A 57,671-nucleotide genomic window follows, 5' to 3' on the forward strand; every position below is an offset into this window, starting at 1 on the left:
CGCAGCGTCATCTGACCGAGGGCGGCGACGCTTCCCAGGAAGCCAGCTCACTCATCGCACGCCCCGCCGTCGATATCTAGTGCGCCGACGTCAGTTCGATACAGGAATTGGGCGACTCAGGTACGCGAACGGGCATCGCTCATCCGATCGAGCCCACTTTCCATGGATACTGCCAGTCGCTCGAGTGCGGCAAGGACCTTCCCCCGGTCCCGGCCGAGTTGGGTGAACAATTCACCGTGAGCGGCGAGTTCGCGAGGAAAGACGTCGTCGACGACAGCGTTTCCCTGGACCGTCATCGTGATCAGTGCAGATCGCCTGTCTTCGGGATTGCTTGTGCGGGAGACGAGTCCTCGCTTCTCGAGTCGCGCGAGTGCCTTGCTGACCCCGGCCCGAGACATACCGAGGCGTTCGGCGAGACGAATCGCGGTGACCGGTTCCTCGGCGTATCGCAGTGGCACAAGCAGTTCCACTTCCGACACGGTGAGATCCGCGGTTTGGTATACCGGTTCGACTGCTAGTTCGAGAAGCGCCGTAATCCGTTTGAGTTGCGCGACTACTTCCATGGGCGAGGTGTCGAGGTCGGGATTGTTTTCGGCCCAGAGGTTGCAGGTACGGGAGCGGAGTGTTGGTTCGTTCACGATTCCTCAACTTTGTTAACCGGTAAACAAATTTGCTAGATTGCCAGAATAGCCCACCGTCTCGGGTGGGACGATCTGCGGACTGGGGGAGCACATGAGGTTCGACGTGGTGATTGTCGGTGGCGGTGCGGCGGGGTTGAGTGCCGCGCTTGTTCTGGCTCGGGCTCGGCGGCGAGTGATGATCGTCGATGCAGGTAACCCGCGCAATGGTGTCTCCGAGCACCTGCACGGGTACCTGACGCGGGATGGTGAGAGTCCTACGCAATTACTTGCGGCCGGCCGCAAGGAGGTTCTCGAGTACGGCAGCGAAATGACGACTGGCACCGCAATCCGAATCGAGCGCACGGACGACGGTGGGTTTCTTGTGCAAACCGACGCGACTGCGTCGCTGGAGGCACGGACTGTTCTGGTTGCTACTGGGTTACGTGACGAGCTGCCGAACATCGCTGGGCTGCAGGATCGCTGGGGCGTCGACGTTCTGCATTGTCCCTACTGTCACGGGTACGAGGTTCGAGATTCCCCGATCGGTGTGCTCGGTGGTGGCAATAGGCCGTTCACCATTCATCAGGCGTCGTTGCTGCGTCAATGGTCGGAGGATGTCGTCTTCTTTCCCAACCGTATCGAGCTGACGGGAGCCGAACGGGAGCGGCTGATTGCCAGGGGGATTCGCATTGTCGAAGGCGATGTGGCTGGCGTGTCGGTTGGCGATGGTCGATTGGACGGCGTCGAACTGGCCTCCGGTCAGGTAATTCCGCGAAGCGTAGTGTTTGTCGGCCCACGGTTTGTTCCGCGAGGCGATCTGTTGACTGACCTGGGGTGTGAAGCCGACGAAAATGGTTGGGTGGTAACTGATCCTGCAGGCAGCACAAGTGTGCCTGGAGCCTGGGCCGCGGGGAATGTGTCGGATTCTCCGGCGCAGTTGATCACCGCCGCCGCTGCCGGATCAAAGGCTGCGATTGCACTGAATCACTATCTGCTCGAGCAGGATATCGTGCGAGCGGTTGCGATCGCAGCCGAACTTCAGCCGAGTGAAACCGGAAGCAACCCTCGCGGGGTCTCTTGAGCGATCTGGTTCAGCGCAGACTCCAACGTCGGAAATTGATACTGGAAGCCGCTGTCCGCGAGCACCCCTGGTGAAACCCAGCGACTCTTCGTTACCAGTTCAGCCTCGGTGCGGATGATTCGTGCGCCGAACTCGAGCATCCAGCCCGGCGTCGGAAACCCATATTGTCGGCCAAGTTTCGCTCGTACCATCCGCATCATGTCGGTGTTGGTTACCGGATACGGGGATGCGATATTGACCGGGCCTGAGATCTCCGGATTCTCGTAGACGTGGATGATCGCGCGAATGACGTCGGCGATGTGAATCCAGCTGAACATCTGTCGGCCGTCGCCCATTCGTCCGCCGAAGCCCATTCGGGCGAGGTTGACGAACGGATTGATCGCCCCACCGCCGGCTCCGAGGACGATCGACATCCGAAGTGCCACTTTGCGAACAGGCGTTGGGGCTGAGAACAATTCGTGTTCCCACGCTCGCGCGACCGCTACGGAGAATCCCTTTCCCAGCTCTCCGTTCTTCTCGTCCATCGGTCGATCTCGTGCGTCTCGGTAGATCGTGCCGGTACTGGCATTCGCCCAGAGTGAGGGTGGCTGCGGCGTGCGGGTCAGCGCACGACCCAACAGTGCAGTCGTTTCCACTCGGGAGGAGAAGATGTCGTCGGCATTGCGCTTGTTGTAGCGGCAGCTCACGGAGCGGCCGGCGAGGTTGACGAGCAGATCCGTGCCGCTGAGTACATCGGCGACGCCGTGCTCGTCGGACCACGTGGCATCGCTCGTTCCTCCCCGGCCGATCGTCCGAACGTCGACCCCGTTGGATTCGAGCGTTCGAAGAAGGTGTTGGCCTACGTAACCCGACGCACCACAGACAACAACGGTCTTCATGGTTTTGTGTTCCCCTCTGCAGAAGCGACTTTTGTCATCAGGGCGGCGACATCGCCGACCAGACCTCGTGCCACTGGCAGCCGGGCGAGGGTGAGCGCTTTCGCGATGATCGGTACCAGGCCGTCGACGAGGGATCGGGTACGAGTTTGCCCCGGAGACGCGTCGGTGACCCAGTGCAGCGTCACGCCCAGATAGCTGAGCCACAAGAGTGTTGGGAGCTGGGTCTCCAATGACGACGGCGTCTTCTGCTTCGACGCCGCCAGTGCTTCGCGCATCAATTCGACGGCCATCGATCTCGCATCGGTCGACTCGGCCGAGAACGGGCTGGACTGTGATGTGGTGGGCAGGGCAACGTGCAGAAACGTGCTGCCGAAGCCGTGATAGGGCCCCATGACATCGAGTCCGGTGTGCAGAACAATCGTGAGATTTTCTGTCAGTGACCCACCTTCGCGAAGGAGTGGAAGCGCCCGCGCGCGGTGATCGCGTTGGATGACGAGATACAGCTCGTGAACCAGTTCGTCCTTACTGGCGAAGTAGTAGTAGGCGTTCCCGAGCGAGACCTCTGCCTCATTTGCGATCTTGCGCATGGTCGTCGCTGCGAAGCCTTCGTCGCGGAAGAGCCGCAATGCTGTTTCCACCAGCTTTTCCCTGGTCTCGATCCCGCGACTACCCATCGACACTCCTTCTTTGAACATGTTCAAGTGCAGCGTACGCCCTGGAGTTGAACACGTTCAAGAGTGGATCTGTTGCGTGAAAGATAATAAGCGCGCATACTAAATGCATGAATGAATGTGCTTTCGGTTCGCCAGGGGGCCGGCGATGAATGCCTGGTTAGGGGTTGTCTCTGCCGAACATGTGCGTCGCGCAGTGGATCTCGGTATCGCACAGATCGGGCACGGAAAGAGAGCTGGTTTGGTACGGATGAAAGCAGGTGACGTGCTGGTCTATTATTCGCCGGTCGAGTCCATGGGCGACCGAGATCCGTTGCGCGAGTTCACAGCTCTCGGTGTGATCGAAGAGGGTGAGATCTGGCAGGCGGACGAGGGGTGTTTCAAGCCGTTTCGGCGGCGAGTTCGGTACGAACAGTTCAACCCCGTTCCTCTCGACGCAGTCCGGAGTCGATTGGCGCTGACCTCGGCACCGAATTGGGGGTATCAACTCCGGCGTGGCTTGATTCCGTTGGATGACAACGACGTCGTGGTTCTGCGTTCGACGACGAGCTGACACACTGGCGCTGTGGCGAAGAAACTGGAAACCGACTTCGAGGACGCGGACGAGAGTCCCGGTCTGATGTTGTGGCGTGTCACCAATGCTTGGCAAGCCTCGATTCGCGCGGCGCTGCGACCTTTCGACCTGACCCACGTGCAGTTCGTTCTGCTCGCCGCACTGACCTGGCTGGATGCAGAGACGCCGATAACTCAACGCGGTCTTGCCGAGTACGCGCGCACCGACGCGATGATGACGTCACAGGTGATTCGGACCCTCGAATCCAAGGGGTTTGTCGAACGACGTCCACATCCGACCGATGCTCGTGCTCGCTCGCTTGCCGTCACGCCGGTGGGTGCGGCCTTGGCCGGCAGGGTGAACCGCGCGGTGGAATCTTCGGACCGGGAATTCTTCGCCGCTCTGGGGGATCGTCAGGCGGCCTTCGTCGCGATGCTCGGCACGCTTGATCGACGGTAACAACCCTCAGTTTCGAGGAGGTTGCTCTGTAGTTCTCTGCAGCAGTGCGTATTTGGCTTCCAGCCCGTCCAGCAGGGATTCCAGCGCGAGTTCGAAACTGGCACCATCGATTTCCGTAGCACGCTCGCGCAACAGATGTGCTCGCGTGAGGTGCGGGTAACGCTCGGCGTAGATCGCCGGATCGTCCACGAATCCGCCGGAGAACGTCGCTGTCGCAGCGCCCATGACCACGTACTTGACGGAAGCGCCGATCAGCGTTGCCGTGCGCTGCGGCCATCCGGCGCGCACCAGTCCGCCGTGGATGGCGTTGGCGCGGTCAAGGGCGATGGGCCTGACGCTCGGACCGTAGGCCAAGTAGGGAACGATATTGGGATGCTTGCCCAGGGCAGCGTGGTAGGACCGCGCCCACGTGCGAAGCGCACCGCGCCAATCGTCAGAGTCGAAGCCGCTCACGTCGACGGACTCCATGATGACGTTCGCGACGTCGTCGAGTAGCTCGTCCTTGTTGGCGTAATGGCTGTACAGCGATGGTGCTTGCACGCCGAGAACGGTGGCGAGTTTGCGCATCGAGAAGTCGGTCAAACCGTGCTCGTCGACCAATTTCAGGGCGGTGTCCCTGATGATCGGCTTGCTCAGTAGTGGAATCCGCGGTCGCGCCATCGCACACCCTTTCGTGTGAAAGTACTGGACAACCTTACACTGTGAGTTTATTATCCAATTAACCTAACAGTGTTCGGGAACGTGGAGGATCAGATGACACGGGTGTTCGAGAACAAGTCCGATCTCCTGGGGGCGGTCGGTGAAACGCTGGGCTCGAGCGAGTGGGTCGAGGTCACCCGCGAGATGGTCCATCAATTTGCCGACGCGACCGGTGACCATCAGTGGATTCATGTCGACGACGAAAGAGCCAGGCGCGAATCACCTTTCGGTGGACCAATTGCGCACGGGTATCTGACGCTCTCACTCCTGCCGCTTCTGTCGAAGTCCGTGTATCGCATCGACGGCGCGAAAATGGTCATCAACTACGGGTCCGACAAGGTTCGATTCCCGAGTCCGGTGCCAGTCGGGGCCAAGGTTCGAAATACCGCAGTGCTCTCCGCAATCGAAGAATTGCCGAACGGTTCACTACAGAGTCAGATCACCAACACCGTCGAGATCGAAGGCGTGGGCAAACCTGCCGTCGTTGCGCAGACCGTCGCGCGAATCTTGTTCTGAAATCCTGCAAGAAGAAAGCAGACTCCACATGAATCTCGAACTGACCACTGAGGAAGTTGCGTTCCGCGAGGAGATGCGAAAGTTCTTCACCACCGAATTCTCGCCCGAACTTCGTGCGCGTGCAGCGGGATTCGGAAAGCTGACGCGTGAAGACATCGTTGCGGGCCAGCAGATTCTGAACGCACACGGACTGGCGGTTCCGCACTGGCCGATCGAATGGGGTGGCAAGGACTGGACTCCGGTACAGCGCCACATCTATTCCGAGGAAATGCAGTTGGCGTCGGTACCCAACCCGTTGCCGTTCAACGTGAGCATGGTTGGGCCCGTCATCGCGGCCTTCGGCTCGCAGGAGCAGAAGGAGCAGTTTCTCCCGGCGACGGCTAACGCCGATATCTGGTGGTGCCAAGGTTTTTCGGAACCCGAAGCCGGTTCGGATCTCGCTTCACTCAAGACAGCCGCTGTTCGTGACGGCGCAGACTACATCGTCAATGGTCAGAAGACGTGGACTACTCTCGCGCAGCACGCCGAGTGGATCTTCTGTCTGGTTCGTACAGATGCCAGTGCTCAGAAGCGGCAGGCCGGAATTTCGTTCTTGCTCATCGATCTGGCAACTCCCGGCATCACGGTTCGCCCCATCAAACTGATCGACGGCAGCGTCGAGGTCAACGAGGTGTTCTTCGACAACGTCCGCGTCCCTGCGGAGAATCTTGTCGGCGAAGAGAACAAAGGCTGGGACTACGCCAAGTTCCTGCTCGGCAACGAACGCACGGGCGTCACGCGGGTCGGGTTCTCCAAAACTCTTGTCGCCACGGCAAAAGAGAAGGCGCGGGAAGTTCGCGTTGGAACCGGCACCCTCCTCGATGATCCGTTGTTCGCGGCTCGGTTGGCTGAGTTGGAAAACGATTTGCTTGCGCTGGATCTGACTCAACTGCGAGTTGTGGCGAGTTCGGCAGACGGCAAGCCGAACCCGGCGTCCTCGCTGCTCAAGCTCCGCGGCTCCGAATTGCAGCAGGCAGCAACGGAATTGCTGATGGATGTTGCGGGTCCGGACTCGTTGCCGGTGAATACGGTCGAGATCGACTCGCCGGAGTGGGCGCAGCAAGCGGCGCCGCGCTACCTGAACTACCGGAAGGTTTCCATCTACAGCGGATCAAGTGAGGTGCAGCGCTCCATCATTGCCTCCTCGATTCTCGGATTGTGAGCATCTGACATGAATTTCGAACTCGACGACGAGCAGACGATGCTTCGCGACACGACGCGTGAATTGCTCAACCGCAGCTACGACGCGGAGAAGCGCAACGCCACCTCGGCTACTGACGAGGGATGGAATGCCGCGGTGTGGAAGCAGTTCGCGGAGCTCGGGCTGCTCGGCCTGCCGTTCGCGGAGGCTGACGGCGGAATGGGCGCTGGACCGGTCGAGACCATGGTCGTGATGACCGAACTGGGCCGTGCGCTTGCACCCGAGCCGTACTTGGGTGGTGTTCTGATCCCCGGCGGTTTGATCGCGGCTGTCGGTTCGGCAGATCAGCGGGCGCGGCTCCTGCCGGCGCTCAGCGACGGGACCACTCTGTCGGCCTTCGCGCATACGGAACCCGGCACGCGCTGGCCGGTCGCCACCGTCACGACCACGGCGTCGCAGTCGGGATCGGGATCGGGGTGGACTATCACCGGCGTCAAGAACCCGGTCCTGCAGGGCGACAGCGCGCACGTCGTGATCGTCAGCGCCGCACTTCCAGACGGGGGCACCGGGCTCTTTCTGGTAGATGCGGAAAGCGCGGGTGTCTCATGGAGCAAATACGCAACTCACGACGGCCGTCGCGGTGCGCAGTTCACGTTCACCGATGCCGCGGCCGAACAGCTTGGTGAGGGCGGCGATGTCACGGAGGCGATCGTCGAAGCAGAGGTTCGGGCGCAGGCAGCTCTGTGCGCCGAGGCGATCGGGATCATGACCGAAGCTCTGCGACTGACGACGGAATACCTGAAGCAGCGCAAGCAGTTCGGTGTTCCGCTCGCGAAGTTCCAGACGCTGACTCATCGTGCGGCCGACATGTACGTGGCGCTCGAACTGGCGAGCAGCATGAGTCTGTACGCCACCATGGCCATCGCCGACGGAGTGATCGATCCGACCATCGCGTCGCGAGCGAAGCTGTCTGTCGGTCGCGCCGCGCATCAGATCGGTCAGGAAGCAATTCAGATGCACGGTGGTATCGGTATGACAGCCGAGTATCCGGTCGGGCACTACGTCTCGCGGCTGGTGGCCATCGAACACACTTTGGGCGCATCTGACGATCACCTCAGGGTGCTGGCCGCCGGCGTCTCGAACTATTCGATGGTGAACGTCACCGAGTAGATCGGTGGTGAAGATAACGGGAGGTCACGCGCAGGTCGCGTGGCCTCCCTTGTCTGTGCGGGGGCCGACCCGCGGTATTCGCGGTCAAGTAAAATTCCTGTGATCAGTCCGAGAAGAGAAAGGGATCGAAGTGACCGCGCATACCGAGCAGCTCGAGTTCCAAGCAGAAACACGTCAGCTGCTGGATCTGATGGTTCATTCAATCTATACGAACAAGGACAGCTTCCTTCGTGAGTTGATCTCCAACGCTTCGGACGCGCTGGACAAGCTCCGCCTCGAGTCTTACCAGGACAAAGACCTCAACGTCGACGTCTCCGATCTGCATATCGAGATCGACATCGACAAGGCAGCACGCACCCTGACCATCCGCGACAACGGCATCGGCATGTCGCGTGACGAGGTCGTCGACCTGATCGGCACGCTCGCCAAGTCCGGCACCGCCGAGGTCCGTCGTAAGCTCAAGGAAGCCAAGGATGCAGCGGCATCCGAAGAACTGATCGGTCAGTTCGGCATCGGCTTCTACTCCACGTTCATGGTCGCGGACAAGGTCACGCTGCTGACCCGCCGCGCCGGTGAAGATCACGCGACGCGCTGGGAATCGACCGGCGAAGGCACGTACACGCTCGAGCATGTGAACGAGGCACCGCAGGGTAGCTCCGTGACCCTGCACCTGATGCCCGAGGATTCCGAGAACGGCCTGCACGACTACACGTCGGAATGGAAGATCAAGGAACTGGTCAAGAAGTACTCCGACTTCATCGCGTGGCCCATCCGCATGGATGTCGCTCGTACGTCGACGCCGGCCGAGGGCGAGGAGCCCGAGGTCACCATCGAGACCGAGACGATCAACTCGATGAAGGCGCTGTGGACTCGCTCCAAGGACGAGGTGTCCGAGGAGGAGTACAAGGAGTTCTACAAGCACGTCAGCCACGCCTGGGACGAGCCTCTCGAGGTCATCCCGATGAAGGCCGAAGGTACTTTCGAATACCAAGCGCTGCTGTTCATTCCGTCGACGGCACCGTTCGATCTGTTCATGCGTGAGCGCAAGGCCGGCATCCACCTCTACGTCAAGCGCGTCTTCATCATGGACGACTGCGAAGAGTTGGTGCCCGATTACCTGCGCTTCGTCAAGGGCGTGGTCGACGCACAAGACCTCTCGCTCAACGTCTCTCGTGAAATTCTGCAGCAGGACCGGCAGATCGCTGCCATCCGTCGTCGTCTGACCAAGAAGGTCCTCTCGACCATCAAGGACATGAAGGCGAACGAGCCCGAGAAGTACTCGACCTTCTGGACCGAGTTCGGACGCGCGCTCAAGGAAGGCCTGATGGCCGATGCCGACAACCGCAAGACGCTGCTCGACATCTCGTCCTTCGCCTCGACCAACAGCGAAGAGGGCGTGACCACTCTCGCCGAGTACGTGGAGCGTATGAAGGACGGTCAGGAACAGATCTACTTCATGACCGGCGAATCTCGTCACCTCATCGAAAGCTCCCCGCACATGGAGGCTTTCAAGGCCAAGGGCCTCGAGGTTCTCGTACTCACCGACCCCGTGGACGAGATGTGGGTCGACGCAGTCTCGGACTTCGACGGCAAGACCTTCCAGTCGATCGCCAAGGGCGAGGTCGACTTGGACACCGAGGACGAGAAGAAGGCGGCCGAAGCCGAGCGCGAAGAGAAGGAAAAGGAATTCGGCGCGCTGCTGACGTGGCTGACCGAAACCCTGTCCGACGACATCAAGGAAACGCGTCTCTCGACGCGCCTGACCACGTCGGCTGCCTGCATCGTCGGCGACGCGTTCAGCATGTCTCCGACGCTCGAGAAGATGTACAAGGCTTCGGGTCAGCCTGTTCCACACAGCAAGCGCATTCTCGAGCTCAACCCGGAGCATCCGCTTGTCTCGGGTCTGCGGGAGGCGCAGGCCGCCAATGACAATGCAGAGAACCTGACGGAGACGGCTCAGTTGCTCTACGGCATGGCGTTGCTTGCCGAGGGCGGTGAACTGAGCGATCCGGCGCACTTCACGCGCCTGCTGGCCGATCGTTTGGCTCGCACAGTCTGATCTCGTCTAGCTCGCTCGAACTCCCGGCACTCACCTTCATCGGTGGGTGCCGGGAGTTTTTTCTTGATCGTTTTCTAATGAGGACCGTTTCTGTCCGCAATAACTTCTAACGTAGTTCGCACAGGGCACGAACCCACGAGCGAAGGAAACATCATGAACGCACCGATCACCACCGTCACCGGCGAGCGCGCGGATCTCCTCCAGAGCCTGCGTCGGCATCGTGAATTCCTTCTCTTCACCGTCAAGGACCTCACCGACGAGCAGGCCGCTTCGAGGCCGACCGTGAGTGAACTGTGCCTCGGCGGATTGATCAAGCATGTGGGTCAGGCGGAAAAGGGATGGGTCGACTTCATTCTGGAAGGGCCGGCCGGACTTGGTGGGGACTTCGACCCGACCCAGTGGTCGGAAGAGATGCAACAGGAACGAGCGAACGAATTCGCCATGGTCGAGGGTGAAACCTTGGCAGGCATCGTTTCCGAGTACGAGGGGATCGCGGCCAGGACCGACGAGTTGGTGGCCTCGCTGGACAGCCTCGACATCTCGCATCCACTGCCGTCGGCGCCGTGGTTCGAAGCGGGAGCTCGCTGGTCAGCGCGGCGCGCATTGCTGCACATCATCGCCGAGACGGCCCAGCATGCGGGCCACGCGGACATGCTTCGCGAAGCCATCGACGGTTCCAAGACGATGGGTTGATGGATGGATTGATCCACCGGGATGTTTACACATCACACAAATATGTAACACTAGTGTCTATGAGCACCGAAAAGTCTGCCTTGCAACCGCCGATGCAGTGGGACGCCTGGGGCGATCCGGCCAAGAAGCGTGAACTGTCGGACGCAGTCACATCATTGTTGACCGGATTTCTCGGTGTCTCCGCACCGACTCGATCGCGTCTCGCCATCGAAGACGTCCAGGTGGCTCCGTCCGCTATGGCCCAGTCGCATGTCGAAGCGCTGTCCGGGCTGGTCGGGGCCGAGTACGTCAGTACCAAGGATTCCGATCGAATCCTTCGGGCCGGTGGCAAGAGCACCCCGGATCTGCTTCGCCGTCGTAGCGTCGAGCCGCAGGACGCACCGGACGCAGTCGTCACTCCAGGGACAGACGCAGAGGTCGAGCAGGTTCTCCGATACTGCTCTGCCAACCGGATCGCAGTGGTCCCATTCGGCGGCGGCACCAGCGTCGTCGGCGGGCTCGATCCCATTCGTGACGGGTTCGACGCAGTTCTATCTCTCGATCTGCGCAGGTTCGATCAGCTCGTCGGGTTGGACGAGGAATCGGGCATTGCGACGTTCGGCGGCGGAACTACCGGCCCACGGGCCGAGGAGCTTCTGCGTGAGCACGGTTTCTCGGTCGGGCACTTCCCGCAGAGCTTCCTGTTCGCCACTCTGGGCGGGTTTGCCGCCACCCGGTCTTCGGGGCAGGCGTCGGCTGGATACGGGCGCTTCGAGGACATGGTTCAGGGCCTCACCGTTGTCACCCCGAGTGGAGTGATCGAGACCGGGCGTGCGCCGGCATCCGCTGCAGGCCCCGATCTGGGTGAGCTTTTTGTCGGCTCCGAGGGCACCTTCGGCGTCATCACGCACGTGCGTGTGCGGGTTCACCGTCTGCCCGAGACCACCGTGCGCGAAGGGTGGAGCTTCCCCGACTTCGCCACCGGCGCAGCTGCATTGCGTGAGCTTGTCCAGGAAGGATCGGCTCCGACCGTGCTGCGGTTGTCCGACGAGGCCGAGAGTGGCGTGAATTTGGCGACCACCGACAAGATCGGCGAGAACGCCTTCACCGGTGGTTGCCTCGGCATCACTACCTACGAGGGCACCGCTTCGCACACCGCTGAACGGATGGCGGAGGCCCGAGCAATTCTCACCGCTCACGGCGGCACATCGCTCGGCGAGGAGCCCGGAAACAGCTGGGAACACGGGCGATTCGATGCACCGTATCTGCGTGACGCTCTCCTCGATGTCGGTGCGCTGTGTGAAACCCTCGAGACGGCAACCACCTGGGGTAACCTCGCGAACCTGCGCTCCTCGGTCACCGAGGCGCTGACCAAGGCTCTCGTCGAGCAGGGGACTCAGCCGCTCGTGATGTGCCACATTTCGCACACCTACAAGACCGGTGCTTCGCTGTACTTCACCGTGGTCAGCGCGCAGACCGAGGATCCGATCGCTCAGTGGCACAAGGCGAAAACTGCCGCTGGCGATGCGATCATCGCCGCCGGTGGCACGATCACCCATCACCACGCTGTCGGCGCCGATCACCGCCCATGGATGAAGGACGAGATCGGTGAACTGGGCGCGAACATCCTTCGCGCAGTGAAGAATGCAGTGGACCCTGCCGGCATCCTCAATCCTGGAAAGCTGATTCCGTGACCGAAACCCGCAGTCAGATCGAGAAGGTTACCGTCCTGATCAATCCGATGGCGGGACATGGTCACGCGCCTGCGGCAGGACGCAAAGGTGTTGCGCGACTGCGCGCTCGGGGAGTTGCCGTCACCGAGATCATCGGAACCGACGCCGACGACGCCAAGAAATTGGCCCGTCGTGCGATCGAGGAGGGTACCGACGCGCTGGTGGTGGTCGGCGGTGACGGTGCCATCAGCATCGGATTGCAGGCTGCCGCGTTGACCGATACTCCTATCGGGCTCATCCCGGCGGGCACCGGTAACGATCACGCCCGTGAGTTCGGCATTCCCACAGGCGATCCCGAGGCAGCCGCCGATGTGATCGCCGACGGCGTCGTGCAGCAGTCCGACCTGGCGAAGATCACGCTGGCCGACGGTTCCGTCGTCTGGTCGGGAACGATCATCGCGAGCGGATTCGATTCGCTGGTCAGTGAACGGGCCAATCGGATGTCGTGGCCCAAGGGACCGATGCGCTACAACTTGGCGATGCTCGCCGAGTTGGCGAAGATGAAGCCGCTGCCGTACCGGATCGAACTCGACGACGAGGTCATCACGGTGGACGCGACGCTCGTGGCTGTCGGCAACGGCCGCTCGTACGGTGGCGGCATGCTCATCACTCCGGGCGCGTCGAAGTCTGATGGGTTGCTGGATCTGACCGTCGTCGGGCACGGTTCGAGGTTGCGTCTGGTGCGCCTGTTTCCGCGGGTGTACAAGGGAACTCACGTCTCCTTGGATGCGGTGCAGACGTATCGGTCGAAGAAGGTGCGGTTGGTCTCCGAGGGCATCATCGCCTACGCGGACGGCGATCGGGTGGGGCCGTTGCCCATCACGATCGAGGCAGTTCCCATGGCGCTCAACATCTTGACGCACACTCGGATCTGAGTCGGTTCTGCCGGGCACTAGGTAGCGGTGGTGTCAGACTTCTCGGATGAACGAATCGACGAAGTCGGCGCACCGCCGCGCTGCGTGGACGTTGGAGAAATGGCAGCTAGCCATCGACATCCCGTTGACCGCTGCGGCCTGCCTGTTCTTGGTGGCGTACGCGTACCAAGTGCTGGCGCAACCGACGGGCCTTCCACATCGTCTGACCGAATGGACGATGTGGGCTGCGTGGGTCGTTTTTGCCGTCGACTACGCAGTTCGCCTGTGGTTGGCACCTGCCCGCGGTCGCTGGTTCGTCAGGCATCTCTTGGACTTGGCGATGGTGGTGTTGCCCATGCTGCGTCCGCTGCGCCTACTTCGGTTGGTCACACTGCTTGCGATAGTTCACCGCTCGAGCGGGCAAAGCTTGCGTGGACGGGTGGTTATTTACGCCACTGGTGCCACGGCCTTGCTGATCGGTGTCGCGGCGCTGGCCATGCTCGATGCCGAGCGTCACGCGCAGGGCGCTGCCATCACGTCGTACGGAACGGCATTGTGGTGGGCGATGGAGACGGTCACGACCGTCGGTTACGGAGACATGGCGCCCGTTACCACGACCGGGCGCATGATCGCCGGAGCATTGATGATCGGCGGAATTGCGTTGCTGGGCATCGTGACTGCCACACTCGCTTCCTGGTTGGTCGAGCGCGTGGCGGAACAGGACGAGGCATCCCAGGCCGCGACGCGTAGCAAGGTGGCGGACCTGTCCGAGGAAGTCCGAGCCTTGGCCACCCGCACGCACCGAGTCGATCTCGCGTCCGTCGATACCGATTCGCTGCGTCGCGAACTGGCGTCGAGGGGAGTCGTGGCGCAGCATGCACCTTCGGACAATTGACCCGCAGTACAGCAAACAATAGAACGATGGTCTGATAATCTTGCGTGATGGTGGCGACCCATGGATTCCAGCGCGCGCGCAGGCCCGAGCAGATCGAAGCACGTCGGTGCGCGATTCTCGACGCAGCTCGCGCGATGCTCGGGTCCAAGCCAGTCGCAGACATCAGTCTGCGTGAGCTCAGTGAGAGCGTCGGCCTCGCGAAGTCGAACGTGCTTCGCTACTTCGACAGTCGCGAAGCCATCTTTCTCGAAGTGCTCGACGAGAACTGGGTTGCGTGGCTGGACGGGTTGTCCGAGTCGTTGACTCCGGCCGGTGACGAGTCACCGTTCGCCACTGAAATCCATGTGGCATCGACGGTTGCGGAATCGCTTGTCGCACAGCGTTTACTGTGTGAGTTGATGAGCGTCATGGCCGGTGTCCTCGAAAGAAACATCTCCGTCGACTTCGCCCGTGACTTCAAGAGGCGGGCGACGGTCAACTCGGGAAGGTTTGCGTCGCTGATTCATTCGCAATTGCCTCACCTCTCGGAGGGCGACGCGGCTCAATTCGCCAAGGTAACCCTGGTGATTGTTGCAGGCTTGTGGCCGACTGCCGAGCCTGCCGAATCCATGGTCGTCGTACTGAACGAGATGCAGGCGCCCCCTGCTGCCGACATGTTCGCAACCGGCCTACGTGAAGGTCTGATCAATCAGCTCGTCGGGCTGTCGGCGCGAGCGGCAACCCGAACGAGCTGAGCCCGTTCAGGCGCTGTGCAGCGTCAGGACGGTGATCTCGCTCGGTGCGAACACGCGGAATGGTGGACCCCAGAACCCGGTTCCGCGGCTTGTGTACAACTGCGTGCGGTCGCCGTGACGGGTGAGCCCGTGCACCGACGGTTGATCGAGTTTGACCAGAAGGTTGAACGGCCAGATCTGTCCGCCGTGGGTATGACCGGCGAGCTGCAGATCCACTCCCGCGGAAGCGGACTGAGTTACCTGCTTCGGTTGATGGGCGAGCATCAGGATCGGCAAATCGGGGTCGGTGCCGGCAAGGGCCATATCGAAGTTCGCGCCGTGACCGTCGAGCTTCGATCCCAGAGCGGTGGCGTCGTCGACTCCGGCGATGACCAGGTTGTCGCCGCCCTTGGTGACGACGAGGTGCCGGTTGTGCAGGGCATCCCAGCCGATCGAGGTCATGTAGTCGAGCCACTCCTGAGCCTCGTGGAAGTACTCGTGATTCCCGGTGACGTAGACACGAGCGAGTCTGGCTTCCACCGACGCGAGTGGGGTGGCTTGGCCGAGGCGCTGCTCCACTGTTCCGTCGGCAATGTCGCCGACGTGGGCCACGATGTCGGCGTCGAGTTCGTTGACTGCCGCGATCACGCGCTCGGACCACTTCTCGCGATTGATCGGGCCGAAATGGGTGTCGGTAATTGCGACTACTCGAAGCTTGTCCATTCCCGCTCCGAGGCGAGGGATGGTGACGTCGACGTGCTTGATCCGTGGCAGTCTCATGGCTTCCCGATAGCCCCAGATCAGCAGAACGGCCGAGGTGATCAGTGCCGCAACGGCGACGATTCTCGATCGAAGCGGGTCATCCACGCCGCCGACGAGCAATCCGAGCCTCAGGACTTCACCGAGCAGGGTCCACACGAACACGACCCAGATGATTCCGAGGAGGGCGTCGCCGACCAGGCGAACTGGATCGCGGTCAGTGTGTCCGTGGCTGAGCATCATGGTGGCAGGCAGGGTGATCAGGAGGGCGGCAAATAGAACGGTGCCGAAAACTGCCACCGCTGTCGGCCAGTCCGGCCGGACGAACAAGCTCCACCACGGGTACACGAACAACAGAGCCAAGATCGACGCGACAATCGCGGATATGGCAACGATCCGCAACGGTCTGCGGCGCGGAACTCGAGCGACGTCGGTCGCCTGGGGTGTAGTCACCCCGTCCAGAGTAAAGGTCCACTGGTCTATTAACAAGGGGACGGTGGTCCGCTATCGGAATGTCGGTGTTCTCGGATAGGTTTCCGAACGTTGAAACTCGGCCAGTGATCAGGTGGGTGGCGCATGGAGAAGTACGACGTCAAGAAGGCATACAAGGATCTCTATTCCCCCGGGCGCCGCGATTTTGCCCTCGTGACCGTCCCGCGCTTCGGCTACTTCGCCGTCGACGGTCACGGTGATCCCAACACTGCCACCGAGTACTCCGAGGCGCTCGAAGCGCTGTATTCGGTGTCCTACGCGACCAAATTCGCGAGCAAGAAGGAACTGGATCGCGACTTCGTCGTGGGCCCGCTGGAAGGGTTGTGGCGGGCAGATGACCCCGAGGTGTTCGTGACGCGGGACAAGTCGTCGTGGGATTGGACGATGATGATCTCGCAACCGGAGTGGATCACGGAGACGGAACTGTCTGCGTCGATTGACGCAGTCCGGGCCAAGGCAGTGCGGGCCAAGAAGGAGATTGCCGCTCTCGACAAGGTCAGGTTTCTCGAGTTGGAGGAAGGTCTGTCCGTCCAGATTCTTCACGTCGGCTCGTACGACGACGAAGCTCCCACCCTGGACCGGCTGCACAACACGTTCATCCCGTCGAACGGCCTGAGCTTCAACGGCGATCATCACGAGATCTACCTCAGCGACGCTCGCCGGACGCCGCCCGAGAAACTGAAGACGGTTCTGCGTCAGCCTGTTTCGAGGTAGTGATTACGGCTCGAGGCCGCGCAGCTTCTCGAGGTCGCGTCGCTCGCGTTTGGTCGGTCTGCCGGCGCCACGATCACGTCGCGGAATGGACGCGATCAGTTCGGGCGGTGGTGGGGGCGGCGAATTGTCCTGCAGGCAATCGGCGGCCAGCACGGCGCTGACTCGCTTCGTGATCGGCTTGACCACGACGACGATGCGCTCGATGCCGGATACACGCACCCGCACCTCGTCGCCGGCTTTCACCTGCTGAGCTGCCTTTGCCGACGTTCCGTTGACCCGAACGTGTCCCGATCGGCAGGCGGTCGCCGCCTGCGAGCGTGTCTTGAACAGCCGAACCGCCCACGTCCAGCTGTCCACACGAACACTGATCGCGTCGGAAGGGAGATGAGCTGGCACGCACTCCAGCCTACCGACGAGTGCTCACAGACCCTGCGCGCGGATGCCCGAGTAGGCGCGCGGCGCGTACCGCAGTTGTAGCGGCAGCAGATGCCAGAATCGATCTGTCAATGTCAGGAAGCGGGCGAACCAGAAGTACATTCGTTCGTCGCGCGGCGTCCATTCCCATCCGAGAGTTTCGCGCGCCTTCTCCGGCATCAGTGCCTTGCCGATCCAGTTCGCCACGGCCATCGTGGGGCGTGAGGTCAGACGCCACAGCCACGTCGGAACCTTCGGAGCCGGTGCGATGTCGTGCTCGGCGATGCGCGTCGACCATTTTGTGGTGTGGGTGTTGATCAGGTGGTTGTCGAGCATGTCTTCCCAGTACGTGCGAAAACTCGCGTAGTCGTCGAAAGCCGGTCGATCGGTGAGACCGTAACAACGCCACCAGGTTACGGCCTCACGGACAAGCTGGTCCTTCTGCTCCGGTGTGAACTTCTTGTATGCAAATCGTTCGTTGAAATCGAGTATCACCTCGAAGAACGTGACGTGAGTCCACCAGAAAGTGTCAGGAGCGAGGGCGTGGTAGCGCCCGCCGGTTTCGTCTGTTCCTTTGAGATCGGTGTGGAAGTTGCGAACGAGCGTGCCTGTGCCCTCTTCGGTCCGGTCGTACACGACCCCGTAGATGGGAGGAAGTGAGCGGAACAGGCGGTCAAGCGGATTGTCGAAGAAGTTCGAATGATCTTGCAGCGCTCCACTTACCGCGGGGTGCATGTTCTGCAGCGTGCCTGCGCGTCCGAGATACAGCAGACCGCGAACGTCGCCGAAGTGTGTCCACGTCAGGGAACCGGGGCCGATCGGATCGGCTCGTAGTTCCCGGGGCTCTGGTCGCGCCTGGGGCTTAGGTCGACGAGTATCGGTGTCCGGATCGCTGCTCATCTGGTTGACCCTCCGCCTGCGCTCATGTGACAACGGTTGTTGTCACATGATGACTTTTGCTGCGCCGCGCGAATTTGTCAATGGATTCGGCTAGATCTGCCCGAAAACAACTCCGGCCCCTCACCTGCAACAGGTGAGGGGCCGGAAGAGTGAAGCGGTCGGACTCAGGCGTATTCGTAGAAGCCGCGACCGGTCTTCTTGCCGAGGCGACCGGCGTCGACCATGCGGCGAAGCAGCGCCGGCGGAGCGTAGTGCGGTTCTGCGAATTCCGCGTACAGCGACTCCGCTGCTGCGAGAGCGATGTCGAGACCGACGGTGTCGAGCAGCGTCAGCGGGCCCATCGGGTAGCCGCAGCCGCCCTTCATGGCCTCGTCGATGTCTTCTGCTGTGGCGTAGCCGGATTCGAGCATCCGGACAGCCTGGCACAGGTACGGGATGAGCAGAGCGTTGACGATGAAGCCCGAACGGTCGCCCGCGCGAACCGTCTTCTTGCGCAAGGTGTTCTTGGCGTAGTCGGTGACGGCGAGAACGGTCTCTTCGGACGTCGTCAGGCTGACCACGATCTCCACGAGCGGCATGACCGGCACGGGGTTGAAGAAGTGAACGCCGACAACCTGGCCGGGGCGCGAGGTGGCCTTGGCGATCTTGATGACGGGGATCGACGACGTGTTGGTCGCCAGAATGCCTGCAGGCTTGACGATCTTGTCGAGCTTGCCGAAGATCTCGTACTTGAGAGCTTCGATCTCGGGAGCAGCTTCGATCACCAGATCGCGATCGGCGAACTCTTCCATGTCCAAGGTGACGCGGACGCGTGCGATCGCGGCGTCGGCGTCTTCCTGGGTGATCTTGCCCTTGGCGACGCCGCGGTTGATCGACTTGGCGATCCGTTCGCGAGCAGCGGCGGCAAATTCTTCTTTGGTTTCGAGCACCAGTACCGAGCTACCGGCTTTTGCACAAACTTCGGCAATGCCGGCACCCATGGTGCCGCCGCCGATTACGCCTACGAGTTCCACAATTCTCCTCAAAAATTAGGGGCAAGCCCCTGTGCGCCGTTCCGGTAGTCAGAACTACCAGAAAGGCGCACAGGGGCGCGAAGTGCCTTACTTCAACAGCGCACGCGACATCACGACGCGCTGAATCTGGTTGGTGCCTTCGTAGATCTGCGTGATCTTGGCGTCGCGCATCATGCGCTCGACCGGGAAGTCGGTGGTGTAGCCGGCGCCACCGAACAGCTGCACGGCGTCGGTGGTGACCTCCATGGCAACGTCCGAAGCGAAGCACTTCGCCGCAGCGGAGATGAAGCCGAGGTTCTTCTCGCCACGCTCGGCGCGTGCTGCGGAGGTGTAAACCATCAGACGTGCGGCTTCGACCTTCATCGCCATGTCCGCGAGCATGAACTGAACAGCCTGGAAGTCGCTGATGGACTTGCCGAACTGCTTGCGATCCTTGGTGTACGCCAGCGCCGCGTCGAGTGCGCCCTGGGCCAGGCCGACAGCCTGAGCACCGATGGTGGGACGCGTGTGGTCGAGGGTCTCGAGTGCCGTCTTGAAGCCGGTGCCCGGTTCGCCGATGATGCGGTCGCCGGGGATGCGGCAGTTCTCGAAGTACAGCTCAGCGGTGGGGGAGCCCTTGATGCCGAGCTTCTTTTCCTTCGGTCCGACGACAAAGCCCTCGTCGTCCTTGTGGACCATGAAAGAGGAGATGCCGTTTGCGCCCTTGTCGGGATCGGTGACAGCCATGACGGTGTACCAGGTGGACTTGCCGCCGTTGGTGATCCAGCACTTGGAGCCGTTGAGGATCCAGTCGTCGCCGTCAGCCTTTGCGCGGGTACGCATCGAAGCGGCGTCGGATCCGGCTTCACGCTCGGACAGTGCGTACGACGCCATTCCGCCGTTCACGAGGTCCGGGAGCACCTTGGACTTGAGCTCTTCGGAACCCTTGAGGATCAGGCCCATGGTGCCGAGCTTGTTCACAGCGGGGATCAGCGAGGAGGATCCACAGACGCGGGCGACTTCCTCGATGACGATGCAGGTGGCGACGGAATCGGCGCCCTGGCCGTCGTAAGCCTCGGGAACGTGGATGGCGTTGAAGCCGGACGCGTTGAGAGCGGTGAGCGCTTCCTCGGGGAAACGTGCGTTCTCGTCGACGTCCTTGGCGTACGGCGCGATTTCCTTCTCGGAGAGTCCGCGGATAGCAGCCCGCAGTTCGTCGTGCTCTTCGTTCAGTGCGAAGAGATTGAAATCCGGGTTTCCTGCCATGGGAACGCTCCTTGGTGAAGGTGGCTTGAAGGCGGTCGGTGCGGCTCCGGCGTTACCAGCGAGATTCGCGGACAGACCGGTGCCCATGACCCCAGTCAAACACGGCACTGAGTGCCAGGTCAAGGGATGGGTGTGTGAAGTTTCGGTGCACGAGCAGTGTCAGCCGAGTTGTTCGTGGATTTTTCTGCTGATCTCATCAGCGGACGTGCCCGGGGCAAAGGCTACTACCAGCACGGACTTCGATTCTGGCGTGCTGGTCTTGGACCCGGGTGCCACGCCGTACGTCCGCCGAACGTCGAGCAATGCCTGACTTAGTGCATCAGCTGTGGCGTCCTCGTCGCCTTTGATCATGCTTCGCAAGAGGTAGTTGTGGCACGCGGTGACAGCTGCGGCAAAACCGACAACCTCGAGGACAGGTTCGCGGGGCACAGCGCTGCGCAGGTAGTCGACGAAGAGGCGCTCGTAGCGGAATCCGGTGACGAGTTCGCGGTCGCGAAGAGCCGGAACATGCTGTACGACGCGGTATCGCCGCATCGACAGGTCTCGGTTCCTGCGGAAGAAATCGAACACCAGTCCCGCGGCCTCGCACACGGACGCCCAGGGGTCGGCGGAATCGGACGCGAGGAACTCTGCGACGTGTTCGAGGAGGGACTCGTGATCGGCGAAGATCACGTCTTCCTTGGAGCGGAACTGCCGGAAGAACGTCCGACGCGACACACCGGCGGCAGCGGCGATCTGCTCGACGGTGGTGGCTTCGTACCCGTTCTCCGAGAACAACCGGATCGCTTGAGACGCGACGTGTACCCGAAACTGTGCGGGGTCAGTTCCGGGTACATCGGAGCGCTCGGTCATGGATGCAAGTATCCAGGTTTCGTCGGCGTCAGTTGTCGGCGCGTAGCTGGAACTTGAGAACCTTGCCGGTGGGGGTGCGAGGAAGGTCGAGCGGGAAGACGATGTCGCGGGGAACCTTGTACCCGGCCAGCAAAGTGCGGGTGTGCTCGACGATGTCTTCGGCGGATGCCTGTAATCCCTTGCCCAGCACCACGAATGCCTTCGGGCGCTCGCCCCACTTCTCGTCCGGAACGCCGACGACTGCCACGTCGATCACCGCGGGGTGACTCATGATTGCCTGCTCGACCTCGACGGTGGAGATGTTCTCGCCGCCTGAGATGATGATGTCCTTCGCGCGGTCCTTGAGCTGGATGTATCCGTCGGGATGCATGACGCCGAGGTCGCCGGAATGGAACCAACCACCGGCAAATGCTTCGGCTGTCGCGGCCTCGTCGCGGTAGTACCCGAGCATCACGTTGTTGCCGCGGAGCACGATCTCACCCATGGTCTGGCCGTCGGCGGGGACGTCGTTCATCTCGGCATCGACAACGCGAGCATTTTCGGCCTGCACCATGCCGACTCCCTGACGCGAGAGAAGTGCGGCGCGCTCGGACTGCGGCTTGTCGTCCCAGGCTTCCTGGTATTCGCAGATCGTGTAGGGGCCGTACACCTCGGTGAGGCCGTAGACGTGAACCACGGTGACACCGATGTCTTCGAGTTTTCCGATGATCGTCGGTGACGGGGGAGCGCCGGCGGTGGTGATGCGCAAGGCGTCGACCTTGTGGGCCTGGTCTGCGTCGGCGATGGTGGAGCAGACGGTAGGAGCGCCGCACAGATGTGTCACGCCCAGATTGTCGATGGCGTCCCAGATCGCATCGGCGCGGACCGCGCGCAGGCAGATGTGTGTGCCCGCGGCCTGAGTGACGGCCCACGGCGTGCACCACCCGTTGCAGTGGAACATCGGCAGTGTCCACAGATACTTCGTCGCTCCGTCGAAGCCGTTGTGGAATGTCTCGCCGAGCGAGTTCAGGTACGCCCCGCGGTGGGAGTACATGACGCCCTTGGGTTTTCCGGTGGTACCCGAGGTGTAGTTGATGGCGATGCACTGCTGCTCGTCGTCGACGCCCCAGTGCAGTGGCTGATCGGAGAGACCTTCGCCTTCGGCAATCAGATCGGCGTACTGCCCGGTGACGATTCCGGTGGGAACGTCCGGATAGGGGACGGTGGAGTCCGGGATCTCGACGATCTCACGCAGGCTCCCCACGTTTGCCTTGGACGAGGTGACCGAACCGACGAATTCGGAGTCCACGAACAGGATCGTGGTTCCCGAGTGATCGAGAATGTATTCGAGTTCGGGACCGGCGAGGCGTGAGTTCAGGGCGATCAGGACCCCGCCGGCGAGGGGGACGGCAAAATGCGCGAACAGCATCTCGGGTACGTTCGGCGCCAGGTATGCAACGCGGTCACCGGGCTGAATGCGTTCACGCAGGACGCGGGCCAGAGCCGCGACCTCGTCACCGAACTCTCGGTACGAGTAGGTCCGGTCGCCGTGAACGACGGCGGTGCGCTCGGGGAACACCGCGGCGCTGCGCTCGAGAAAGCGCAGCGGACTGAGCGGGGTGTTGTTGGCTGCAACAGCTGTCGGGACAGACACGGTTCCTCCGAAGGCGACGTGGCACGGTTGGTGTCACGATAAGTGTGATCGGCACTACAAATGGCCTGGATGCACGCTATTGCCCAGCCAAAGGTGCCGCTACCCTCTGAATTGGGTACGTGGAGGTGAGAGTGAGCAGGGTACTGAGACCGAGCGACGACGACGCGTTGCGCGCCGAACTGCGTCGGCTGCACCCCAAAACCGAGTTGCCGGTTCTGTTCGGCGGCTGCGTCAGCGACCGGTCGCTGACCATCACCGGTCACGTCGGCACGCGCAGCAACATCCTGCGAAACCTGCGGATCGACGCCGAATGCGGACTCGGCGGTCGGGCGATCGCAGAACAACGACCGGGCGCGGTCCAGGACTACGCGAACTCGTCGCACATCACTCACGACTACGACTACGAAGTGGGCACCGAAGCGATCGAATCCTTGATGGCAGTCCCGATCGTCGTACGCGGGGTTACTCGCGGAGCGATCTACGGAGGACTGCGTGCCAACCTGCCGATCGGCGACGTGATCGCAGAGACGATGATGCGATCGTCGTACGCGTTGGCCCGAGAATTCGAGATTCGCGACGAAGTGGATCGTCGGGTGGCGATGCTCGATACCGCTGCGGTGGAACATGGTTCGAACCGCGATGCCCAGATATCCGAAGGGTTGACCGAGAGCGTCCTGGCGCTCGGCGAGATCGCGGCGAACCTCGAGGACATGGCTCTCAGCGCGCAGGTCCTCGCGGTCGAGGCAAAGTTGCGGGCGTTGGCGTCGCCGAAACCTTCCGCGAACACTCCAGTCGCGAACACCGTTGTCCTGTCGCCACGCGAGCGGGAGGTGATGGGGTACGTCGCTCTCGGACTGCGCAATGCCGAGATCGCCGAGAGGTTGTCCCTGAGCGTCGAAACGATCAAGACGTACATGAGGAATCTGATGGGAAAACTCGACGTCCGCAGTCGTCACGAAGCGGTCGTGGAAGCGCGGCGGCAAGGTTTGATTCTGTGAGGGCTTGATTCTCTGATCGGTCCCGCCAAGCGGAATTTCGGAACTGCGTCGCCACTCCGGTTGATATGACGGACCTCACTATCGGCAGAGTTCGACACGAGTGATGAGGGCATCGATGCAGGATTTGTTCGACAACAACGACATGACCGGCCTGGCCGAAGCGATCAAGAGCGGCGACGTCTCCGCCAAGGAAGTCCTCGAGTTCAGTCTGGACAGGCTCGACGAGCGCAACCCGGCAGTCAACGCGGTGATCAGTGAGCGCCGAGAGGAAGCGCGCAACGAGGTATCAGGCGGCCTGCCGGATGGTCCACTGCAGGGCGTCCCGTTCGTGATCAAAGACCTCGGCATGGACGTCGCAGGATTGCCGAGCACCAATGGATCTCGATTGTTCGCCGACGCTGTGGCAGAAAGAGATTCGACGCTCGTCGAGCGCTACCGCCAGGCTGGTCTGGTTGTCATCGGCAAGACGAACACCCCGGAGTTCGGCAAGAACGCGAGTACCGAACCTGCGCTGTTCGGACCCACCCGTAACCCTTACGCCCTTGATCGTTCGCCCGGCGGATCTTCGGGTGGCACGGCTGTAGCTGTTGCCGTCGGGATCGTGCCAGGCGGGCATGCCAGCGACGGTGGTGGATCGATCCGTATTCCCGCATCGGCCTGCGGCCTGGTAGGCCTCAAGCCGAGCCGAGGACGTACTCCGACGGCACCGGCGCGCACGCTCGTCTCGTCGCCGATGAGTGTTCATCACGCGCTCACCCGAAGTGTCCGCGACACTGCGCTGCTTCTCGATCTGTCCGCCGGGCCGACAGTGGGCGATCCTTACGTGATCCTGGCGCCGAAGCGGCCGTACATCGAGGAAGTGGGTGCCGATCCCGGACGGTTGCGGATCGGTCTGAGTAACGCTCTTCCTGACGGCACACCGGTGGACCCGGAGTGCTCGGCCGTCGCGACCGGTGTTGCCGGCCTGCTCGAAGAACTCGGTCACGATGTCACCGAGAGTGCCCCGAACTTTCCGCTCGATGCGCTCACTGCCGGGCTGTCGGTGTTGATGGGCATTCCGATGACGATCGAGGTCGACGAACGACTCGACGCCCTGAACCGCGCGATCCGCGACGACGACCTCGAGCCGATGGCGCGGATGATCTACGACCGCGCGAAGTCCGAAAGTGCGACGAACGTCGTCAAGGCATTGCAGGAACTCGAGCGGGCCGCCCAGGTGATCGGTGCGTTCTTCGTCGATCACGACCTGTTGCTGACTCCGACGATGGCTCGGCCGGCAGCTCCGCTCGGTCTGCTCGATACGGCGAATCCTATGTCGATCTGGGAGCATTCGGCCGGGTACAGCGGCTTGACCAGTCCGTTCAACAGTTCAGGTCAGCCGGCGATTTCCTTGCCGATGGGTCATGACTCGGCCGGCGTTCCGATCGGCGTGCAGTTGGTCGGCGCGTTCGGCCGTGAAGATCTGCTGATTCAGGTTGCGTCGCAGCTCGAAACAGCCCGTCCGTGGTCCATTGCGCCGGTGTGGCCGCCGGTCCCGGCGTAGCGCGCGGTCGTCCGAGCCGGGGAGGACGTCAGGCGATGATGCGAATCGGCCACTGGCCGTTCACATCTGCCACGTCCCGCCCTTGGCCGAGAAGGTACTCGGCGAAATCGCGTTGCCGCTCTGCGTGCCAATCGGCTTGATCGACCATGAGATCGAGCCCCAGGATGTCGGGGAACCGCACGGCCAACTCGCGGGCCAACGCTGCCGCAGCTTTGGCATCGGCCTCGGCTTCGTGCGCCGACTCCAATGAAATTCCGTAGTGCTCGCACACGGCCGCAAGCGTTCGCTTGCCCTTGCGCAACGTATCCATCGCCCGATCGATCACGTACGGATCGATCACCAACCCCGGAACGAATGCAGGCTTGCCGATGCGCAGACCCTCGGCATGCATGACCGTCAGATCATAGGAGGCATTGAACGCCACGACGGCGTGATCGCGCGCCCAGGAATTGTGCAGAGCCTCGCGAATCTCTTCGTAGCCCTCGGAATAATCCTGGCCGTGTTGCGCCGCGAACTCGGTGCTGATGCCGTGAACAGCCGAGGCACCGGCGGGGATGTCGACGCCGGGATCGAGTAGCCACGTGCGTGTTTCGACACTCGAACCGTCGATCACCGCGACGCAGGCACTGACGATACGAGCGGTCGACGGATCCCGCCCCGTGGTCTCGAGGTCGAACGCGCAGATCGGGCGATCGGACCAGCTACTCATCGGGGGCCTTTCGGTGCAGAACGTCATGTCCGAATCACTATGCACCCCCCTACCGACACAAACGACGAACAGCCACCTCCGGGGTTAAGGTGGAGGTGGCTGCTGCGTGACTGTGTGACGGACCTACAGAATCTCGGTTCCGACCGTGAAGCGATCCATGACGTCTTCGCGCGGAGTCACACCGAAGCCCGGTCCCTGCGGCACGGCGATGTGGCCGTCCTCGATGACAAAAGGTTCGGTGATGTCTTCCTTGTAGAAGCGATCTGACGCCGAGATGTCGCCGGGCAGCGTGAATCCGTCCAGCGCCGCGAGGGCTGCGTTGGCGGCGCGGCCGATTCCGGTCTCGAGCATTCCGCCGCACCACACCGCAATACCGTGCGCCGAGGCGAGATCGTGGATGCGCTTGGCTTCCAGATATCCACCGACACGGCTCGGCTTGATGTTGATGACCGAAGCGGCACCGAGCGTGATGGCATCCGCCGCATCCTTGGCCGACTCGACCGACTCGTCGAGGCAGATCGGAGTGGAGAGGGACTGGGCAAGTTTGGCGTGCTGCACCAAATCGTCCTCGGCCAGCGGCTGTTCGATGAGGAGCAGTGCGAATTCGTCCAGGCGGCGCAGCAACTGCGCGTCGACGAGGGTGTACGCGGCATTCGCGTCGACCTGCAGAGGAACGTCGTAGCCGAACTCCTTGCGCACCGCAGCGACGGGAGCGATGTCCCAGCCCGGCTTGATCTTCAGTTTGATTCGCACGTAACCCTGCGAGAGATAATTACCGACGGTTTCGAGTAGCTGCGGAATGCTGTCCTGGATGCCGACGGACACTCCCGAGGGCACCCGAGTGCGAGTGGCACCGAGGTACCGAGCGAAAGACTGTCCACGAGCGCGCAATTCAGCATCGAGGATTGCCATTTCGATAGCCGACTTCGACATCTGGTGACCCACGACGTGGTGAAGTACGCTGCCGACCGTCTCGGCCGAGAGCGGCTGATCCGACTGCGACTTACGCAGCGTCGGAACGAGATACTCGCGAAGCATCGCCCGCGCACCAGCGGTGTATTCGGAGTTGTAGTACGGATCGCTGAGCGAGCCGCACTCGCCCCAGCCGACGGTCTCCACCGGACCGTTGGGGCCGTCGGTGGTGCCGCTCACTTTCAGGACGAGGGTGTTGCGCTCGAGCTGGGTGCTGAATGACGTGGTGAAGGGGGAGACGAGAGGGATGCGCAGTTCGCGCAATTCGACGGACTCAATGTGCATGGACTTGCTCTTCTCCGGTTGTCTCGCAGATTTTCGTGAACATGTAATAGCCGCTGGGGTCGAAGCCGGTCGATTGCCATTCCTTCGAGGCGATCAGGGGTTCGAGGTACTCGCGAAGCGCGTGTCGCCAGGCAAAGGCAGAGGCGCGGTCGACTGTTCTCAGATGCTCGATGTCTCTGGGTATTCCGACTGCGATATCGACGCAGTCGGGTGGGATCGGGAGCATTCGAGGCGTACCGTCTTCGGTGGGTTGAAGCACCTTGAATGTATCATTCACGGCCACAGTAGAACTCGGAGATCCATCGACGTCGAGGTCCCAACTGACGAGCATACGATCGCTGGCGTCGCCTGCGTTGATTCCGTCTGCCATCGACCCGTAGAAATCCGGGTTGTATTCGGCCGGTTCGGCTCCGAGACGTTGAATGTTGAAATAGGCATTTCGTGCGACCAGTGGATCGAAGGTCCACCGGATCGTCCTGACGCCGCGCTCGATGCACCAGTCTCGCTGATGATGCTTGAGGGCGCGGCCGATTCCCTTGCCTGCGTGTCCCGGTAGTACTCCGGCGATGTGTGAGTGCAGAACCTCGCCGAGAGGCTCGACGAAGAATCCGACGCAACCACCGATCATTTCGCCTTCGGAAAAGGCTCCCACCACGTAGTGACCACCGTGGTGAAGCGCAACCAACATCGCAGTGCCGAAATGAGCCGGTCCGGGACTGGTAGCCCAGATCTCGTCGAAAACGGCGGATAGATCGGCTATTTCGCGGGTATCGACCAGTTCTCGAAACTCAACCGCTTTGCTTTTCGACACGAGGGCCCCCTTCAGACGTGATCGAACGAATAAGGCCCGCAACCAACGCCGTCCTCGGAGCGATTGCGGACACGAGCGCATGCTCGGTCTCGGCGTGTGCACCGCCGCCGACGCCACCGAGGCCGTCGAGGGTGGGGATACCGATACCGGCAGTGAAGTTTCCGTCCGAGGCTCCGCCGACGGCGAGGCCGACGAGCGGAGTCAGATCATGCTCGAGCGCAACGCGTTCCGCCAACGCCAGTAACGGTGCGGACATCGTCGCTTCGAGAGGTGGACGGTTGACACCACCCGAGACCGTGACTACGGCTTCGGGGTGGATTGCCTGCAGGGCTCGGATATTCGCATCGACGCGCTCCTGCTCGGCGGCGCTGGTTGCGCGCACGTCCACGTCGACGAAGGCTTCTGCCGGAACGGTGTTGGTTGTGGTTCCGGCTGAAATGACAGTCGGGGTGACGGTGGTTGCCTGTGCCGGCGAGGACAAGTCGTTGATCGCGATCACGAGACGAGCCAGTTCTACTGCAGCGTTGATGCCTTTTTCCGGCTCCAGCCCGGCGTGGGCGGCGCGACCGGCAACATGGATCCGATACAGCGACACCCCCTTGCGGACAGTCTTCAGTTCGCCACCGTCACCGCCGGCCTCGAGAACCAGTACCGCGCCTGCCGCAAGTTCCTCGATGAGGGACCGCGACGTGGGTGAACCGATTTCTTCGTCACCGGTCACGAGGAGTGTGATTCCGTCGAGTGCATCGTCGCCGTGCAGCTCCCGGACGATAGCGAGGGCGTGGATTGCCTGAACGACACCAAGTTTCATGTCGAGTCCGCCCGGACCTCGGAGCGCTCCGTCGGTGACGGCTGCGGGCAGGCGTGTCAGGGTGCCGATCGGCCACACGGTGTCATGATGACCGAGCAGCATCAACCGCGTCGGTGAGCTGCCGAAACGGGTCACCAGATGGGTTCGGCCTTCCGTCACTATCGACTCCGGTGTCACGCCGAGTCGTTCGTGGACAAGATCTGACGTCCACTTCGCGCTGCGGGCAACAGCTTCGAGATCGTGTGACGGCGACTCGACTTCGATGAGCGCGATGGCGTCCTCGAGGATCTGAGGAAGTTGGCGCTCGGCCAGATCGCGGAGAATGGTCATCGGTTGTTCACTCGCGGATACGCGCGGCTTCCGACGTGTAGCAATTGTGTACTCCCGTTGTCGGAGAAAGTGATCCGGATCCAACCTGCTGATTGAGGGAGTCGGGTCCCGAACACTCCAGGGTGAACTTCGATCAGGCTGAGAGAGACGGACTCTGCGCTTTCGGCGGTGACCGAAGGGTCGATGTGATCGGTGCGGCGGGCGGTCAGGGAACCGCCGGTCCTTTCCAAGACGAAATCGGCTGCGGCATCGCGGTACAGGCCGCACAGCGCATCGAGTTCTTCAGGTGAGGACGTGACGCGGGTGTGGGGGTCACCAGGCGAGAATGCCGGTGTCACACTGACGCCGCCTATGGAACCGATTACTTCAGCCAGAAGATCGCCGGAGAGAGCGTCCATTGCTCCACCGTTGGCCATCAGGACCACGGCTAGACCGCACGACGGCACCACTCGCAAGAACGACTGCTGGCCGAGAGTTCCGCCATTGTGGCCATGAGCCAGTACACCGCCCCAATTGTGCAGCAGCCACGTGGTTCCCATGATGTCCGCTGACGACACGTCACCGATCTGGCGGCGCTCCTCGAGCATCGCCAGATGAGTGGAACGCCGAAGGAGAACCGGGTCCTCGCGCATCGAGTCCTGAGCGAACAGGAGTAGATCTTCGGCCGTGCTGTTGATGAGGCCGGCGGGGCCCATCGAGCGGGGGATGAGGAACTGTGGTGTCTGCTCGAGGTCGTCGGCACCGCCGACGTGCCCGACTGCAGCGCGGTGCAGTGCCGTCTCCTCAGGCAGGGTCGTGGTTTTGGTCAGGCCGAGCGGTTCGATGATCCGCTCGCGCAGAACCGCGTCCCAACTCTTACCTCGGAGAACCTCGATGATTCGTCCGGCGATCACGAAGCCGGTGTTGCAGTACGACCAATCGGTGCCGGGGGCGAAGAGCTGCACCGTTGATTTCAGTGATGCGACGTATCGCTCGACGCAGTCGTCGCCGCGCCCGCCGTCGATGAAAACGTCACCGTCGATGCCACTGGTGTGAGTCAACAGGTGGCGAGTCGTGACCGTTTCGGTGGCTACCGCGTCGGCAACTGCGAAGTCCGGCAGGATGTTCCGGACAGGTGAGTCGAGATCCAGCAATCCTTCTTCGACGAGCTGCATGATCAGGGTGGCCGTCCAGACCTTGCTGATCGAACCCATCTGGAACAGCGTGTCGGGCGTAGCCGCGACGCCGGTGCGGGTACTGACGACACCGGACGTGATCACGGTGCGGTCGAATCCGCTGCGGGTTGTGGTCAGAATTCCCAGCGAGGCGCCGGGTACCCCGTACTTCGCACTCAGGGTGTCGAGTCGGTACTGCCAGTAGTCGGGATCGACCGTGGTCAGTGCGGGCTTGGGGGAGAGGTGCCGTTCGATCCAGTCGACGAGACGAGTGCTGTACTCCAGTCGGTGGGACGGCCGACCCGTCAACACGAAGGCATGTGACGCGTCCGGGAAAACCACCAACTCGGTCGGGGTGCCGGCCAAACGCAGTCCACCGAACCACTGTTCGGCCTGGTTGACCGGGCAACGGACGTCGCTGCCGCCGTGAAGGATCAGCGTCGGTGTCGTCACCTGGGAGACTCGCCCCAGCGGCGAAAGTTCCCGTACCCGAGATGACTGCGGGTCGAATTCGACCGTCTGCAGCAAGATGCCCTCGTCCGAGGGGCCGGCTGTGTTCGCGATGTCGCAAACGAGACCACCGGCGACTGCGACGGCAAACCGATCGGTGACGGACGTCAGGGCGCACGTCATGAATCCGCCGTAGCTGTAGCCCGTGAGTACCAGTTGCTTCGGATCGGCCATCCCCTCGGCGACAAGGGTTTCGACCGGTTCGAGCAGGTCGGCACGATCCGCCTCACCCCAGCCGTCCCGCACACCGTCGAAGAAGTCGTTTCCGTAGCCGTCACTTCCGCGCGGATTGATCATCAAGACCGTGAATCCCAGCGCGACCAGTTCCGCGTGGTATGCGTGCATCACGGTCGGCGTTCCGGTCCAGGCATTGTGTGGTCCGCCGTGGACGTCCAGAACCAGCGGACCGGCGCCCGTGACGTTCGGGTCGCGCAGGATCCAACCCTGAACACGGGTGCCGTCGCTGATGTCGAACCAACGCTCGGAGGCGACTGGAAACGCGACGGAAGTTGTCAGTTCCGTGTTCAATTCGGTGACGGTTTCGACTGCACGAGTCTCGAGGTCGATGACGGCGACCTCGCCGAAGGATGTCGCCGTTGCCAGCGCGACGACGGCTCGCCCGGACGTCAGGGCAAGGCCTGAGACCACTGTCTGCTCGCCGGTGAGAAGTGGTGAGACGGAGCCTGATCCGAAATCGACCTTGTGCAGTTCGGTGGAGCCGTGGTTGCGGATGCAGAAGACGATGTCGCCGTCGGCGGTGAAACTCGGTGCGCCACCGGGATAACCGGTTCCGCCCGGCATGACGTTTCGGTCGAGTCCGGACGTCAGGCTGCGGTCTTCCACTCGCTGGTCGCGGTGCAGGACAAGAAGTTCGTTGTTGTGAATGATCGGTGTGTGCCAACCGACGGCTACGACCGCGTCGCCGGCAGGTGTCCATGCAAGTGGTCCTGCGATGCCGCGTGCGTGCCCCAACATCCGCGGAGTGGAGGCGAGATCAGTCAGCGATACGGTCCAGGCGGAACTCGCCCGCGTCAGATCGGCGTCGCCGTCCATCGCCGCGGTGAAAGCCAGTTCGGTGCCGTCGGGACTGTACGCGGGATGCGAAGCGTCCCAATCGCCGTCCGTCAGCTGCCGAAGCGAGCCGGCGGCCAGATCGAACTCGAACAAGTGCGCCCGAACGCTGCCCCGGACACCGGATCCGTCGACCTTGTAGTTGAGGCGCTTCGCCACCAAGAGGCATGACGATCCGGCGGCAGTGCGGTCGACGGGGGCGCTGAAGGCGATCCGAGCGCCGTCAGGAGAGAACACCGGTGCCCCCGCGCCGAGCGGGAGCTGCGCCGTGGTGGTCAGCTGTGTTGCCGGACCCCCGGTGGCGTCGACCTTCCACAGTTGTGGTGTGCCCGAGGAATCCGGCCGAACGAAGACCAACAGCGTCGAAACGGGATGCCAAGCCGGCGAGGTGTCGGCAGGTCCCGCGGTGAGCTGTAGTTGCGGGGAAGCCAACCAGATCGAGTGCTCGTTGGTATCCGCAGCCGGATTCGATTCGGTACGTACGTATGCAATGCGTCCCGACGCCGATACGGCGATGCTGGTCGGTGTAACCACGGACGCGTAATCCTGGATTCTCGCCGAACGACGTTCTTCGGCACGGGCTACGGCTGCGGGAGAGTCGAGAGTGGTTGGCGTTGTCATTGGAACATCGGCTCCCCGAATGTCGGGATCGCGGACAACAGCTTTGCCGTGTACGGCTCCTTGGGCGAATCGATCACGTCGAGAACCGGCCCGTGCTCGACGATCTCGCCGCCGAGCATGACTGCGACGTGGTCACAGACGTAGCGGATCACCGCCAGGTTGTGACTGACGAACAGAACCGTCAGACCAAGCTGCTTCTGCAGATCCACCAACAGATTCAGAACCGCGCCCTGCACGGACACGTCCAGAGCGGAGGTGATTTCGTCGGCAAGCAGAACTGCCGGTGCGGCTGCCAAAGCCCGCGCGAGGGCAACGCGTTGGCGCTGACCACCCGACAACGACGATGGGTATTCGTGCGCCTTCTCCACCGGCAGTTGGACGGTGGTGAGGAGTCGAGCGACCTCGGCAGCGCGGTCGCCGCGGCTGCGCCGAGCTTTGTCACGACGCTCGGTGGACCGCAGCGCCTCGGCGAGTGACTGGCCGATGGTCATTCGCGGGTCGAGGCACGAGTACGGATCTTGGAAGACCATCTGGATCCGGTGGCGCAGACGAGCCGTCGCGCCGCGGGCGTGAGCGACGTCCACACCGTCGAGAAGGATCTGGCCGGAACTGGGCTCGGCCAGGCCGACAGTTGCTCGCGCCAGTGTCGACTTTCCGGAACCCGATTCACCGACGAGACCGACCACCGATCCGGAGGGGATGTCGAGATTGATGTTCTTGACGGCGTGGAATTTTTTCGAACCGCTACCGAGGTGGACGTTGACGTCACGGAATTCGAGTCTGCTCATCGGATCTCCTCTGCAACAGCCAACAGTTCTTCCAACTCGATGTCGGCGGTGCTCTCCTCGGCGTCGAGGCTCTCCACCTGCCAGGCTTCGTCGACGGTGGCAAGCGGCTTGTCGCGATCGGTGCTCATGGTGGGGACCGCGGCGATCAGCGCGCGGGTGTACGGATGCTTTGCACGGCCGGCAATCAGATCGTCGACTGCGATGTCTTCGACGATTTCGCCGGCAAACATGACGAGGACACGGGTGCACATGCCGGTGATGACGGCCATGTCGTGCGAGATGAGAAGGATTGCGGCGCCGGTTTCTTCGCGAACCTCGTGGAGCAGCCCGAGGACCTCACGCTGAACGGTCACGTCGAGCGCAGTGGTGGGTTCGTCCGCGATGATCAGAGCGGGCTTACCCATCAGACCCATGGCGATCATCGCGCGCTGACGCATACCGCCGGAGAACTCGTGGGGGTACTGCTTCGCACGCCTGGGCGCGTCGGGGATCTTGACGGCGTTCAGTCGCTCGACTGCCGCCTTCTTCGCGTCGGCCTTGCTCATACCTTCGTGGAGCCAACCGATCTCGGCGACCTGATATCCGACCTTGAGAGACGGATTCATGGACGACATCGGATCCTGGAACACCATCGCCATACGTGTGCCGAGTTGGCGGGCAACCTTGCGCGAAGCCGCGTCGTCCGGCCGCTTGCCGTCCTTCATCAGCACGGTGCCGTCGAACTCGATGAGCCCGGCGTCGACCACGGTGGGGTGGTCGGTCAGCTGCGCGATTGCCATGCAACTCAGTGACTTTCCGGATCCGGATTCACCGACGATGCCCACGGTTTCGCCGCGGTGAACTGTAAAACTGATGTTGTCGACGGGGCGACGCCAGTCGTCACCCGCGGGGACTGCGACGGACATGTTGCGGACGGTCAGTACCGCGTCTTCGTCGGTGGGCGCCGAATCGGCCTGGGCAGTTTTCCGGTTGATCGGCTTCCACTTCGGCAGGCGACTGCTGATCGGGCTGCGAACTCCCGCGCCGCGAGCAATGGCCTCGCCGAGCAGCGTGAAGGTCAAGCCGGCGAGCACGACGGCGATGCCGGGGGCGAGTGCGGTGGCCGGGTTGACGAAGATCTTCGACAGACCTTCGTTGAGCATCCGGCCCCAGTCGAATGCAGGCGGCTGAATGCCCAAGCCGAGGAACGAGAGTCCGGCGAAGACCACGAGGCCGCTGCCGACAGCGATGCTGGCATTGACGATGAGTGGTTCACGGATATTGGGGAGAATGTGGCGGAACAGCAGCCCCGGCTTGGTAACCCCGAGGATGCGCGCTGCGTCGATGAAGTCGCGTCCGTTGACCGACGAAGCCAGTGCGTACGTCAACCTCGCGAACGGCGAGGCCAGGGCGAGACCGATGGCGATCACCGCGCTGCCAGCACCCTGTCCGAGAACGACCAACAGGAAGATCGCGAGGAGCAGTCCGGGGAATGCGATGGCGAAGTTGAGGAATGCCACGACCATTCGTCCGACCCAGCGGGGAGCGAGCGTCGGGAGCGTACCGAGTATCAGGCCAATTGTGACACCGAGTGCGACGGCTCCGAGAGCCATGAGCACCGACAGTCTCGCGGCGGTCATCGTGCGGGCGAAGACGTCACGCCCGCCGGCGTCGGTGCCGAAGATGTGCTCGGAACTAGGTCCCTGAGAGAGTGCCTTCGGGTTGGCTGCGACAGCGGCGTCACCCCAGATCATCGGTCCGAAGATGACGAGGGCGATCAGAGCGGTCAGGAAGGTGAGGGCCAGGATTCCCAATGGGGTGCGGAACGTTCCGACGATCCAGTGTCGTCGCGGGGGCGTCTTGGGGGCCGCAGTGGGGGCCGTAGGTGAGGTGCTCAACTCAGTTCTCCCGAATTGTGGATCGTGGGTCGATGAGAGCGAGCACCACGTCGACGATGAAATTGATGAGAAGGACGATGGCGCCGTAGATCACGACCAGTGTCTGGGCGAGCGGGTAGTCCTTCTCGGTGATGGACTTGACCAGCGCCATGCCCATGCCGGGCCAGGCGAAGATGCTCTCGATGAGCACGGTGCCGGCAATCAGACCACCCAGGAGGAGTCCGGCGAGCGTCAGCGTCGACGTCATGAGGTTGGGCATTGCATGACGGAAGTAGATTCGTGCCACGGGCATTCGCTTGGCGCGCGCCGTACGGATGTAGTCCATGTCCAACACGCCGAGCGCCTCTGCACGGACGATGCGCGACATCGAGGCGATGGCACCGATCGACATGGCCGCGACCGGGAGGATGTAGCTTTCCGGTCCACCTCGGCCGGCGACGGGCAGAACAGGGAACGTGACGGCAAAGAGGTAGACCAGCGCCGTACCGAACATGAACTCGGGGATCACGGCGATGGTGCCCGACGTTGCGGTGTAACCGATCTCGACTCCGCGTCGTCGACCGTTGCGGGTCAGTGCAGCGAAGATGAGGCCGATCGGAATGCCCACTAGCAGCACCGTGACGACTGTGAGTACAGCCAGTTCGAGTGTTGCCGGTAGGCGGGACGCGATCACCTCGAAGACCGGAGTCCTCAAGGTGATCGAGTCACCGGGATTCCCGCTCAGCAACCCGCCGACGAATCGGAAGTACTGCTGCCACAAGGGAAGGTCGTAACCGAGCTGAGACCTCGTTGTCTCGACCAGTTCGACCGGTGCGTTCATTCCCAGTGCCAACCGAACCGGGTCTCCCGGAATCAGTTGGAGCATCAGGAACGCCGCAGTCACCAGCGCCCAGAGTGAAATCACGAAGGTGCCGAAACGACGCAGAAGATATGCGGGCCAGCTGTCGGACTCGAGCCACTTTGCTCGAGCCTGAGGCGCCGCTTCTGGTTTCGCGGCTTCAATAGTTTGACTCATGGGCTGTCTTTCCGGAGGGCGGGATGCTGGGGCGGGAAGATATTTCAGAGTGGGCGGACGGCCTACTGGTAGAGACGCAGCGCAGAACCGTTGAGCGACTTGCCGAATGAGAGTCCGGCCTTGTTGAAGTACACGTTCATGACGGAGTCTGCGAAGGGCACGGCCGCGATCGTCTTGGTGAGCTCCGACTCGGCGTCGGCCCAGGCGTCACAAGCGTCGCTACCGGTCAGACCGGAAGCCTTGGTGGCTGCTGCTTCGTAGGCGGGGTTGCTGACCGATCCGAAGTTCTTGCCTGCTGCGGGAACCGGCCCGGCAAAGTACGCAGTGAAGGTGCTGGGCAGCGAGGAGTTGACCTGGACCCAGGCGATGTCCCAGGCAGAGTTGTCCTTGCCGCTCAGAATGACGTCGATGATCTTGTTCGAGTCGCCCCCGGTCACCTCGACGTTTGCGCCGAGTTCGGACCACGCCGACTGAGCAAGTTCGGCCGCCGCGTTGCGCGGATCGTCGGTGCCGTCGTACACGAGGCGGAGATTGAGCGGCTTGCCATCCTTGCTTCGCTTGCCGTCAGCGCCGGCGGTCCAACCAGCGCCGTCCAGTGTTGCCTTGGCGGCAGTGAGGTCGAAGTCCGGAATGTTGCCTGCGACAGAGTCGTAAACGCAGGCGCGCGGTTCGACGGCGACGAGGCTGGTTGCCCGGACCCCGTGTCCGGCGGTGATGACCTGAGTGAGGTCGTCGAGATCGACCGCTTGGATCAGGGCCTTGCGCACTGCGGGATCGCTGGTGGGATTACTCGCGATCTGGTTGAAGTACATCTGGCCTGCCGGCAGAGGCCGACCGACGGAGTCCAGATTGGCTGCCGCGACGCGGTCCTTGTCCGGACCGGCGATCGGAGCTGCGTTGAGTTCACCCGAGAGCAGCTGATTTGCGGCGGTGCTCACGTTCGGCGACATGGCGGCGACGACCGTCTTGGGGACGCCCGGGGTGTCGGAGGTCGTGCCGTCGGGGCCCCAGTTGTAGCCCTCGCGACGCTGGAACGTGTAGTGGTCGTTGGCGGCAACTTCGGTGACTTCGAACATGCCGGTGCCGAGCGACTTCTTGTTCGACGCTGTCGGATCTTTCAATCCGGCCTCGCACAGGATCGGCAGGCGACCGACGTTGAGAAGAAGGAACGGGCTCGGCGCCGGAGTGGTCACCGTGACACTGCGCGTTGCCGGATCGGCAGTCGCAGTGGCGCCGGTCGGCACGGAGGACCCGCGCAACTGTGAACCGTTGTCCGGGTTGGCCACGAAGTTGATGTTGTCCGCGACGGTCTGCGGTGTCAGCGTCGATCCGTCGGTACAGGTCACCCCGTCACGGATGGTGAAGGACGCCGAGGTCGGGGTCTCCTCCCACTTCTCCGCCAACCACGGTCCGACTTCACTGGTATCGGGATCCTGGTAGATCAGGTAGTCGTACGCCAAACGCGACAACTCGGCGGTCGCCGAGGCGGCCGACATGATCGGGTTGAGTGCACCCGGATCGGCCTGCAGGGCGAAACGGAAGGTCCCGTCGGTGGCCGGTTCACCGCCACTGGCGCCCGAGGACGTGCCTCCCGAGCCACAAGCAGACAACACAAGCGTGAGCCCTGCGGCTGCCGCAAGTGTTGGATAGAAGCGGTGTTTCATGGTGCCTCCGTGATGGAGCAGGGGCCCGAGCGAAAAACGTGAGGGCGCGGTTGAGTGTTGACTGCTAAATCTTGGCGCATGACGTGACGCGCATCTCTGTCGATCCTCACGAAAATCGGGTCGATTTTCGTCCGCTCCCACGAAAACCGTCAGGATCAGTGAATACCTGTCCGTATACCGACAGCGACCGGCGAAACACGACGATTTCCCCGGTCGCTACCGGCGGTCTACTGGTACAGGCGCAGGGCCGAACCGATGAAATTGCGGCCGAATGCAAGACCCGCATTGTTGAAGTAGAGAGTCGTGATCTTGTCGGCAAAAGGTACCGCCGAGTTTGCTTTGATGATCTCGGACTCAGCGTCTGCCCAAGCGGCACAAGCGTCCTCGCCCGTCAGCCCGGAAGCCTTGGTGACGGCTGCGTCGTAGGCCGGGTTGGAGATCGACGCAAAGTTCATTCCCGCAGCGGGCACCGGACCGGAGAGGAAGGGGACCAGCATGCTGGGCAGCGCGACGTTGATCGGCTCCCACGCGACATCCCACGCCGTGTTGTCCTTGCCGCTGAGTGCGACATCGAGAATCTTGTTCGAGTCTCCACTGGTGAGTTCAACGGTGGCGCCCAGGTCGTTCCACGCGTTGACTGCGACGTCGGCGGCAGCATCGGTCGCGTCGCCGAACGTCTCGTAGACCATCCGAATTCGGAGCGGTGTGCCGTCCTTGCTGCGTTTACCGTCCGCGCCGACCTTCCAGCCCGCAGACTCGAGAGTTGCTGCGGCCGCACTGGTATCGAAGTCCGGTAGGTTTCCGGCGACAGAGTCGTAGATGCAGGCCCGCGGTTCGATGGACACCATCGTGGTCGATCGGGTTCCGCGGCCGGCGGTGAAGATCTCGGCGAGGTCGTCGAGATTGAGAGCCTGGACCAGCGCCTTGCGTACGGCAGGATCGCTCGTCGGATTGCCGGGACTGTGGTTGAAGAACATCTCGCCCGCTGGAGCAGGCTGCTTGACGGTATCCAAGTTCGCGGCGTTCATGCGGTCCTGATCGGGGCCGGAGACGGCAGCGGCATTCAGATCACCGGACAACACCTGGTTGGCCGCTGTGCTGTTGTTCGTGATGATGGATGCGACGACATTCTTGGGTACACCGGCAGTGTCGGAGGTAGTGCCGTCCGGTCCCCAGTTGTATCCGTCGCGCCGAACGTAGGAGTAATGATCGTTGGCGACTGCCTCGGTCATCTGGAACATGCCCGACCCGAAGGTCGTCTTGTTTGCCGCCGTCGGATCCTTCAACCCGGCCTCGCACATGATCGGTATTCGCGCCAGGTTGAGAAGCAGGAACGGAGAGGGTTCCGGAGTTGTGACCGTTACGGTCCGGGTCGCCGGGTCGGCGGTGGCAGTTGCAGTTGCCGGTGCGTACACCCCGCGGAGAGCGGATTTGTTTGCTGCGTTGGTGATGAAATTGACGTTGTCGGCGACGGTCTGGGCAGTCAGAGCGGATCCGTCGTTACAGGTGACGCCGTCGCGAATGGTGAAGGACGCGGAAGTGGTTGTCTCTTCCCATTTCTCGGCGAGCCACGGCTTGGTTACGCCGGTATCGGGATCCGGATGGAGCAGATAGTCGTAGCTCAGACGCGCCAGTTGGTGCGCCGGCGAAGCGGCGGTCATCAGCGGATTCAGAGCGCCGGGGTCGGCCACGAGAGCCAATTTGAAGGTGCCGTCCGTGACGGGTTCACCCCCACCCGAACCCGATGAGCCACCCGTTGAGCACGCGGTCAGGGCAAGAACGGTGCCAGTTGCCGCAGCCAGTAGTGCGTAGGACCGTTGTTTCATGGTGCCTCCGGAAGGTGTGGTCCCGCCCGAGTGACGCGAGGTCTGTCGGGTCAGGAGCAAAAGACGATTGCTTGAATCTTCACCCAACAAAAGAACGAGAACATCGTCCGGATTTACGAATGTTTCGTGAGACTTGGTAGATCGCTACAACATTGTCGGATGGAAGAGACGAAGCTGGAGCATCAGGCTGAATCGAGTTTCCGGATCATCGAGATCGATGCCGGCAATCCCGGCAAGCTTCTTGAGGCGGTACCGGAACGTGTTGACGTGGATGTGAACCAAGGACGCAGCAGCCGGAATGTCGCCGAACGTGTCGAGCCAGGCGCGGAGCGTGTCGACAAGGTTGATGTCGTGACTGCGGTCGTACTCACGCAGTACCGCGAGCGGACCCGATGCGGTCTCGTTCTCGTCCGCCAGGGCGTCGGAGAGGCGCAGAAGTAGGGAATTGATCTGCACGTCGTCGGCGCGCGCGACGGTCCGGCCCGAAGAATTCCACGTCGACCTCAGAACGCGAAGCGCTCGGTCGGCTTCGTCGCGTGACTTCTCCAGCGTCATCACGTCGGCCACTGTCGCACCGATTCCGATGACCACCGACTTTTCCGAACGGGAACGGTCTGCAAACTCCGACGCGATCCGACGCACGTAGTCGTCGTCGGTCTGATGCCGGGTGTGTGGGATGACGGCGTAGACGGTGCCGCCGATCGCTGCCGCCACCGACAGCGGAAATACTTGGTCGAGATAGGTATTGAGTGTCAGGGCCAGTTGATCGACATCGGCTTCGGCCTCCAACGATGCACCGGCGCCGCTACGGAAGCCGGCCGCAAGTACGTTTGCCTTCGAGCGGCCGTAGCCCAGTCGCTCGGCCGCTTCCTTGGCTGAAGTGCCGCCACTCAGTAACGTGATCACCTCGCCCAACCTCAGCCGTCGTGCGGAATCGGCTGCCAGCTTGGCGCGAAGTAAACTCATCGCGGCTACGCCCGCCGCCTCGACGAGCGTTTTGACCTGCAATTCGTTCGGCTCCTCGTCCAGGATCACCCAGATCGAACCGAGGATCTGCGATGCCGCATGTATTCGCATGCCGACGCGGGGCCTGATGCCCGGCCCGATACCCGGTAGAAATACCGGCAGGGTAGAGCCGTAGATCTTGTTGAAATACCCCATTGACCTGAGCCGATCGGAATAGTGCTGCGGCACTTGATGTCCGAGGACACTCTGCTTACGTGCCTCGTCGCCGAAGGCTTGATCCGCCGAGAACGCGAGGATCCGGCTCGACTGATTCTCGATGGTGACCGGGCCGTTCAATACCTGAGCGATCGAGTTGGCAAGATCGAACAGGTCGGCGTCGGCGGCCGACGTGCGGTCCCCGTTGTTGCCGGATTCGAGGATCTCGTTGATCAACGACGCGCTTTGCAGCCAGCTTGCATCCTTGACCATTCCGAGGAGTGCGACGTCGGTGTCGGCCACCGCCTTCTCGACGAGGCCGTCGAAGTCCAGGGGCTCTTTGACGATCAGCGCTACCGCACCTGCCGAGCCGTATTCTCTTACCGCCGTTGCGATATCGGCCGAACCTGCGAGACCTGCGCCGAGTACGACGGCGCCCGCACTGTCCTGGGTAGCTTCGGACCCTTCGTGCAGGGTCACGCGGCTGACAGTGCGGGCGCCGTCGACGGTGTCGCCACCGCTGAGGAACGTCATTCCCAGTCTGTCGACGATGTCGACGATCGATACTCCCGTAGGTGTGGTCACCACCACACCTTAGGGGGAGCGGGGTCGATCAGTTGTCTGGTTGCTCTGCTCAGTTGCTGGGCTGCTCCGCCACGGCCTTCTCGACGAACCGGCGGGTCTGATCGAACGCCGCGGGCACCTGGACGGAATCGGTCATGTCACTGATCTCGGACCACCGTTCGGCGACGACCTCGGGGGAGAGTGCGCTTTCGGGGATGTAGACGCCCTGCGACTCTTCCATGCGAGCGATCGCGAAGACGCCGGCGCCGGCGCTGAGGATGGTCTTCGTCGGTGCGTCATCGGAGACCATGAACAGTGCGCCGGGTGAAATCGATTCGGGTGCAAGCAGAGCGAGAGTCTTCTCGTCGAGGAGGTCTTCGGTCATGCGGGTCGCGGCGGTCGGGGCCAGCGAGTTGACGCGGATGCCCTTGCGTTCGCCCTCGATGGCGAGAACGTTCATGAGGCCGACGACGCCGGACTTCGCGGCGCCGTAGTTCGCCTGGCCGAAGTTGCCGTAAATTCCCGATGCCGACGTAGTCATGAGGATGCGTCCGTAGTTCTGTTCGACCATGTGCGGCCAGACTGCCTTGGAACAGATGACGGAACCCATCAGATGCACGTCGATGACTTTGCGGAAGTCGTCGAGCTCGGCCTTGATGAACGACTTGTCGCGCAGGATTCCGGCGTTGTTGATCAGGATGTCCACGCGGCCCCACTTGTCCACGGCCGTCGCGACCATGGCGGCAACGGCGTCGACGTCAGTGATGTCGCAGTGGTCCGCGATGGCCTCGCCGCCCAGCTCGACGATTTCCGCCACTACCTTGGCGGCTGCGGTATCAGCGCCGCCACTGCCGTTGACCGAGCCACCCATGTCGTTGACGACGACGCGTGCGCCGCGTGCGGCGAGGGCCAATGCGTGTGAACGGCCGAGTCCGCCGCCTGCGCCCGTGATGATCGCTACCTTGCCGGAAAAATCCAACGACATTGGAAAACCTCTCTGATCTGGGATACTACTCAGTATTACTATGCGATGGCGTGGAAACAGTCAAGGGCCGGCAGGCAGTGTGAATGGGAGTGGAAGTCGAATGAGTAGTGATCTTCCGGTCGTGCGATCCGCGATCATCACCAGCGCCGCCGACGCCTTTGCCGAAGACGGTTACGCGGCCACGACTGTAGATTTACTGGCCGATCGAATCGGCGCCACCAAAGGTCTTGTCTACTACCACTTTCGTTCCAAGTTCGACATCTACCTGGCAATATACGAACGCGGGATGAGCCTGCTCCGCGCTGAGGTCGAGTCTCGGATGGGCGGGGCAGAAAGCGGCCTCGCGCGTCTCGAAGCGATGTCGCACGCCCACCTGGTCAATCTCATGACGCATCTCGGGTACCACCACACGATCCACCAAGGTGTCCGGGGCCAGATGAACTCCGCGCTCAAGCCGAGGCAACAGCAAGTCCTCGTGGAGCTGAATTCGCTGCGACTCGACTACGAGAATCTGTTCGTCGACGTGATGACCGAAGGCGTCGCGGATGGTTCCATTCGCGTGGGCTCACCACGGATGGCGGCAAAAGTACTCCTCAGCAGTCTCAACGGCATCGACCTCTGGTACCGAAGGCGTGAAGGGCAGACGTTGGCGGAGACAGAGTCGTTGGCGGACCAGATCGTCGAACTGTTGATCGGCGGATTGCGCGCTGCGAACTGACTGAAAGCTGCATTCGTCGAGCGGGTTTCCTCCGACCGGTTCGTGCTGTCCTGCGGCTTGTCGTTCGGTTTGTCGTGCTCTGACAGTCGGGGTAGCATGTTGGCGTCGTGCGCGGACTTGCGTAGGAATTCAGGGAAGAGGAGGTGTGGCTGTAATGCGTGGCCAACCTCCGAGTACCAACTGAAGCTGTAGCCGCCCGGGTTGATCCGGTATTTTGCTGCAGCTTCATCGTGTGTTCATCGGCTTCGGCTTTGCTGTGAAGCAAGCGTCGTCGTTCACTCTTCCCTCGAAAGCTGTTCAGCATGCGCGAATTTCGTCGTTCACGTTCGGTACTGCCGCGTCGTTCCGCGGGGCTCGGTGACTCACATCCCGGACACTCGCGTGCCGCACGCACCGTCGTCAAGGCGGCCCCGCCCGAGGCGGTGGCGCCCGTCGAATCGACCGTCGTCAACAGCGGCGTGTACCGCGACGGCGAGCGGATAGCGTCACCGTCCACGCTGGCGGAAGCACTGTCATGCCTTCCGGATTCGCAGTCGATGGCGTGGATCGGCATGTACCGGCCCGACGACGCCCAGTTGTATGCCGCTGCACAACATTTCGACCTCCACGAACTGGCGGTCGAGGATGCGATCGTCGCGCACCAGCGCCCCAAGCTCGAGCGCTACGGCAAGACACTGTTCGTGGTCCTGCGTGCTGCGCGGTACCGCGACGAGACCGAGCGGGTCGAATTCGGCGAGTTGCACATCTTCTGTGGTCCGAACTTCATTCTGACCGTCCGTCACAGTGAATCGCCGGATCTGTCGGCGGTGCGGACTCGCATGGAGAACGATCCTGACCTGTTGCGGTTGGGTACCGAGGCCGTTCTCTATGCCATTCTCGACGCGGTCGTCGACGGGTACGCGCCGGTGGTGGCCGGCCTGCAGAACGACATCGACGAGATCGAAACCGAAGTATTCAGTGGCGATCCCGGAGTTTCGCGTCGCATCTACGAACTGACCCGTGAGGTGATCGAATTCCAGCGGGCGACGCGTCCGCTGCTGGGAATGCTGCGTGGGTTGTCGGCAGGGTTCGACAAGTACCACACGGACGAGGAACTCCAGCGATACCTGCGCGACGTCACCGACCATGCGACGACTGTGGTGGAGCGGGCCGACGGCTTTCGTCAGTTGCTCGGAAACATCCTCACGGTGAACGCAACTCTGGTGTCGCAGAACCAGAACGAGGAGATGCGCAATCTGACGCAGGCAAGCTACGCGCAGAACGAGGAGATCAAGAAGGTCTCGGCGTGGGCGGCAATTCTCTTCGCGCCGACGCTCATCGGAACCGTGTACGGGATGAACTTCGACGACATGCCGGAACTGCACTGGCACTTGGGCTATCCGTTTGCGCTCTCGATGATGTTCCTGACCTGTGGAAGTCTCTACACGATCTTCAAGCGTCGGGGCTGGCTGTAGAAAGCGCCGGCTGTAGAAAGCGCTGTGCGCCTTGCCAACCGAGATCGGTTGGCAAGGCGCACAGGTGTTTTTCGGGAGGGCGCTCGAATCAGAGCGTTGCGACGCAGACCGTGAACTTACGTTCCGGGTGCTCGAATCCCGAGTCTGCCCCCGAACCGCATTCGTCGATCGACGTGGAGTTCTGCAGGATTTCGACGACCTCGACGACGTTGGTGCCGCTGGTATCCGAGCATTCGATGCGGGCGGGCTCATCCATTCCGCTGCCGAGGTCCATGCATCCGCCGACTACCCAGTCGACGTCGAGACAGACAGCGCCCTGCTCGTCACCCGCGAGGGTCTCGTAGTAGTACGAGTCGACGTCGGAGGCACACAGATCAGAGGTGGGAACCTTGGCGACCACCTTGTAGTTCGAATCCTTGCTACCGCAGTCCGCGTTGTCGATTTCTGCGGCCGTCGTGGTGCCTCCGAGCTTGACGCAATCACCGATCGACACGTCGATGTCGACGTCGCCGCCGTCGTCCGAGCCCTCCTGGCCGGTGATCTTCGAGGTGGTCGGGGCCGCGGAGGTAGTGGTCGAATCGGCAACCGAGGAAGATGATTCCGCAATGGCTTTCGGCTCGATGTCGGAACCGCAACCGACGGTGAAGGCGGCGATTGCAGAAGTTGCGATCACCGCAGTGCAAAGTCGCCGGACGATTCCGGACATAAGGACCCCTTTGTTGATTCTTGGATAATTCTGTTGGTTCGTGGATTGTTCGGGACCTATTCCAATACATCGGTAGTCGAATTGCCAACCGGACTGTCAGTATGGGTAGGTGGAGCTACCCCTGATGCCGCCGCTTGCCCCGATGCTCGCGAAGGCTGCGGCCACTGTGCCGCCTCAGCCCGAGTCCGGTGACCCGACGTGGTCGTACGAGCCGAAATGGGACGGATTTCGAGCAATCATCTTTCGTGACGGTGACGAAGTGGTGCTCGGATCGCGAGGAGGAAAGGACTTGGCGCGGTACTTTCCCGAGGCGGTGGAAGCCGTCAAGTCTGAATTGCCCGAAAAATGTGTGGTGGACGGAGAACTGGTGGTTCCCCGTGAGATCGACGGTGTGACGCGCCTGAGTTGGGAAGCGCTCTCCGAGCGGATTCACCCCGCCGCGAGCCGCGTCGCATTGTTGTCGGAACAGACGCCCGCGCAATTTGTCGGGTTCGATTTACTGGCGCTCGGGGATCGCGACGTCTCGATCGAGGACTTCGGGGTTCGACGTGCGTTGCTCCTCGATTGCGTCGGTGGCGGGCCGAGTTGCCACGTCACGGCAGCGACGGCCGACAGCGCCGAAGCAATGGCCTGGTTCGAAACCTTCGAAGGCGCGGGTCTCGACGGGGTTGTCGCCAAGAAGCTGGCGGGACCGTACCTGCCGAACAAGCGCGAGATGATCAAGGTGAAACACGCCAGGACCGCGGATGTCGTACTGCTGGGCTACCGTCCCCACAAGAGTCAGCCAGGTATCGGGTCGATGCTTCTTGGTCTGTACGACGGTTCCGAATTGAAGATGGTCGGTGGCGCTTCTGCTTTCACCGCGGCGCGGCGGATCGAGTTGTTGGCCGAACTCGAACCTTTGCGCCTCGGGGACGACGTTGTAGCCGAGGGAGAGGCCAGCCGGTGGAGATCGGCCGCAGACCGCTCCTGGATTCCGCTTCGTCCTGAGAGGGTGCTCGAAGTGGCGTACGACCAGATGGAAGGGGAACGCTTTCGGCACGCTGCACGATTCCTGCGCTGGCGTCCGGACAGGGTGCCCGACGAATGCACATTCGATCAGTTGGAGGTTCCGGTGCGATACGACTTCGCGGATGTTCTTGCAGGCGGTAAGTGATGGCGAGCCCGGCAGAGGAACTGGACGTCGACGGGATCGCGGTCCGATTGTCGAGCCCGGACAAGATCTACTATCCGCAGTTGGGTGAGGACGGCGGAACCAAACGGCATCTTGTCGAGTACTACCGAACGGTGGCGCTGCAGGGTGCAGCGTTGCGGGCGCTCCAAGATCGGCCCACGCATCTTCAGCGATTCCCCGACGGCATCGAGGGCGAAGAGGTTTACCAGAAGCGGCTGCCGGCAAAGCGGCCCGAGCACGTCGAATCCTGCGAGGTCACGTTCCCGTCGGGTCGCAAGGCCGACGTCCTTCGAGTGCGAAGTGCTGCGAACATCGTGTGGGCCGCCAATCTCGGGACTGTCACGTTTCATCCCTGGGCCGTGCGGTGCCCGGACACCGACCACCCGGACGAACTGCGCATCGATCTCGATCCGCAACCGGGGACCGGGTTCGACGAGGCCGTTGCCATCGCGGACGAGGTCCTTCGCCCTCTGCTCGCCGATTTGGGATTGGAAGGATTTCCCAAGACGTCCGGTGGCCGAGGCCTTCACGTCTACATCCCGCTCGAGGCGCGCTGGGATTTTGTCGAGGTCCGCCACGCGGGTATCGCCCTCGCCCGTGAAGTCGAGCGTCGTAGTGCCGATCGCGCCACAACCGCGTGGTGGAAGGAAGAGCGGGGTGAACGGATCTTCATCGACTTCAATCAGAATGCCCGTGACCGGACGATCGCGGCGGCGTATTCCGCTCGTAAGACGCCGATCGCAACTGTGTCGACGCCGGTGACCTGGGACGAACTGCGCGACGTGCATCCAGACGACTGCACCATCGCCACGGTTCCCGGCTTGCTCGCCGATCGTGGTGATCCGATGGAAGCCATGCACGACAAGGCCTTTGCCCTCGATGTTCTGTTGGAGATGTGGGAGAAGGATCTGGCGGCGGGACTGGGCGATCTGCCGTACCCGCCGAACTATCCCAAAATGCCCGGTGAACCCAAACGTGTTCAACCGAGCAAGGACCGCGATCGGAAGAACAAAGACGGGTAGCGTCAGAGGCGGACATATCGGGTAATTCGATCAGACGTCGAATGTACGGTCACGTCGAATGCACTGTGGGGGTTGGATATGGATCGCCGGAAAATGCGAGCAGCAAGCTTAGCGGTGGGCGGCGTGATTCTTGCCGCCTTCGGATTGTCACTCGGTAGCGGAACAGCGTCAGCCGCGACGTTGGATTGTTCGGCGCGCGGGCAAGATCAGACGATCGTCGACGGGTCATCCGCATGCCGAGCGGTGGCAGATGCCTCCAGTTACGCGATTTCACACGTCGAGGGCGACGGCGTCGGCGTCGCGGATTCTCGAGACGGCGGCAGGTCGGCAGGCCTCGGCCTCTTCGGCGGCGTTGCTGCGGCGGAGTCGCGCGGTGGGTTACTTGCCGCCGTCGCGTACGGCCCGGGTTCGCTCGCACTCGGTCGCACCGACTCCTCACCCTTTGCCGTCGTGCTCAGCGGACCTGGCGGCAGAGCGGCAGTGGGTGACGCGGACGTCGGGGCGATCTGCTCAGGTGGTCCCACCCTTGTTTTCAATATCGCCACAGGTCAGGGATGTTTCAGCGACGGCACTTCGACGTGGGTCACCCCGTGAGGGCACCCCGGCCCTGAGCCTCTTGCGTGACAGTGGTCACAATGGTGTCAAGCTCCTGCCACCGATCGGGTGACCGGACAACTTGATCAGCGGGGATCGGAGGACGCGATGACTCCCAGTGCACGACGGGGTTCGCTCGCCCGGGTGGAGGTGCCTTCGCGCACCGAGCTGTACGTGGACCGGCGATTCCTTCCCTTGGCCGACCGCTTTTTCGCGATGTATCGCCAACCGCAACAAGGCGGCGGCGCGCTGGTCGTGTACCTGGGAGGCGAGAAAGTTCTCGACATCTGGGCCGGCAATGCCGATCGTGATCGGCGCTGGGACCACGACACGGTGTCGCTGTCGTTCTCGACCGGCAAAGGCGTCGCCAGCACCGTCGTTCACCGACTCGCCGAACGTGGGTTGATCGACTACGACGCCCCGGTTGCTCGGTACTGGCCTGAATTCGCGGCGGCCGGCAAGGACAAGATCACCGTCCGTGAACTGATGTCACATCGCGCGGGCCTTCACCGAGTTCGCGGCTTGATGCCGCATCCTCTCGACCTGATGGACTACGACGCGGTCGTTGCCGCCCTGGCTGCCGAGAAACCGGATCCGCGTCGGCTTCGAGGCCCCGGCTATCACGCTGTGACCTACGGCTGGTTGGTAGCCGAACTTGTGGCCAGGGTGTCCGGTCAGCCGTTCATCGACGTCGTACAAGCGGAGATAGCGAAGCCCCTCGGAGTCGACGAATTCTGGTACCGCGTACCCGAAACCGAGCGTCCACGGATCGCGAAGCTGTTCCCACATATCAACCCTGCCGGCTTGAACTGGGCCTTCGCGTCGACCGTGCTCTCACACGTCGGTCCGACTCGCGGACTCGCGGAGGCCGCGATGCCGGACGGTTTCGACGTCATGGTGCGCAACCCGGCTGTCCACGACGCCGTCATGCCGGGCTGGAACGGAGTGTTCAGCGCGCGTGCTCTCGCGAAGATGTACGGCGCCATCGCGAACGGCGGCGTGATCGACGGGAAGCGGTTCCTGAAGGAATCGACCATCGACCAGATGTCGACCATCCAGACTCGCGATCGGGATTACGTGCTGGCGGTGCGGCCCAACTGGACTCTCGGTTACCACCCGCCGATCATTGCCGCGCGGCGGCAGCCGCGGAATGCGATAGGCCACTACGGAGTCGGCGGTTCAGGCGCGTATGCGGACCTGTCCAGCGGACTCTCGCTCGGTTTCACCACCAACAGGTTGGGTAGTGCTGTGACAGCTCTCGGTGATCTTCGCCTTGCGAGGCTCGGCGCCGAGGCGCAGGAGTTGGTTCGTCGAATCTGACACGAAGGGAATGCCATGAGCAGCAACGTGTACCGGGTGACCGAGATCGTCGGCTCGTCCACCGAGAGCAGTGACGCGGCAATTCGCACCGCCATCGCCCGGGCGAACGAGACGGTACGCAACCTCGAATGGTTCGAGGTGGTGGAAACTCGCGGTCACATCGAGAACGGCGCCGTGGCGCATTTCCAGGTCACGTTGAAGGTCGGCTTCCGGCTCGACGGCGACGAATCTTGAGTCGTCGTTCATGAGTGTTGATCTCAGGGCGGCCGTCGGGTTCATGGCGGGACATGCCAGAACTCTCGATCGGCATCGACTGAATTTGATTCTCGGACAGGGTGACCGGACCGCGGCATTGGCGGCTGTGGACAGTTATCGCAACCCGGACGGTGGGTACGGCTGGGGACTCGAACCGGATCTTCGCTCGGCATCGAGCCAACCTGGCGGCGCGCTGCACGCCTTCGAAGCCTTTGCCGACATCGGAACGCCGACGCCCAGAGCGGTCGAACTGTGCGACTGGTTGCAGACCAATTCGCTGGCAGACGGCGGTTTGCCGTTCGCCTTCCCGATCGCCGACCCGGCCGGTTGTGCGCCCTTCTGGGTGGATGCGGATCCGTTGGCGCCGTCGTTGCAGATCACCAGCATCGTGTGTGCTGCAGCGGCTCGCGTTGCCGAATTCGACGAGGCCGTCGCCGAACATCCGTGGTTCGCCTCTGCCGTTCGATATTGCCTCGACGCGATCGACGGAGCGGATTCTCTGCACGCCCTCGAGCTGGCCTTTGCCTTGCAGTTTCTCGACGCGGTTCACCGGAACAGTCCCGAAGCGTCGTCGTTGGTGAGCACTCTTGGTTCGCGTATCCCGGCTGACGGCTTGGTTCACGTGGACGGGGGAGCCGAGGGCGAATTCATGCGGCCCCTCGATTTCTCACCGCTTCCCGGCGGCCCGACCCGCGCGTTGTTCGACGCATCAGTGATCGAGTCCGAACTGTCTGCGCTCGCTGCGCGACAACATGGCGACGGCGGTTGGGCGGTGGATTTCGACAGCTATTCGCCCGTCGCGGCGTTGGAATGGCGCGGTCACGCCACCGTGCAGGCGGTGTGGCTGCTGAAGCGCAATGGGGTGATCTGAAAACGATTCTCGCGCCAAATTGGAACACGTTATAGTCTGGGAACCAGTTCGAGCTTCGTGTTTCAGGGATAGGGGAATGTCATGGCGTATGTGATCACGCAGCCGTGCTGCAACGACGCCTCGTGTGTTGACGTGTGTCCGGTCAATTGCATTCACCCGACACCGGACGAAGCCCCGTTCGCGACCACCGAAATGCTCTACATCGATCCCGACACCTGCATCGATTGTGGTGCGTGTGTGGACGAATGCCCGGTCGAGGCGATCTTCCCGGACAACGAACTCGACGAGGACGACGCGCCGTACCTGCAGATGAACGCGTCGTACTTCGAGAAGCATCCGATGGGCCCGGATTGGCCCGAGCCGATCACGATGGCCAAGATCGATCCCGAACTGGGAACGCTGAAAGTAGCGATCGTCGGCTCCGGCCCGGCCGCCTGCTACGCGGCGATGGAACTGACCGGCAAGCCTCGCGTCGAGGTCGACATGTTCGATCGACTTCCCACTCCATACGGTTTGGTGCGCGCCGGCGTGGCGCCAGACCATCCCGGAACCAAGGGGGTCACCGATCAGTTCCGCGCCGTCGTCGCGAAGAAGACTGTGCGCTGCCACTTCAACGTCGAGGTGGGCACCCACATCTCGCATTCGGAACTCTTGGACCATCACCACGCAGTGATCTACGCGGTGGGCGCTGCCGGGGATCGCAAGCTCGAGATCCCGGGCGAGGATCTGCCGGGAAGTCACGCCGCCACCGAGTTCGTCGCCTGGTACAACGGCCACCCGGGATATGCCGATCGGACTTTCGATCTGTCCGGCGAGCGAGCGGTGATCGTCGGAAACGGCAACGTCGCACTCGACGTCGCACGCATCCTGGTGACCGACCCTGACCAGCTTGCGAAGACGGACCTCGCCGAGCACGCATTGGAAGCGCTGCGGAACAGCAAGATTCGTGAGGTGGTCATTCTCGGGCGTCGTGGGCCGGCGCAGGCCGCGTACACCAATCCCGAACTGTTGGCGCTCGGACAGATGGCGAACGTGGACGTAGTCGTCGACCCGATCGAAGCCGAACTCGACGAGGCCAGTCAGGCGTTCGTGGACAGCGATGCCGCCGAGCCGTCCGTCCTGCTCAAGGTCAAGCAGGCGCAGGAATTTGCTTCGCGTACCGCAGATCCTTCTCGCAAGCGGATCGTTCTCCGGTTCCTCACCTCTCCCGTCGAGGTCCTCGGCGACGGGGCAGTCTCACAGGTGAGGATCGTGAAAAACGAATTGGTGGCAACGCCGACCGGTCAGCTCTCCGCCCGGCCTACCGAGACCGAGGAGACGATCGACACTTCACTGGTGCTTCGGTCGGTCGGATACCGCGGCACACCGATGGCCGACTTGCCCTTCGACGACGCTCGCGGCGTGATCCCCAACGAGAACGGCAGAGTAATCGACACCGAGACCGGCACGCCGATCCCGGGTGTCTACGTCGCGGGTTGGATCAAGCGCGGACCGACTGGCGTGATCGGCACCAACAAGTACTGCTCCGCCGAGACCGTGTCGATGATCTTCGACGACTTCGCTGGTGGGCGCCTCGCCGCCCCGACCGAGGATGCCGACAAGTTGCAGGTTTTGTTGGCAGACCGGTCGCCGGATCAGGTGGACTATCAAGGTTGGCAGCGTATCGACAAGGCAGAACGCGCATCCGGTGCCGCAACCGGACGGCCGCGAACCAAACTCATCTCCATCGAATCCATGTTGGCGGCTGCCCGGAGCGAGGGATAGCAACGTTTGGGCGAACATCCGAATTGCTCGATTGCCGCTTTTGTGTGTTAATGACTATGGAAATGTGCGGTTTGCTCTCTTCGGTGTGCTCGGGTGTGTAGGTGTGCTCCGAGCGGGTGCGTCCGAATGGTGCATCGGCATCGGTACCAGGCGGGTATCGATGCCGGCCGCGCACGATCCACGTGAGTACGTGGTCAGTCGAGCGAAGGTAGTGACATGGGCAGCAAACAGGGTCGTCGGACGTCACGGGTTGCCGTGGCAATCGTCGGAGCAGTGGCCGCCGGCCTCGCTCTGGCCGGACCCTCCGCGGCTGTTCCGCTCTTTCCCGGTGGACCCGACATTCCGTTGCCCGTGATCCCCGGCGTTCCGTACCTCGACCCGGCAATTCCGGTTCCGGGCATCCCGGGTACGCCGATCCAGGCGCCCATCGGCGTCCCCAACTTCTCCGCTCCGTCACTCAATCCGTCTGCGGGTGAGACCGTCGGTATCGCGCAGCCGATCATCATTCGATTCAACGAGGCCGTCGGCGACCGTGCGACGGCCGAACGCGCTATTCGCGTGACCACCGATCCGCCGGTCGAGGGCAGCTTCTACTGGATCAACGACAGCCAGGTCCGTTGGAAGCCGACACAGTTCTGGCCGGCGAACATCTCCGTGACCGTCGACGCCGGTGATTCGCACTCCACGTTCAACATCGGTGATGCGCTCGTCACGGTCGCGGACGACAACACCAAGCAGGTCACGGTCACCCGCAACGGCGAGGTCGTGCGCACCATGCCGACGTCGTTCGGCAAGCCGGGCCACGAAACACCGAACGGCACGTACATCGTCGGCGAGCAGCTGCGCGACATGTACATGGATTCGTCCACGTACGGCGTTCCGATCGATTCTCCCGAGGGGTACCGCACCTACGTCGAGTACGCGACGCGAATTTCCTACAGTGGCATCTTCGTCCATGCAGCTCCGTGGTCGGTTGCGCAACAGGGTTTCACCAACGTCAGCCACGGCTGCCTCAATGTCAGCACCGAGGATGCCAAGTGGTTCTTCGAGAACGCTGGCAAGGGCGACCCGGTGATCGTGCAGAACACCGCAGGTGGAGTCCTCAGCGGCGCCGACGGATTGGGTGACTGGAACCGCTAGACATCGACGAGGAAGGCCCTGCGCGAGAAGTATTCGCGCAGGGCCTTTTTCGTGTCGCGTTCAGCTCGAGTGTCTTGTACGTTCACCATTCATTCGTTGCGGGCGGTCAGACTGCCTCAGTGAGATCGAGTCCGGAAAGAACGCTGCCCACTTCAGGCAAGCCAGGTCTGTGGGGCAGACCATGGCGTGATTACGCGCTGTTCGCGCTCTTGGTAGGTCCCAATCTCGCGTTGCTGATCTTGTTCACCTATCGCCCGCTGGTGGACAACATCCGACTTTCGTTCTTCGACTGGAACATTGCGGACCCGAAGGCGACGTTCATCGGGCTGAGCAATTACCGCGAGTGGTTCGGACGAAGCGACACCTGGCAGATCGTCACCAACACAGTGGTATTCACATTGGTCACAGTGGTGGGTTCGATGGTCATCGGTTTGGCGTTGGCCATGCTGCTCGATCGCAAGCTCGTCGGGCGAAACCTGGTCCGGTCGGCCATCTTCGCTCCGTTCGTCATCTCCGGTGCAGCGATCGGTGTCGCGTTTCAGTTCGTCTTCGACCCCAACTTCGGTCTGATCCAGGATCTCCTGCACCGCGTCGGACTCCAATCGCCCGACTTCTATCAGGACCCCCACTGGGCGCTGTTCATGGTGACGGTGACATACATGTGGAAGAACCTCGGCTACACGTTTGTCATCTATCTCGCTGCGCTGCAAGGAGTTCGGCAAGAGTTGAACGAAGCCGCCGAAATCGACGGTGCCAAGCCGTGGACCAAGTTCCGCCGGGTTCTCCTACCTCAGTTGCGCCCGACGACGTTCTTCCTCTCCATCACCGTCATGCTCAACTCGCTCCAGGTCTTCGACATCATCAACGTCATGACCCGTGGTGGCCCGCTGGGTACGGGGACGACGACGATGGTCTACCAGGTGTACAACGAGACGTTCCGAAACTTCCGGGCGGGCTACGGTGCGACGGTTGCCACCATCATGTTCCTGATCCTGCTGATCATCACCGTCTACCAGGTTCGTGCCATGGATCGGGGAGAAGAGAAATGACAGCGGTAGAGGAAAAGAAAAGCGCTGCTCCGACTTCCGTCGTTAGGCCGGGGCCGGACCGCAAGAACGTGGACCGGCGTGAGGTCGGTGTGAAGATCCTCGGCTATGCGGCAATGGTGATCGCGTTGGTCATCATCGTCCTGCCGCTCTACTGGATCGTGATGACCTCGTTCAAGGAGCGCCCGGAGATCTACACGCAGCCGGCAACGTGGTGGCCGTCGTCGCTGCATCCCGAAAACTATTCGGAAGCAACCACATCGGTCCCGTTCTGGATGTTCTTGCGGAACTCGATAGTGATCACGACGATTCTGTCGGCGGCGAAGTTCGTTCTGGGGACTCTCAGCGCCTATGGGCTTGTTTTCCTGCGCTTCCCGGGGAAGAACTTCGTCTTTCTCGGAATCATCGCCGCATTGATGGTTCCGAACCAGATCACCGTGATCTCGAATTACGCGCTCGTGGCAGAGTGGGGCTGGCGTAACACGTTCCAGGGCATCATAGTTCCGCTCGCGGGTGTAGCCTTCGGTACGTTCCTCATGCGCAACCACTTCCTCTCGATCCCTTCGGAGATCGTCGAGGCGGCGCGGATGGACGGAGCCGGCCACTGGCGGTTGCTCTGGCGCGTGGTGCTCCCCGTTTCCGGACCCACGATGGTGGCGTTCGGCATCATCACGGTGGTCAACGAATGGAACGAGTACCTGTGGCCGTTCCTCATGTCCGACGATTCCTCGGTAGCGCCGCTGCCGATCGGATTGACCCAACTGCAGAACAACGACGGACTTACCAACTGGGGTCCGGTCATGGCAGGAACGGTGCTGACGATGCTACCGATCCTGGTGATTTTCCTTCTGCTGCAAAGACACATGATCAAGGGCCTCACCTCCGGTGCGGTCAAGGGCTGACAGCTTTCCCGTCACATTTCTTTCTCGAGGAGCAGTAATGGCAAACATGAACAGGCGCGGATTCTTGAGCCTCGGCGGTGCAATCGCCGCCGGAGCCGCACTGACCGCGTGCGCGGGATCCGGCGGGTCGAGCGCTGATGCTGCGGGAACATCCGGTGCGTCGGGTGATTCCAACACCATCACCTTCTGGTCGAACCACCCGGGTAAGTCCACCGACGTGGAGAAGGAACTGATCAACCGCTTCCAGACCAAGTACCCGGACCTGAAGGTCAACTTGGTGGACGGCGGCAAGAACTACGAAGAGGTGGCACAGAAGTTCAACGCTGCCCTCTCCGGTGGAGATGTGCCCGATGTGGTTGTGCTGTCCGATGTCTGGTGGTTCAACTATGCACTGGCCGGGGCAATCGAGCCGCTCGACGGACTCTTCTCCGAGGTGGGGGTCGACTCGGCCGACTACGTCGATTCACTGCTCGCCGACTACCTGTTCCAGGGCAAGCACTATGCGCTTCCCTACGCGCGGTCGACGCCGTTGTTCTACTACAACAAGGCGGTCTGGTCGCAGGCAGGTCTTCCCGACCGTGGGCCGGCGACATGGCAGGAGTTCGACGAGTGGGGACCCGAGCTGCAGAAGGTCGTGGGCAACGGCAAGTTGGCACACGGGTGGGGCAACGCGAAGGATTACCTCGGCTGGACCTACGAAGGCCCAATCTGGACGTTCGGCGGCTCGTACTCCGACCAGTGGAATCTGCAGCTCGACAACGAGAAGACCATTGCCGCAGGGCAGTTCCTCTCCAGCATGATTCATGACAAGAAGTACGCCGCGGTCTCCACTGACATCGCGAACGAATTCGGTACCGGCATTCTGGCGTCGACCATCGCGTCGACGGGCGATCTGTCCGGCATCAAGAAGACTGCCAACTTCGACTTCGGCACCGCTTTCCTCCCGGCAGTGGACGGAACTCCCGGTTGCCCCACCGGCGGTGCCGGGCTTGCCATCCCGTCCAAGATCTCCGATCAGCGTAAGAAGAACGCGCTCAAGTTCATCGACTTCATCACCAATGGTGAGAACACGGCGTACTTCTCGCAGAACGTCGGCTACATGCCGGTCCGCAAGTCGGCAACCTCGGAGCCGAGCATGAAGGCGTTCCTCGACGCGAACCCCAACTCCCGTACCGCTGTGGATCAGCTCTCGCGTACGCGCTCGCAGGACTACGCACGCGTGTTCGTCCCGGGTGGGGATCAGATCATCGGCACCGGACTCGAGCAGATCGCTCTCCAGAAGGCCGACGTCGCATCGACATTCGCCGGCGTTGCCACGCAGTTGCAGCAGATCATCGACCGGCAGATCACCCCCAAGCTGCCGAAGTAGTAGGAGAGAACACTCATGGCCAACGTGCAATTCGCGGGAGTCACGCACCGCTACGAAGGAACCGATCGACCGGCAGTCGACCGTCTCGACCTCGACATCGCCGACGGTGAGTTCCTGGTACTCGTAGGACCTTCCGGTTGCGGTAAGTCCACCAGCCTGCGAATGCTCGCCGGTCTCGAGTCCGCGTCGGACGGCCGGATCGAGATCGGCGGCACGGACGTCACGCACCTCGCTCCGCGAGCACGTGACGTCGCCATGGTGTTTCAGAGTTACGCGCTGTACCCGAACATGACCGTCGAGCAGAACATGGGTTTTGCGCTCCAGAACGCGGGAGTGGGAAAGGCCGAGCGACGGGAACGGGTACTCGAGGCCGCGCGGATGCTCGAACTCGAACCCTTGCTCGGACGGAAACCGGCAAAGCTGTCGGGCGGGCAACGTCAGCGAGTTGCCATGGGTAGAGCCATCGTTCGCCATCCCAAGGTGTTCTGCATGGACGAACCACTCAGTAATCTGGACGCCAAACTGCGCGTCAGCACACGGTCGCAGATCGCCGCCCTACAGCGTCGACTCGGCACCACGACGGTCTACGTCACCCACGATCAGGTCGAAGCGATGACGATGGGGGACCGAGTGGCGGTGATGCTGGACGGTCGCTTGCAGCAGGTGGCGAAGCCGCGCGAACTCTACGACAACCCCGTCAACACCTTTGTGGCCGCCTTCATCGGATCGCCCGGCATGAACCTGATCGAAGCGCCGGTCGAGGGAACCGTCGCAGTGCTCGGTGATCTGCGGATTCCGCTGCCCACCGGGGCGTCCGAGCGGGAGCGGGTCGTCGTGGGAGTGCGCCCGGAATCGTGGGATCTGGT

Annotated in this window: 53 protein-coding genes (1 of these 53 running past the window's edge); 29 read left to right on the top strand and 24 right to left on the bottom strand. The window is 62.2% G+C overall.

What is annotated here, in order from left to right; genetic code table 11:
* Positions 1-116: 116 nt before the first annotated feature.
* Complete coding sequence (locus M1L53_RS19270) at positions 117-638, bottom strand: MarR family winged helix-turn-helix transcriptional regulator (RefSeq protein ID WP_007731333.1); 522 nt, start codon at positions 636-638, stop codon at positions 117-119.
* Between the two features lie 94 nt (positions 639-732).
* Here M1L53_RS19270 and M1L53_RS19275 point away from each other — a divergent pair, with 94 nt between their 5' ends.
* On the top strand, positions 733-1,701 hold the full coding sequence (locus tag M1L53_RS19275) for an NAD(P)/FAD-dependent oxidoreductase (RefSeq protein ID WP_054187738.1): 969 nt from the start codon (positions 733-735) through the stop codon (positions 1,699-1,701).
* On the opposite strand, the gene M1L53_RS19280 is transcribed toward M1L53_RS19275, so the two are convergent.
* Entirely contained in the window at positions 1,659-2,579 is a 921-nt protein-coding gene (locus M1L53_RS19280) for a TIGR01777 family oxidoreductase (protein WP_050656413.1), read from the bottom strand. The genes M1L53_RS19275 and M1L53_RS19280 overlap by 43 nt on opposite strands.
* Complete coding sequence (locus M1L53_RS19285; protein ID WP_054187743.1) at positions 2,576-3,253, bottom strand: TetR/AcrR family transcriptional regulator; 678 nt, start codon at positions 3,251-3,253, stop codon at positions 2,576-2,578. Before M1L53_RS19285 ends, M1L53_RS19280 begins: the two co-directional genes overlap by 4 nt.
* 145 nt (positions 3,254-3,398) lie before the next feature.
* Here M1L53_RS19285 and M1L53_RS19290 point away from each other — a divergent pair, with 145 nt between their 5' ends.
* Positions 3,399-3,803, top strand: a complete 405-nt coding sequence (locus M1L53_RS19290) for an EVE domain-containing protein (RefSeq protein ID WP_261949255.1) — start codon at positions 3,399-3,401, stop codon at positions 3,801-3,803.
* Between the two features lie 12 nt (positions 3,804-3,815).
* Positions 3,816-4,262 (top strand): MarR family winged helix-turn-helix transcriptional regulator, encoded by a 447-nt coding sequence (locus M1L53_RS19295; protein ID WP_083471190.1) that lies wholly within the window; start codon positions 3,816-3,818, stop codon positions 4,260-4,262.
* Positions 4,263-4,268: 6 nt separating this feature from the next.
* Here M1L53_RS19295 and M1L53_RS19300 read toward each other — a convergent pair whose 3' ends face one another.
* Complete coding sequence (locus M1L53_RS19300; protein WP_054187737.1) at positions 4,269-4,922, bottom strand: TetR/AcrR family transcriptional regulator; 654 nt, start codon at positions 4,920-4,922, stop codon at positions 4,269-4,271.
* A gap of 93 nt (positions 4,923-5,015) precedes the next feature.
* Here M1L53_RS19300 and M1L53_RS19305 point away from each other — a divergent pair, with 93 nt between their 5' ends.
* From M1L53_RS19305 to M1L53_RS19345, 9 genes are all read left to right on the top strand, one after another.
* Positions 5,016-5,477 carry a MaoC family dehydratase gene (locus tag M1L53_RS19305; protein ID WP_042453553.1) on the top strand — a complete coding sequence of 154 codons (462 nt, stop codon included), beginning with the start codon at positions 5,016-5,018 and terminating at the stop codon, positions 5,475-5,477.
* Positions 5,478-5,505: 28 nt separating this feature from the next.
* Positions 5,506-6,678 (top strand): acyl-CoA dehydrogenase family protein, encoded by a 1,173-nt coding sequence (locus M1L53_RS19310; protein ID WP_054187736.1) that lies wholly within the window; start codon positions 5,506-5,508, stop codon positions 6,676-6,678.
* Positions 6,679-6,687: 9 nt separating this feature from the next.
* Positions 6,688-7,827: an acyl-CoA dehydrogenase family protein gene (locus tag M1L53_RS19315; RefSeq protein WP_007731347.1), complete on the top strand. Its 1,140-nt coding sequence runs from the start codon at positions 6,688-6,690 to the stop codon at positions 7,825-7,827.
* Positions 7,828-7,957: 130 nt separating this feature from the next.
* Entirely contained in the window at positions 7,958-9,886 is a 1,929-nt protein-coding gene (gene htpG, locus M1L53_RS19320; protein WP_054187735.1) for a molecular chaperone HtpG, read from the top strand.
* Positions 9,887-10,039: 153 nt separating this feature from the next.
* Entirely contained in the window at positions 10,040-10,579 is a 540-nt protein-coding gene (locus tag M1L53_RS19325; protein WP_030535159.1) for a DinB family protein, read from the top strand.
* A 92-nt stretch (positions 10,580-10,671) separates the two neighbouring features.
* Complete coding sequence (locus M1L53_RS19330; RefSeq protein ID WP_042452763.1) at positions 10,672-12,252, top strand: FAD-binding oxidoreductase; 1,581 nt, start codon at positions 10,672-10,674, stop codon at positions 12,250-12,252.
* Complete coding sequence (locus M1L53_RS19335) at positions 12,249-13,166, top strand: diacylglycerol kinase (RefSeq protein WP_003940547.1); 918 nt, start codon at positions 12,249-12,251, stop codon at positions 13,164-13,166. Before M1L53_RS19330 ends, M1L53_RS19335 begins: the two co-directional genes overlap by 4 nt.
* Before the next feature lie 46 nt (positions 13,167-13,212).
* The gene (locus M1L53_RS19340; RefSeq protein ID WP_054187734.1) at positions 13,213-14,040 is read left to right on the top strand and encodes a potassium channel family protein; all 828 of its coding nucleotides are present in this window, start codon (positions 13,213-13,215) and stop codon (positions 14,038-14,040) included.
* Positions 14,041-14,087: 47 nt separating this feature from the next.
* Positions 14,088-14,774, top strand: coding sequence for a TetR/AcrR family transcriptional regulator (locus M1L53_RS19345; RefSeq protein WP_042452761.1), 687 nt, complete (start codon positions 14,088-14,090; stop codon positions 14,772-14,774).
* Positions 14,775-14,780: 6 nt separating this feature from the next.
* Here M1L53_RS19345 and M1L53_RS19350 read toward each other — a convergent pair whose 3' ends face one another.
* Positions 14,781-15,965 (bottom strand): metallophosphoesterase, encoded by a 1,185-nt coding sequence (locus M1L53_RS19350; RefSeq protein ID WP_030535164.1) that lies wholly within the window; start codon positions 15,963-15,965, stop codon positions 14,781-14,783.
* Positions 15,966-16,088: 123 nt separating this feature from the next.
* Here M1L53_RS19350 and M1L53_RS19355 point away from each other — a divergent pair, with 123 nt between their 5' ends.
* Positions 16,089-16,718, top strand: coding sequence for a GyrI-like domain-containing protein (locus tag M1L53_RS19355; RefSeq protein ID WP_007731353.1), 630 nt, complete (start codon positions 16,089-16,091; stop codon positions 16,716-16,718).
* Positions 16,719-16,721: 3 nt separating this feature from the next.
* On the opposite strand, the gene M1L53_RS19360 is transcribed toward M1L53_RS19355, so the two are convergent.
* From M1L53_RS19360 to M1L53_RS19385, 6 genes are all read right to left on the bottom strand, one after another.
* Entirely contained in the window at positions 16,722-17,114 is a 393-nt protein-coding gene (locus tag M1L53_RS19360; protein ID WP_003940158.1) for an RNA-binding S4 domain-containing protein, read from the bottom strand.
* A gap of 24 nt (positions 17,115-17,138) precedes the next feature.
* Positions 17,139-18,032 (bottom strand): oxygenase MpaB family protein, encoded by an 894-nt coding sequence (locus M1L53_RS19365; RefSeq protein WP_042925012.1) that lies wholly within the window; start codon positions 18,030-18,032, stop codon positions 17,139-17,141.
* A gap of 164 nt (positions 18,033-18,196) precedes the next feature.
* Positions 18,197-19,045: a 3-hydroxybutyryl-CoA dehydrogenase gene (locus M1L53_RS19370; protein ID WP_020909078.1), complete on the bottom strand. Its 849-nt coding sequence runs from the start codon at positions 19,043-19,045 to the stop codon at positions 18,197-18,199.
* Between the two features lie 87 nt (positions 19,046-19,132).
* Positions 19,133-20,290 carry an acyl-CoA dehydrogenase gene (locus M1L53_RS19375; protein WP_003939784.1) on the bottom strand — a complete coding sequence of 386 codons (1,158 nt, stop codon included), beginning with the start codon at positions 20,288-20,290 and terminating at the stop codon, positions 19,133-19,135.
* Between the two features lie 159 nt (positions 20,291-20,449).
* Complete coding sequence (locus tag M1L53_RS19380) at positions 20,450-21,142, bottom strand: TetR family transcriptional regulator (RefSeq protein WP_030535165.1); 693 nt, start codon at positions 21,140-21,142, stop codon at positions 20,450-20,452.
* A 28-nt stretch (positions 21,143-21,170) separates the two neighbouring features.
* Positions 21,171-22,775 (bottom strand): acyl--CoA ligase family protein, encoded by a 1,605-nt coding sequence (locus M1L53_RS19385; RefSeq protein ID WP_054187733.1) that lies wholly within the window; start codon positions 22,773-22,775, stop codon positions 21,171-21,173.
* A 131-nt stretch (positions 22,776-22,906) separates the two neighbouring features.
* Here M1L53_RS19385 and M1L53_RS19390 point away from each other — a divergent pair, with 131 nt between their 5' ends.
* Both M1L53_RS19390 and M1L53_RS19395 read left to right on the top strand, forming a co-directional pair.
* Positions 22,907-23,773 carry a response regulator transcription factor gene (locus tag M1L53_RS19390; protein WP_030535167.1) on the top strand — a complete coding sequence of 289 codons (867 nt, stop codon included), beginning with the start codon at positions 22,907-22,909 and terminating at the stop codon, positions 23,771-23,773.
* Between the two features lie 115 nt (positions 23,774-23,888).
* On the top strand, positions 23,889-25,316 hold the full coding sequence (locus M1L53_RS19395) for an amidase (RefSeq protein WP_054187732.1): 1,428 nt from the start codon (positions 23,889-23,891) through the stop codon (positions 25,314-25,316).
* A 28-nt stretch (positions 25,317-25,344) separates the two neighbouring features.
* Here M1L53_RS19395 and M1L53_RS19400 read toward each other — a convergent pair whose 3' ends face one another.
* The 12 genes from M1L53_RS19400 to M1L53_RS19455 all read right to left on the bottom strand — a co-directional run bounded on the left by M1L53_RS19400 (position 25,345) and on the right by M1L53_RS19455 (position 42,470).
* Complete coding sequence (locus M1L53_RS19400) at positions 25,345-26,025, bottom strand: 3'-5' exonuclease (RefSeq protein WP_054187731.1); 681 nt, start codon at positions 26,023-26,025, stop codon at positions 25,345-25,347.
* Positions 26,026-26,148: 123 nt separating this feature from the next.
* Positions 26,149-27,282 (bottom strand): o-succinylbenzoate synthase, encoded by a 1,134-nt coding sequence (gene menC, locus M1L53_RS19405; protein WP_030535169.1) that lies wholly within the window; start codon positions 27,280-27,282, stop codon positions 26,149-26,151.
* Positions 27,272-28,093: a GNAT family N-acetyltransferase gene (locus tag M1L53_RS19410; RefSeq protein WP_007731362.1), complete on the bottom strand. Its 822-nt coding sequence runs from the start codon at positions 28,091-28,093 to the stop codon at positions 27,272-27,274. Before M1L53_RS19410 ends, menC begins: the two co-directional genes overlap by 11 nt.
* Positions 28,071-29,234 (bottom strand): M20/M25/M40 family metallo-hydrolase, encoded by a 1,164-nt coding sequence (locus M1L53_RS19415; protein WP_054187730.1) that lies wholly within the window; start codon positions 29,232-29,234, stop codon positions 28,071-28,073. Before M1L53_RS19415 ends, M1L53_RS19410 begins: the two co-directional genes overlap by 23 nt.
* Positions 29,231-32,590, bottom strand: a complete 3,360-nt coding sequence (locus tag M1L53_RS19420; protein ID WP_007731366.1) for an alpha/beta fold hydrolase — start codon at positions 32,588-32,590, stop codon at positions 29,231-29,233. Before M1L53_RS19420 ends, M1L53_RS19415 begins: the two co-directional genes overlap by 4 nt.
* Positions 32,587-33,378 carry an ABC transporter ATP-binding protein gene (locus M1L53_RS19425; RefSeq protein ID WP_003940215.1) on the bottom strand — a complete coding sequence of 264 codons (792 nt, stop codon included), beginning with the start codon at positions 33,376-33,378 and terminating at the stop codon, positions 32,587-32,589. The genes M1L53_RS19420 and M1L53_RS19425 overlap by 4 nt, the downstream gene beginning before the upstream one ends.
* Entirely contained in the window at positions 33,375-35,255 is a 1,881-nt protein-coding gene (locus tag M1L53_RS19430) for a dipeptide/oligopeptide/nickel ABC transporter permease/ATP-binding protein (RefSeq protein ID WP_225320135.1), read from the bottom strand. Before M1L53_RS19430 ends, M1L53_RS19425 begins: the two co-directional genes overlap by 4 nt.
* Before the next feature lies 1 nt (position 35,256).
* Entirely contained in the window at positions 35,257-36,270 is a 1,014-nt protein-coding gene (locus tag M1L53_RS19435; RefSeq protein WP_003940249.1) for an ABC transporter permease, read from the bottom strand.
* A gap of 62 nt (positions 36,271-36,332) precedes the next feature.
* The gene (locus M1L53_RS19440; RefSeq protein ID WP_003940335.1) at positions 36,333-37,934 is read right to left on the bottom strand and encodes an ABC transporter substrate-binding protein; all 1,602 of its coding nucleotides are present in this window, start codon (positions 37,932-37,934) and stop codon (positions 36,333-36,335) included.
* Positions 37,935-38,161: 227 nt separating this feature from the next.
* On the bottom strand, positions 38,162-39,760 hold the full coding sequence (locus M1L53_RS19445; protein ID WP_007731371.1) for an ABC transporter substrate-binding protein: 1,599 nt from the start codon (positions 39,758-39,760) through the stop codon (positions 38,162-38,164).
* A 144-nt stretch (positions 39,761-39,904) separates the two neighbouring features.
* Complete coding sequence (locus tag M1L53_RS19450) at positions 39,905-41,506, bottom strand: CdaR family transcriptional regulator (protein ID WP_007731373.1); 1,602 nt, start codon at positions 41,504-41,506, stop codon at positions 39,905-39,907.
* Between the two features lie 49 nt (positions 41,507-41,555).
* Entirely contained in the window at positions 41,556-42,470 is a 915-nt protein-coding gene (locus M1L53_RS19455; RefSeq protein ID WP_050654830.1) for an SDR family NAD(P)-dependent oxidoreductase, read from the bottom strand.
* A gap of 100 nt (positions 42,471-42,570) precedes the next feature.
* Here M1L53_RS19455 and M1L53_RS19460 point away from each other — a divergent pair, with 100 nt between their 5' ends.
* Positions 42,571-43,188 (top strand): TetR/AcrR family transcriptional regulator, encoded by a 618-nt coding sequence (locus M1L53_RS19460; RefSeq protein ID WP_050654829.1) that lies wholly within the window; start codon positions 42,571-42,573, stop codon positions 43,186-43,188.
* A gap of 302 nt (positions 43,189-43,490) precedes the next feature.
* The gene (locus M1L53_RS19465; protein ID WP_007731382.1) at positions 43,491-44,642 is read left to right on the top strand and encodes a magnesium and cobalt transport protein CorA; all 1,152 of its coding nucleotides are present in this window, start codon (positions 43,491-43,493) and stop codon (positions 44,640-44,642) included.
* A gap of 88 nt (positions 44,643-44,730) precedes the next feature.
* Here M1L53_RS19465 and M1L53_RS19470 read toward each other — a convergent pair whose 3' ends face one another.
* Entirely contained in the window at positions 44,731-45,348 is a 618-nt protein-coding gene (locus tag M1L53_RS19470) for a hypothetical protein (RefSeq protein ID WP_007731384.1), read from the bottom strand.
* 109 nt (positions 45,349-45,457) lie between these two features.
* On the opposite strand from M1L53_RS19470, the gene M1L53_RS19475 reads away from it, so the two are divergent.
* From M1L53_RS19475 to M1L53_RS19530, 12 genes are all read left to right on the top strand, one after another.
* Entirely contained in the window at positions 45,458-46,504 is a 1,047-nt protein-coding gene (locus tag M1L53_RS19475) for an ATP-dependent DNA ligase (RefSeq protein WP_039973226.1), read from the top strand.
* Entirely contained in the window at positions 46,504-47,544 is a 1,041-nt protein-coding gene (ligD, locus tag M1L53_RS19480; RefSeq protein ID WP_050654827.1) for a non-homologous end-joining DNA ligase, read from the top strand. Before M1L53_RS19475 ends, ligD begins: the two co-directional genes overlap by 1 nt.
* Positions 47,545-47,637: 93 nt before the next feature.
* On the top strand, positions 47,638-48,138 hold the full coding sequence (locus M1L53_RS19485) for a DUF6764 family protein (protein WP_050654843.1): 501 nt from the start codon (positions 47,638-47,640) through the stop codon (positions 48,136-48,138).
* A gap of 108 nt (positions 48,139-48,246) precedes the next feature.
* Positions 48,247-49,458: a serine hydrolase domain-containing protein gene (locus M1L53_RS19490; protein ID WP_003940004.1), complete on the top strand. Its 1,212-nt coding sequence runs from the start codon at positions 48,247-48,249 to the stop codon at positions 49,456-49,458.
* 15 nt (positions 49,459-49,473) lie between these two features.
* Positions 49,474-49,692: a dodecin gene (locus tag M1L53_RS19495; RefSeq protein WP_003939815.1), complete on the top strand. Its 219-nt coding sequence runs from the start codon at positions 49,474-49,476 to the stop codon at positions 49,690-49,692.
* Positions 49,693-49,702: 10 nt separating this feature from the next.
* A complete protein-coding gene (locus tag M1L53_RS19500; protein WP_050654826.1) occupies positions 49,703-50,584 on the top strand; it encodes a hypothetical protein in 882 nt (293 codons plus the stop codon).
* Between the two features lie 81 nt (positions 50,585-50,665).
* Positions 50,666-52,348 carry an FAD-dependent oxidoreductase gene (locus M1L53_RS19505; protein WP_050654825.1) on the top strand — a complete coding sequence of 561 codons (1,683 nt, stop codon included), beginning with the start codon at positions 50,666-50,668 and terminating at the stop codon, positions 52,346-52,348.
* Between the two features lie 216 nt (positions 52,349-52,564).
* Positions 52,565-53,488, top strand: coding sequence for an Ig-like domain-containing protein (locus tag M1L53_RS19510; RefSeq protein WP_007731397.1), 924 nt, complete (start codon positions 52,565-52,567; stop codon positions 53,486-53,488).
* A gap of 74 nt (positions 53,489-53,562) precedes the next feature.
* On the top strand, positions 53,563-54,537 hold the full coding sequence (locus M1L53_RS19515) for a carbohydrate ABC transporter permease (RefSeq protein ID WP_003940557.1): 975 nt from the start codon (positions 53,563-53,565) through the stop codon (positions 54,535-54,537).
* On the top strand, positions 54,534-55,436 hold the full coding sequence (locus M1L53_RS19520; protein WP_003939837.1) for a carbohydrate ABC transporter permease: 903 nt from the start codon (positions 54,534-54,536) through the stop codon (positions 55,434-55,436). Before M1L53_RS19515 ends, M1L53_RS19520 begins: the two co-directional genes overlap by 4 nt.
* A gap of 37 nt (positions 55,437-55,473) precedes the next feature.
* Positions 55,474-56,805, top strand: coding sequence for an ABC transporter substrate-binding protein (locus M1L53_RS19525; protein WP_003940485.1), 1,332 nt, complete (start codon positions 55,474-55,476; stop codon positions 56,803-56,805).
* Between the two features lie 15 nt (positions 56,806-56,820).
* Positions 56,821-57,671, top strand: partial view of an ABC transporter ATP-binding protein gene (locus M1L53_RS19530; RefSeq protein WP_054187729.1) — the 5' portion only. The gene runs 235 nt beyond the window's last position; 851 of the gene's 1,086 nt are visible here — the first part of the coding sequence; its start codon is at positions 56,821-56,823; its stop codon lies off the right edge, out of view.

This window comes from Rhodococcus sp. T9N, assembly GCF_024436645.1.
Taxonomy (GTDB): domain Bacteria; phylum Actinomycetota; class Actinomycetes; order Mycobacteriales; family Mycobacteriaceae; genus Rhodococcus_F; species Rhodococcus_F qingshengii.

Excerpts from the sequence above, each read along its gene's own strand:
- M1L53_RS19485 (WP_050654843.1), top strand. The coding sequence starts at position 47,638 with ATGCGAGCAGCAAGCTTAGCGGTGGGCGGCGTGATTCTTGCCGCCTTC.
- M1L53_RS19340 (WP_054187734.1), top strand. The coding sequence starts at position 13,213 with ATGAACGAATCGACGAAGTCGGCGCACCGCCGCGCTGCGTGGACGTTG.
- M1L53_RS19305 (WP_042453553.1), top strand. The coding sequence starts at position 5,016 with ATGACACGGGTGTTCGAGAACAAGTCCGATCTCCTGGGGGCGGTCGGT.
- M1L53_RS19435 (WP_003940249.1), bottom strand. The coding sequence starts at position 36,270 with ATGAGTCAAACTATTGAAGCCGCGAAACCAGAAGCGGCGCCTCAGGCT.
- M1L53_RS19525 (WP_003940485.1), top strand. The coding sequence starts at position 55,474 with ATGGCAAACATGAACAGGCGCGGATTCTTGAGCCTCGGCGGTGCAATC.
- M1L53_RS19275 (WP_054187738.1), top strand. The coding sequence starts at position 733 with ATGAGGTTCGACGTGGTGATTGTCGGTGGCGGTGCGGCGGGGTTGAGT.
- menC (WP_030535169.1), bottom strand. The coding sequence starts at position 27,282 with ATGCACATTGAGTCCGTCGAATTGCGCGAACTGCGCATCCCTCTCGTC.
- M1L53_RS19285 (WP_054187743.1), bottom strand. The coding sequence starts at position 3,253 with ATGGGTAGTCGCGGGATCGAGACCAGGGAAAAGCTGGTGGAAACAGCA.
- M1L53_RS19455 (WP_050654830.1), bottom strand. The coding sequence starts at position 42,470 with ATGTCGTTGGATTTTTCCGGCAAGGTAGCGATCATCACGGGCGCAGGC.
- M1L53_RS19355 (WP_007731353.1), top strand. The coding sequence starts at position 16,089 with ATGGAGAAGTACGACGTCAAGAAGGCATACAAGGATCTCTATTCCCCC.
- M1L53_RS19395 (WP_054187732.1), top strand. The coding sequence starts at position 23,889 with ATGCAGGATTTGTTCGACAACAACGACATGACCGGCCTGGCCGAAGCG.
- M1L53_RS19415 (WP_054187730.1), bottom strand. The coding sequence starts at position 29,234 with ATGACCATTCTCCGCGATCTGGCCGAGCGCCAACTTCCTCAGATCCTC.
- M1L53_RS19495 (WP_003939815.1), top strand. The coding sequence starts at position 49,474 with ATGAGCAGCAACGTGTACCGGGTGACCGAGATCGTCGGCTCGTCCACC.
- M1L53_RS19490 (WP_003940004.1), top strand. The coding sequence starts at position 48,247 with ATGACTCCCAGTGCACGACGGGGTTCGCTCGCCCGGGTGGAGGTGCCT.
- M1L53_RS19510 (WP_007731397.1), top strand. The coding sequence starts at position 52,565 with ATGGGCAGCAAACAGGGTCGTCGGACGTCACGGGTTGCCGTGGCAATC.
- M1L53_RS19505 (WP_050654825.1), top strand. The coding sequence starts at position 50,666 with ATGGCGTATGTGATCACGCAGCCGTGCTGCAACGACGCCTCGTGTGTT.
- M1L53_RS19425 (WP_003940215.1), bottom strand. The coding sequence starts at position 33,378 with ATGAGCAGACTCGAATTCCGTGACGTCAACGTCCACCTCGGTAGCGGT.
- M1L53_RS19470 (WP_007731384.1), bottom strand. The coding sequence starts at position 45,348 with ATGTCCGGAATCGTCCGGCGACTTTGCACTGCGGTGATCGCAACTTCT.
- M1L53_RS19330 (WP_042452763.1), top strand. The coding sequence starts at position 10,672 with ATGCAGTGGGACGCCTGGGGCGATCCGGCCAAGAAGCGTGAACTGTCG.
- M1L53_RS19520 (WP_003939837.1), top strand. The coding sequence starts at position 54,534 with ATGACAGCGGTAGAGGAAAAGAAAAGCGCTGCTCCGACTTCCGTCGTT.
- M1L53_RS19325 (WP_030535159.1), top strand. The coding sequence starts at position 10,040 with ATGAACGCACCGATCACCACCGTCACCGGCGAGCGCGCGGATCTCCTC.
- M1L53_RS19400 (WP_054187731.1), bottom strand. The coding sequence starts at position 26,025 with ATGAGTAGCTGGTCCGATCGCCCGATCTGCGCGTTCGACCTCGAGACC.
- M1L53_RS19420 (WP_007731366.1), bottom strand. The coding sequence starts at position 32,590 with ATGACAACGCCAACCACTCTCGACTCTCCCGCAGCCGTAGCCCGTGCC.
- M1L53_RS19345 (WP_042452761.1), top strand. The coding sequence starts at position 14,088 with ATGGTGGCGACCCATGGATTCCAGCGCGCGCGCAGGCCCGAGCAGATC.
- M1L53_RS19315 (WP_007731347.1), top strand. The coding sequence starts at position 6,688 with ATGAATTTCGAACTCGACGACGAGCAGACGATGCTTCGCGACACGACG.
- M1L53_RS19460 (WP_050654829.1), top strand. The coding sequence starts at position 42,571 with ATGAGTAGTGATCTTCCGGTCGTGCGATCCGCGATCATCACCAGCGCC.
- M1L53_RS19300 (WP_054187737.1), bottom strand. The coding sequence starts at position 4,922 with ATGGCGCGACCGCGGATTCCACTACTGAGCAAGCCGATCATCAGGGAC.
- M1L53_RS19290 (WP_261949255.1), top strand. The coding sequence starts at position 3,399 with ATGAATGCCTGGTTAGGGGTTGTCTCTGCCGAACATGTGCGTCGCGCA.
- ligD (WP_050654827.1), top strand. The coding sequence starts at position 46,504 with ATGGCGAGCCCGGCAGAGGAACTGGACGTCGACGGGATCGCGGTCCGA.
- M1L53_RS19500 (WP_050654826.1), top strand. The coding sequence starts at position 49,703 with ATGAGTGTTGATCTCAGGGCGGCCGTCGGGTTCATGGCGGGACATGCC.
- M1L53_RS19280 (WP_050656413.1), bottom strand. The coding sequence starts at position 2,579 with ATGAAGACCGTTGTTGTCTGTGGTGCGTCGGGTTACGTAGGCCAACAC.
- M1L53_RS19375 (WP_003939784.1), bottom strand. The coding sequence starts at position 20,290 with ATGGCAGGAAACCCGGATTTCAATCTCTTCGCACTGAACGAAGAGCAC.
- M1L53_RS19440 (WP_003940335.1), bottom strand. The coding sequence starts at position 37,934 with ATGAAACACCGCTTCTATCCAACACTTGCGGCAGCCGCAGGGCTCACG.
- M1L53_RS19310 (WP_054187736.1), top strand. The coding sequence starts at position 5,506 with ATGAATCTCGAACTGACCACTGAGGAAGTTGCGTTCCGCGAGGAGATG.
- M1L53_RS19445 (WP_007731371.1), bottom strand. The coding sequence starts at position 39,760 with ATGAAACAACGGTCCTACGCACTACTGGCTGCGGCAACTGGCACCGTT.
- M1L53_RS19465 (WP_007731382.1), top strand. The coding sequence starts at position 43,491 with ATGCGCGAATTTCGTCGTTCACGTTCGGTACTGCCGCGTCGTTCCGCG.
- M1L53_RS19380 (WP_030535165.1), bottom strand. The coding sequence starts at position 21,142 with ATGACCGAGCGCTCCGATGTACCCGGAACTGACCCCGCACAGTTTCGG.
- M1L53_RS19365 (WP_042925012.1), bottom strand. The coding sequence starts at position 18,032 with ATGAGCAGCGATCCGGACACCGATACTCGTCGACCTAAGCCCCAGGCG.